A 57,671-nucleotide genomic window follows, 5' to 3' on the forward strand; every position below is an offset into this window, starting at 1 on the left:
CTGCTGAAGGAAGGGGAGCAAGGGCTTTATGTTCTCTATCCGTAAGAATTGTGACCAACAGAAGGGTGTGGAGTGGTGTGAATGCAGAAAAAGCCAGGCAAAGCCCGCAAATTCACAAGGGCCTTAACAGTCAAAGGCGGATACGTTTGACAGGCTGGTTCTTCGTCCTTGTGCCGGTCGTCATGATTGGTATTTTTTATTTCTATCCGATGGTTCAAGCGTTAATCCTATCCTTCAAATCGGGCAGGGGCAGCAATCTTCAGTTTGTCGGACTAGACAACTATATTCGCCTGTTCAGCGATACCACCTTCCTTACGGCCGTCAAGAACACGTTTATTTACTTACTCATTCAGGTTCCGGTCATGCTGGTGCTGGCACTCTTTATCGCTGTGCTGCTCAATGACGATCGATTGAAGTTCAAAGGTTTTTTCAGAACGGCTATTTTCCTGCCGACGGTAACGTCGCTTGTAGCGTACTCCGTCGTTTTTAAGTACATGTTCGGAGCTGACGGCATCGTCAATAAATTTCTGGTGAATCTTCATCTCATCCGGGAACCGATTCAATGGATTACCGACCCGTTCTGGGCCAAAGTCACGATTATCATCGCAATCACCTGGCGTTTTACAGGCTATAATATGATTTTCTATTTATCGTCACTGCAAAATATCGATAAATCCGTATATGAAGCTGCACGCATCGATGGTGCGAATGCCTTCACGCAATTTTTCAAAATTACGATTCCGCTCTTGAAACCAATCATCTTGTTTACGACGATCACATCGACCATTGGAACGCTCCAGTTGTTTGACGAGGTGGTTAACATCACCAAAGGCGGCCCCGGAAACGCAACCATGTCGATATCGCAATATATTTACAATCTTTCCTTTGAATACACGCCTGACTTTGGGTACGCAGCTACCGTTTCTTATTCGATCGTACTCATGGTGGTCATATTGACGATGATCCAGAACAAAGTTGGAGGTGACAAGAGATCATGAGAACGAAACGCGTGTTTACTTACCTGTTTTTAATTATCGCTGCCCTGATCTCCATCTTTCCGTTTATCTGGATGGTTGTCAGTGCCACCAATCCGTCCGTGGACGTAACGAAAGGAACGCTGCTGCCGGGTTCACACCTGGTCAAGAATATCAACAATCTGTTCAGCTCCGTGGACATGTGGCAAGCTCTGTGGAATTCCGCAAAAATCTCGGTGGTGACTACCGTGCTTTCACTGCTGGTTGCATCAGCCGCTGGTTACGGATTTGAGATGTACCGCAGCCGCGGCAAAGATATCGTATTTAATATCCTCCTGGCCTCGATGATGATTCCGTTCGCGGCGATCATGGTGCCTTTATTTCAGATGTTTGCCAAGGTATCGGGGGTGGTACCCTTTCTAGGGATTGATACGGCGGGAGCTGTCATCCTGCCGACATTCACGACGGCCTTCCTTATCTTCTTCTTCCGCCAAAGCACAAAAATGTTTCCGAAGGACATGATGGAAGCCGGTCGCATCGACGGACTGTCGGAGTTGGGCCTATTCTTCCGCATCTATATGCCGACGATGAAATCGACCTATGCCGCCGCCGCGATTATTACGTTCCTGAACAGCTGGAACAACTATTTGTGGCCGTTGATCGTGCTGCAATCGCCGGAGAATATGACCGTGCCCCTGCTGATATCGAATCTGGGATCAGGCTATGCTCCCGACTACGGTTTGATCATGTCTGCGATTGTCATTACGACGCTGCCGACGGCACTGGTGTTCTTCATGATGCAGAAGCAATTTGTTGCCGGAATGACAGGTTCAGTGAAATAAAGTAAATGGAGGGAAACAGATGAAGCAGCAGGTTGAACGGGGAGTCGCGCCAAGCCTTGCATGGTTGTCCGACCCCGGCATATTCGCGGTAGGCAGGATGCCTGCGCACTCCGATCACCGATACTACGCAACGATACGGGAAGCCGAATGGCTTGGAGAGATGCCTTGGCGCCGGAGTCTGAATGGAAGCTGGAAGTTTAGTTATGCGCATAACGCCAAGGAACGCCAAGCGGATTTTTATAAAATGGACGTTTCCTGCAGAGGATGGGATGATATTGAGGTTCCCGGACATATCCAGCTTCAGGGTTACGGGCAGCCGCAATACGTGAACACGATGTACCCATGGGACGGTGTGGAGTTTCTTAGGCCCCCGATGATCTCAGAGGACCACAATCCGGTGGGCAGTTACGTGAAGTTTTTCAACGTTCCTGCCGGCTGGCAGCAGCGTCCGCTGTATATCTCTTTTCAGGGAGTTGAATCGGCTTTCTATGTATGGCTGAACGGGGAGTTTGTCGGTTACAGCGAAGACAGCTTTACGCCGAGCGAATTCGACCTCACGCCGTACTTGGCGGAAGGCGAGAATAAGCTGGCTGTCGAGGTCTATCAACGCAGCACCGGAAGCTGGCTGGAGGATCAGGACTTTTGGCGCTTTTCCGGAATTTTTCGCGACGTGTATCTGTACACGGTACCTGACGTTCATGTTCAGGATCTGCATGTTCAAACCGATTTGGATGAAACGTATGAACTTGGAACGCTGAAGGTTGCGATGCAGCTCAAGGGCAGGCCTGCTTCGAAAATAGGCCTTGAGCTTAAGGATGCAGCAGGAAATCCAGTGGTCCGGGGGGAGACCGGAGCTTCCGGGGGAACGGCGTCGATTGCGTTAGCTGCGGGAAAGGTTAAGCGGTGGAGTGCAGAAGAACCTAATTTATATACACTGTACGTATCCGTCTATGACGCATCCGGAAACCTTGTGGAGGTCGTGCCGCAAAAGATAGGTTTTCGCAAATTCGAGATGATCGACAAGGTGATGCACTTAAACGGCAAGCGCATTATATTCAAAGGCGTCAACCGGCACGAATTTAATTCCCGCCGCGGACGCTGCATTACGAAAGAGGATATGCTGTGGGATATCAAGACATTGAAGCAGGCGAATATCAACGCCGTTCGGACGTCGCATTATCCGAATCAGACGCTGTGGTATGAGCTATGTGACGAGTACGGCGTGTACGTCATCGACGAGATGAATCTGGAGACGCATGGATCGTGGCAGAAAATGGGGGCCGTTGAGCCATCCTGGAACATACCGGGCAGCAGGCCGGAATGGCAGGATATCGTTCTGGACCGTGCGATTTCCATGATCGAGAGGGACAAGAACCACCCATCGATATTGATCTGGTCTTGCGGCAACGAGTCTTATGCGGGTGAAGTCATTCGGAACGTTGCGAATGTTTTCCGGGAGAAGGATCCTACCCGGCTCGTGCATTACGAAGGAGTGTTCCATAACCGGGAATATGAGGATGCGAGCGATATGGAGAGCCGCATGTATGCAAAACCGGCGGATATTGAACAGTATCTGCAAAACGAACCTTCCAAGCCCTATATCAGCTGCGAGTATATGCATGCCATGGGCAATTCCGTCGGCGGATTGCATAAATACACGGAGCTGGAACGGAAGTATCCGATGTATCAAGGCGGCTTCATCTGGGATTTCATGGATCAGGTTATCGTGAAACATGATCGTTACGGCAAGCCTTTTATGGCCTATGGAGGGGATTTTGACGATCGCTCAACCGATTACAACTTCTCCGGCAACGGCATCGTATATGCAAATCGGACATGGTCCCCCAAAATGCAGGAAGTGAAATTCCTGTATCAGAACATCAAGCTGACACCGGATCGTTATGGCGTCACGATCCGAAACGAGAACTTGTTCGTGGGTTTGGATGCTTATCATGTTACATACTCTCTGTATCATGAAGGCAGGGAAATCTATAGCGGAGCTGTATGCACCCAGGTTGGTCCCGGCGAAGAGAGATACGTAAAGCTGGAACTGCCTGAGGCCGGGTATCCAGCCGGTGAGTATGCGCTGGACGTTTCACTCGTGACCAAGAAGGCTTCGTTATGGGCGGAAGCCGGGTATGAAATTGCTTTTGGACAGTTAGTTTTCCAAGTGGAGGACACGTTGGCTGTTGATGATACTGACAATGCGTCAGCGTCGGAGGCAGAACGCCTGCAATCAGGTTCAGAGGTTTCGCATGATAAGCCAGCGAATGATTTCCGTGTAGTCGAAGGGGACGTAAATATCGGCGTTCACGGACGCGATTTCTCAGTTTTGTTCTCGAAGCAGGCAGGGACCCTCATATCCGTCAAGTATGCGGGACGGGAGATGATCTCTTCGCCGCCGGCGCCGCTCTTCTGGAGAGCGATGACGGATAACGATAAAGGAGCCGGGCTGCCGTTCGACTCCGCGCTTTGGTATGCAGCAAGCCTGACTCGAAGAACGGAAAGCTGCGAGCTAATGGAGTACTCAGACCGCGCAACCGTGACCTACGTGTATAAACTTAGCGTATCCGAAGGAATACGGGTGCGTGTATCCTACACGGTGTTTACCGATGGCAGCATTCATGTAAAGTCGGGGTATCAAGGAGAGCCGGGGCTGCCGAAGCTGCCGATCTTTGCTCTTACCTTCAAAGTGCCGGCGGACTACGACAACCTGGATTGGTATGCAAACGGGCCGGAAGAGAACTATATCGATCGTGCGTTCGGAGCTAGATTGTGTCGCTTCCGAAGTCGTGCAGCGGATCATGTTTCAGCCTATTTGGTACCGCAGGAATCGGGCAATCGTACAGGCGTGCGGGAGGTATCCATAACGAGCGATCAAGGTCATGGCCTTACGATAAAAGCCTCGGCGGCAGCACCGGTTGAAGCGAATATATCGCCTTATACCGCATTCGAGCTGGAGAATGCCACGCATCATTATGAGCTGCCGAATGTTCACCATACCGTTGTTACCATTGCCGGACGGCAAATGGGGGTTGGGGGTGACGACAGCTGGGGGGCTCCGGTTCATGACGAGTATCAACTCGATCCTTCGACGGACATGTCTTTTGAATTTACGATATGCAACAGCCTATTCATGAAATAGTAGAATGCCAAACAACGCTCGGCTCACCAATATGGTTGGGCCGAGCGTTGTTTCATGCCTTCGTTGTAAGCATGATCAGCACAACTGTATTATGAATCCGCCATATGCCGCGTCCCGCATCATCGAATTTGATACCGAAACCAACTGTTAAAACCATGTGATGTATGTTATATTTTGGATAATTTCGGTTAACGTTCGATGAAGAAGGACTTTACGCTGCATATTAAGCAGGACGAGAACGGGAAGTACAAATTCTTTGACATGTCATTTAAGAAGCAGATTTATGTCCCTGATATGTAAAAATGGAGGTATCCGAAATGGATTTGAACAATGACCCTAAAGAAATGGCTTCTGCTGCTGAAGAAAATCAGCAAAACGAAAAAGAACGACGCCCGATGTCGACCAGCAGCGGGCTCCTGGAATCGGCGATCGACAAGTTTGCCAGAGAAGGCGGCTTTGACAATCTGCCGTTCAAGGGAAAGCCGATTAAGATCGAGGACGGCGATGTGCTAACCAGTATCATGAAGAACGCGAATTACCAGCCGGCATGGGTGGAGCTGAGAAAAGAAATCGCCGCCGACATCAAGCGTCTTTTGGACCTTCAGGAGCCGAATGCGATTCCCGAATCCGAGGTGGAGACCATCAACCAGAAAATTATGAAGTATAACCGAATGGTCCCGAATCCGCAGCTGCAAAAAGGCCTCCTGTCCGGAAACAACTTGCACGCAGCCTACGATAAATGGGAGTAAAGAATATCTTACAAGTGCTCCCCGTTACCGTTCAGGGGAACAAGCGAAAGAGACTCTGAAGCTATTCGCTTTAGGGTCTCTTTCGAATAGGGTCCGCTCGGGCCAAGGTCGAGCCAACAGGGGAAGCGGGTGCCAGCACTTACTTCCTGCCGCTGCGCCAAGCATCCAGCTGCTTCTGCACCTCTCGTATCACGTCATCCATGCCTGCTTGCTTCAGTTCCTCGTTAAATTTGGGGAGGATCGCATCGACATCCACGGAGCCCGTCATGAGGCTTGGATAATATTTCTGCCAGACCATCTCGATGTTATCGGTTTGAGCGGTCAGCGCGGATAGATCCGGCGTGAATCCAAGTACGGTGGAATTGACGACTCCGGCGTTGTATTGACGGAATTGCTCCCATTTGTCGAGGGGGTCCGGGTTATCGCCGCCCATGGTTTTCAGGATAAACCAATTTCCCTGAGTGTACTGCACGCCTGAATAGCTGCTTGCGGGCGCATCGGGGATCGGTTCGCCATGGCTGTCTTTGTCGGTTATCAACACGACCTGCCCCTGTTCGTCCAATGTGTAGTGAATGCCTTCGATCCCATAATTGAATAAATTCCGTACTTCGGGGTCCGTATTGAGCAAATTCAGAAACTTAATGCATTCGACGGGGTGCTTGGTATTGGCATTAACGGTCATGATGCCTCCCCGGACGGATTCCGTAGTAACGGTGCTGGGGGTTACGGGATTCGCTACAATCTTATAACCGCGATCCTTGCTCCAAGTCGTCTCCGAGAGCGGCCCCCCGCCGGAGGACTTCCAGAACACCTTGGCGCCTCGTTTGAGCCCTCCCGGCTCGCGCAGCGCCGCGTCCTTATTGATGAAGCCTTGTTTATAATAATGCCGCAGCGTATCGAGAACCTGCCGGGCTTCCTTGGTTTCGAAGATATTCACCACCGGTGCGTCCGGGTCCAGCGATTTGATCATCAAGGGCACTTTATGGTTCATGATGTATTCGTATCCGTAGAGAGCGAAGAAATTATGGGAATCCCGATCCAACTCCATCGGGATGTAATCCGGCTCTTTCTGCTGAATCATCCGGAGGAGAGGCTCAAGCGATTCCAGCGTATTGTACTTGGTGATGTCGATATGGTGTTTGTCCACGATCGAGGCGGGGTACATCCACTGATCGCGTACGGCTAACTCCTTATTGGTAGGGACGCCGTAAATGCTGCCGTCGTTCATGCGGACCCCTTGCCAAAAGGTGGGATCGATGGCCTCGTACATATCTTTGCCCAGGCCGGCCAGGTGGTCATCAAGCCTCAGCCAGGCTCCGCGCATCGCGGTGGTTGCATAGTCGGGCGCAAAAGCAATGTCGAACGGGCTTCCGGCGGATATCAGCGTGTTCAGCCGATCTTCATACTCCTGCCAGCTTACCTTGATATAGGTGATCGTCACGCCGATCTTGCGAGCCATGATTTCATTGATTTTATCATTGACGAGGCGAAGATCCTTGTCGGGCTCACCGATCGTATAATAGATCAGGTTGACCGTGTCGCCGACATGCGGTTCGTCGTCATAACCAGGCTGTCCGAAGCAGCCGGTTGTATAGAATGTGAACAGCAGCAGGCTGATCATCTTTAAAGACCGTAAACGTCTAGCGTATTTAACCATCGATGTCCTCCTTTCCGCCACGTATGTTACCCTTTTCCCCGCAGTTCAGAAGGAGATTTTCCGAAAAAGCTGTGAAAGTGCGTATAAAAATAATTGAGGTTGTTGTATCCCACGGAAAACGCGATATAGGAAATTTTCTCATCCGTCGATTGAATTCTCTCCTGTGCCAGAAGCATGCGGTAAGCCATCAGGTATTCGGAAAACTTCATAGCGGTTTCTTTGAGAAACAATTGTCCAAGGTAGGTGCTGTTCATCTGGAAACGCTCCGCCACGGATTTCAAGGTGATGTTTTGAGCATACTCCGTCCTGATCATCAGCAGAATCCGGTTCACCAGCTTGGATAAGGTGTCATAGCTAACGCCAAGCACCGGATCCTGGTTCAAGCTTTCGCCGTTTCGGTCACCTATCGAACCGCCCAGATCCTCGACGATGATCTTCTCGATCACTTGCTGCAGCTTGGTACGTTCGACCGGCTTGAGCAGATAGTCTTTGACGCCGCACCGAATGGCTTCCTGGGCATACTTGAATTCGCTGTAGCCGCTCATGATGATGTATTTCGTAGGGATTTTAAATTCGTTGAGTCTCTGGATCGCTTCATATCCAAGCTCCTTGCCGATGCAGACATCGAAAATGGCGACGTCCGGCAGCAGGTCCACCACCTTGGACATCGCTTCCCCCGTGGATTCACAGGTTTCGATTCGTCCAAATCCGTATTGCTTCCAATCCAGGATTCGCTTCATTCCCTCCAAAATCTGAGGTTCGTCATCCACAATCATCAGTTTGTACATGTTCAATCACCTCTTTTGAAATCCGTACGGAAATCTTGACTCCAGCTTCCTCATTATTCTCAATCTCGATCGAAAGGCCGTTTCCATAGAAGAAATGGAGGCGCGTATATACGTTGCGCAGTCCGATACTATGGGAAGAAGTTTCATCATGGTTGGACAGCGTGCTGCGCACGATATCCAAACGCTCCGGCGGAATCCCGCTTCCGTTGTCCACGAATTCCAGCACATAACCATCATCCGCTTCAAAGCCGTTGACGACGTACAGGTTAAACTCATGATTCGCGTTAAAGCCATGAATGAAAAAATTTTCAGCCAGGGGCTGCATCCAGAATTTCACGGTAGGGATCGAGTGCAGCGCCGGCTCGACATTAATTTGATAATAAAAACGTTCGGGATACTTGAACTCCATAATCTCCAAGTACTTCTGCAGCAATTCCAGCTCGCTAGCAATCGAGATGATATTTTCCTTTTTGACGATTTCACGATAGAGCGTGCCTAACGTAGCAATGGCGTCGGCGGTGTCTCGGTCCTGATTCACTAGGGCCGTGGAGCGGATAACCTCCAGCGTATTGTATAAAAAATGAGGGTTGATTTGGTGTTGAAGCGCTTTCATTTCGGTTTCCTGCTGCTTGATCTTGAGCAGATACTCATTGCGGATGTGCTTGTCCAGCTGTTGAATCATATCGTCCAATTCCCGGGCGATCATGCCATATTCGTTGCGACGGTACCGGGCGGGGCGGTTCGGCGTAAAATTGGCCATTTTCACCCGTCCGATCGATTGAATGATGCGGCGGAGGAAGAGGGCATCGTCCCGCATATTGTATGCGATGAGAAGAAGCACGCTGACCATGGCCGTCAATACGATCAGAAAGATGGCGACCAGCATCCCGGCATGCTGACGAATCAGCATGGATAAATCAATGATGCTAATAAATTTGAAATTAAACTTGGTGGACGGAAAGGAAACGAACAAGATATGCTTCCATACACCCCTTGATATAAAACCATGGCTGCGGCCGTCTGCCTCGGCCAGTCGGGACATCTCCTCCAAGTCCTGGTCCTGCCCGTTGCCGATGAGGTAGGTTTCGCCGGTAGCACTGACCGCGGCGGCATTGCCAAACCGGAAATTGCGAATGGATTTAAAGATTTGATCGCTGCTGACCAAAAAGCGCATTTCCCCGAACTCCTGAGCGCCCGGCGTCGGATTCGACAGTTTCTTGCGATAGATGAAGCCCTTCATGATCGTATCGCGGAACGCCTCGTCCGTATTCGGCAGCCCGAAGGTAAAGCTTGTTATCCCGTGCTCATTAAACCGTACGACATTGCCGTAATGGCCGGTATGCAGGCTAATCTGCGTGATTTCGCCCTGCGCCCAGCTGTACAGATAGGTCTTCACATCCTCGGGAAACGAAACCAGCGGCTGGGAGAAATGGCTGTTCTGCAGCCTGCTGGTTAAATAGCCTTCCGCGCTGCTGCTTAGAAAGCTGCGAGCATCGTCCATCAGTCCGGGATTGGAGTAGATGCGCTGCATGTAAGCCTCGATTCGGTCAGCATCATATTGCAGCTCATTCTCCACGCGCGCAAAGGCATTAGCCGCCTCGATGCGGGCATTGCCCACCCATTGATTCAGCAGCATGGCACTGGTCAGCGTACCAAGCGTCAGACCGATGACCACGACGAAGATGACATAGGCAATAAACTTGTGGCGGTAGATTTTGATTTGTAAAAATGAGCCCATACGACACCTCAATTGCAGCAGGTCGCTTTAAATATGCGCAGCTTAATCTCAATGTAACACGATTCACGCCAAGCTTCATAGATAGGATGGAAAAAGCATCCCTTAAAAGTGTCCTAATAAGGGATGCGCAGGAATTTACTTGAAGTAATTATTGATCTGCTCCTGGGCGGCTTGCATGATCGTGTCCATGCCGGCCGACTTTAATTCAGCGGTGACCTTCGGTATCACTTTCTCCGGATCGGATGCTCCTGTAATGATTTCATATTTGTATTTATCCCACACGGCCTGGCAGTTCGCCACTTCGGTCTGAAGCTCGGTGATGTCCAGCGCAAAGCCGAGGACGGTGGAGGAGGTCGCTGCATCGTTCAGCTTTTTAACCTGCTCCCATTGATCTTCAGGAGCGCCTTTTGTAACCGCCAGATTAAAGAACGTGCCTTGCGTGTAAGCCGCGAGCGGCCAAGTATCGGATGTACGCTCAATCACTTTTTCGCCATCGACGTTGTTGTAATCCACGCCCAACTCGCCGAATGCGAGCATATTGCGAAGTTTAGGATCCGTATTCACCAACTCGAGGTATTTCAAGGCCTCCTTCTTATACTTGGAATTTGCCGAAATCGCGTTCAGCGAGCCTTGAATCGTACTGGTGGTATAGATCGGCCCGTAATGCTGAACCATATCGTACTTCTCGATGGCGTCATTGATCTGCCAGCTGATCTCGGCTCCCGGGAATGCTTGGGCCGCAAAGAACGGTCTGCCTTTATCGTTCTCCGTCTTCGTCGGCGCATCCGGGTTGATGATGCCATCCTGGTACCATTGATGCAGCAGCTTCAGATTAGCCATAATATCAGGCTGCTCCAGGACGGAGACAACCGTGCGCGATGCGTCGTCCGCTTTGACGCCGATCGGAGGGAAGCCAAGAGTTAAATCGTCATAGTCGTTAAAGAAACCGTTCAAGCCTTCGCCTTGCGTCATTGGCAGCGGATAGAAGCTTTTGCCTTCGCCGGCCTTCATGTCATGAAGCGGCTTATCCAGGTCCTGCAGTGTTTTGATATTGTTGATGTCGATATTGTACTTTTGCACGTACTTATCATCGAATACCCAGTACTGCGTCAGCGCGGAGTCCTTGTAAGTCGGTACGGAATAATATTTGCCGCCGATCTTTGTGCCTTCCCATACCTTCTCGGGAATCAATTTATACAAGTCCGGCGTTTCGCTCTGAACCAGATCCGTAATATCGGCAAACGCGCCCATAGCCACTTGTTTGCTGTATTTGCCGCTGTTCGTGAACATGATGTCGAATGGCTCGCCGGTATTCACGATGGTATTCATTTTGGTGTCCCATTCGCCCCAGCTGGCTACCTTGATGTCGACCTTCACACCAATCTTCTCGGCCGTGTAGGCATTCATGGCATCCACCGCTTTGCTGAAATTGTTAGGCACTTGGCCGCCGATGGTCCACCAGGTCAACGTCGGTACATCCTTGCTTGCCGTTTCGGTGTCATTGGATGTGTCCGGCGTCGCTTGGGATCCGTCTGTCGCAGGTGCGGGCTTCGAGCCGCCACAGGCTGCCAAAGCCGTCAACATAAGCGTCAGCACGCACAGCGTAGAGATGAACTTTAATGCTCTTTTCATTTCATTTCCCCCTTTTTGAAGTTGAATTACCTGAGTGTGTATAGCGGATATTTATCATAAACCAAGCTTGTCTTGGTTTATTTCGTCATTAGCCCTTCACGGCGCCGACCGTCAATCCGGAAATGAAATACTTCTGGAAGAAAGGGTAGGCGAATGCTACAGGCAGCACGATGAGAATGGCGACCGCCATGCGGGCGGATTCCTTCGGCATCGTTGCGACGAGCATGGCATAACTTACGCCCATACTCGCTGCATTCTTCGCGAGTGCGTCCACATTGCTCATTAGGCTGTTGAGCAGCGCTTGCAGGGAATACAGGTTCTGGTTGTCGATATACAGCATCGATTGGAACCAGTCGTTCCAGTAAGCAAAGCAGAGAAACAGTCCGATGGTGGCGATGACCGGCAGCGAGATCGGCATGATGATGGAGAAGAAGATTCGCAGCTGGCTCGCGCCGTCGATTTCGGCTGATTCGATCAGCCCGTCGGGAATCGTGCTTTTGAAAAAGGTTTTGCATATGATGACGTTGAACGATGAAACGGCGAGCGGGAGAATCAGCGCCCAGATGCTATCTTTCAGTCCCAGCAAATTCGTGTTGATGAAGTAGCTGGATACCAAGCCGCCGTTGAATACCATCGGAATGAATACCACCCAGGTCAGAAATCCCCTCAGCTTATAGTTGGGGCGAGAGAGAACGTAACCCATGGAGGCGGTCAGCAGCACCCCGAGCACGGTACCGACCACGGTAACGAGGGCGGATACACCGAGGGCCCGCAGAATCATCGTTCCCTGTTTGATGATGTAGACGTAAGCCTCGGCCGACATGGCGACCGGCAGCAGATGATATCCGGTCTCACGGATGGACTCCTCGCTGGAGAAGGAGATGGACAGGACAACGATTACAGGTATGACGCAGAGCAGCGCCAACAGAATGAAGATCAGGTTGAACAAAAGGTTGACGGCTTTGTTTGTACGGTTAAACTTCTCAAGGCCTGTCTGATAAGTAGATTTCGATGTCATCTTCTTGCCTCCTTACATCATCGCGCTATCGGGATCGATTCGGCGTACGATCCAGTTAGCGGCCAGAATCGTAGCGCATCCCAGAACAGACTGTACGAATGCGGCTGCGGATGCCATGCCAACGGTAGCCGTTTTCAGTTGTTTATACACCATGACATCGATCGTGGTCGCCACATTAAACAGCGAATTGGAGTCTCGCGTGACCTGATAGAACAAACCGAAATCGGTGTAAAAGATGCGCCCTACCGCCAGTATGAACATCATAACGATCACCAGCTTGAGCATGGGCAGCGTAATGAATCTTGTCTGCTGCCAAATGGACGCGCCATCGATGACGGCTGCTTCATAATAGGTGCTGTCAATGCTCGTGATGGTCGCCAGATAGATGACCATGCCATAGCCCAGGCCCTTCCAGACATTCAAGAGAATCAGAAAAAACGGCCAATACTTCGGCTCCATATACCAGTTAATGGGATCGCTGCCCATCGAGACGAGCATTTGATTGACGATCCCTTTATCAAAGCTCAGGAACGCCCAGCCTACGGCGGATACGACGACCCACGACAGGAAATAGGGGAGGAACATCATCGTCTGATAGACTTTGCTGGCTTTGCGGCTGTGGAGGAGGCCGATCATGATCGCGAACAGGACGGGCAGAATGATCCCCAGCACAATAAACACAATGTTGTATCCGATCGTGTTTCGAATAATGATCCAGGCGTCATTCGACTTGAATAGAAACTCGAAGTTTTTGAACCCGATCCAAGGGCTGTTGAACACATTGCTCAAGAATCCGCCGCTAATCTTGAAATTTTTGAAGGCGATTATGATCCCGAACATCGGTAAGAAACTAAACAGGATGTACCAGATCGTGGTGGGCAGCGCCAAGAGGGTCAATTCCGTATCCTGCTTGTGCCAACGCATTCGTAAGCGCTTTCGTTTTTTGGGTTCGGCTTGAGAGCTCATGTCTGTCACTCCTTACGGTGTAATCTCGCTTGTCGTGCACTTGTTGATTTCATTGTATAAGAGGAGGAAACGCGGCTTCCAGATAACAAACTTGATACTATAGTCAACAAACGTTAGGTTCGAAAGACTTGTTAGGACGGACATTTACAGAACATGGTTTTTTATTATAATATTTCAAGGCCGTTCTCCAAGAGATCTTTCAATGTTTTCAAGCAAAACCGGGGGTATAATATATTTGAAATCTCACAGAATGACGGAGGAAGCTTTACCTTAACAACCGGAATTATGATGGATGATCCCATTCCTCAGGGCGCATCGGCAGCCATGGCAAACGGCGGTGTGAAGGCATTCGTTAAATCCGCAGCTATTGAAATGCCGAGGGGAATTCGCATAAACAGCGTAAGCCCTAATGTTTTAGTGGAGTCCTTAGATAAATATGGCGATTTTTTCCCGGGCTTTGAAGCCGTGCCGGCCGCACGTGTAGCGCTTGCATATAAATAGAGTGTGGAAGGGGCTCAAACCGGGCAAAACTATGAAGTTTATTAATGAAAAAAGTGCACAAAACTAGAAAAAGAATCCGGGCTTAATCCGGATTCTTTTTTCTTTCGTTCATCTGCAGTTATCAAACAAAGGGAAAACTAGAGCGTTATATGTAAATATAATCACTTCTATAGGAAAATAATATAACGTGATTTTTATTGACACAATTAAGAAAACTAAACTAACATTAGGATTATTTTCATCAAGAGGGAGGCAGCTATGAGTTTTAAAGAACAGTACGAAGAAATTGCTGGTGTAGGACAGACCATATTCGATAACCCTGAGCTTGGCTACAAGGAATTTAAAACCAATCAAACGGTGGCGGATTTTCTGAAAAAGGTTAATCCGGATATCGAGCTGCAATCATTCAGCACAACCGGCCTTCGGACAACGCTTGGCGGCGGCAAGCCGCTTAACATCGCTTTTATTGCGGAGCTTGATGCGGTATATGCTCCAACCCATTGGCGATCGGACGAGGCAACGGGTGCGGCACACAATTGCGGTCATTATACGCAGGTGGCGATTGCGCTGGCTTTATACCAACATTATTTCGAGTCCAAGGCGTACGACGCTTTGGATTATAGTCTGACGTTTATTTTCATTCCGGCAGAGGAGTATTTGGATCTCGCTTACAGGGACGAGCTGCTCGGAAGCGGGAAGATCTCCTATTACGGAGGAAAACCCGAAGCGATGAAACTCGGCGTGTTCGACGATATCGACATCGGGCTGTGCGTGCACGCCATGGGAGGAGAGTTTGCCGAGCGCACGATCGAAATCAACTGCGACCTGGCCGGATTCTTATATAAGCATTACACGTTTACCGGAAAAGCAACCCACGCCGGTTTCGATCCCTTCTCCGCCAAAAATGCCTACAGCATGTCGACCCTGTTCAATGTGGCGTTAGGCCTCAGCAGGCAGCAAATGAAGGACAGCGAGAAGGTCCGCATGAACCCGATCGTCCTGGAGTCCGACATGTCGACAAACGTCATTCCCAATCGGATTACGGTTGGCAGCGATCTGCGCACCCAGTCGGTGGACTACATGAAGGAAGCGGCCTCCAAGATGGACGATGCGGCCAGGGGCAGCGCGCTGGCCCTTCAAGGCGAGGTCGAGATTAAGACGCAGATGGGATATTTGCCGTTCGTTCAGGACCGGTATTTGTCCGAGTTCGTGCTGGAGGCGTTCCAGGATAACGAGGAAATCGCGCGTATTTGGAACAACAACGCCATCAGCGCTGCAGGAGACATTGGGGATTTAGCCTTCATGATGCCCTGCATTCAAATCGGCTACAGCGGCTTTACGGGAACGATCCACGGCGACGATTTCAAGGATATCGATCCGGAATTTATTTATGAAGTGTTCCCGAGATTTATAACGCAGGTGCTGGAGCGCATGAGCGGACGCATCGACCGTTCGAAGCTGTACCGCCGCACATTCGCCGAATACGAGCAGCTCCTTGCTTCGATCGTTGGCTCCCATTAAGAAACAGAAAAACAGAAAAGAGGACATCATGGCATGAAGTTAAAACTACAGTATCTCTATTTGCTTGCATTCGTGCTCATTGTTATAGCGGTTGCCGAATTTATCGGCATTCAGTCCATCCAGGTCGGCTCCGTGAAAATAAGCCTGCTTCCACTCGTATTCGCCATTTTGATCACGATGGTGCTCGGCTTGTCGATATTCCGGAAAGGCTTGATGAAGAAAATTTACAGCAAGGAAAACGTCGGTTTCTCCAGCAAGTACCTGATCTTTATTATGCTGCCGCTCATGGCGAGATACGGCGCCGACGTTGCTCCTAGATTAGAAGAAATCTTAAAAGTAGGCTGGGTATTCATCATTCAGGAAATCGGCAACCTGGGGACGATTCTGCTCGGACTTCCCATCGCCATCCTGCTCGGCCTGAGAAGGGAAGCCATCGGCGCTACGCTTGGACTTGGAAGGGAAGGGGAACTTGCTTACATCTCCGAGAAGTATACGCTCGACTCCGACGAAGGCCGCGGGGTACTGTCCCTCTATATTATCGGTACCCTATTCGGCACGCTGTTCTTCAGCATTCTGGCGCCGGTGATGGTTGCCGCCGGCTTCTCGATCGAAGCGCTGGCGATGTCCTCCGGGGTCGGTTCCGCCAGCATGATGACAGGCTCTTCTTCGGCGTTAATTGCGCATTCTCCTGAGATGACGGAGACCATTAACGGATACGCTGCTGCAAGCCAGCTGCTTACCAGCTTCCTCGGAACGTATACGATGGTATTTCTCGCAGTGCCGCTGCAGCGGTTTATGTACAAATTAATGGTCAGAGGTGAAAAGAAATGAGCACAGGTTTGAATAAATACGCAAAATACGCCCTCGTCCTGCTGCTTAGCGTCGGTCTTATTTTATTTACGGAGCAAATGAAATTCATCAAAAACGGAGAGGGCCATATTACGATGGGGACGATTGCCGGCTTATCCGTGCTTTGGCTTTTTTCCTTCATCGGCGTTCTGATCTCGACGCTCATGAAAAAGGTTCCGCTGAAATTCCTGCAGGAATTCCCGGTGCTCGGCTGGGTATCGATCGTTTCGCTGATCTGCTGCCTGATTTCGGATGTGTTTGTGGACGCCATTGCCAACGTCAACTTTTTGTCCATCACCACTCCGATTTTGGCGTTCGCCGGCATTTCCGTAGCCGACAGGCTGGTTGATCTTCGCAAAACCTCCTGGCGCGTCGCGATCGTTGCGGTGTTCGTGTTCACGGGCACGTACGTGGGAAGCGCGCTGTTGTCAGAGCTCGGCCTCTATTTGTCCGGTAAGTAAAATATGGAACAAAGCCAAGAAGCTAAAAAAGATGACCTCCGAAAAGCGGAGGTCATCTTTTTCTCGTTCAACAGCGAAACGGATAGCTTTCGCCTCGTTTGGTAAATGGCTCATTTGTCTGCCGCAGCCCCGTTCTCGTTGACTTTCCTCAAGAATCCGTCACCAGCACTCGCAAGGAGGTGCGGTCAAGGGCTCGCGAAGCCAACCAGCAGCCGCTGACGGCAATGGCAAGAGCGATTAGCGTCAGGCCAATCGCCAGCGGCCACTCCATGACCAGCGGCAGCTTGACGATGCCGTAGGCAGACAGCAAGCCGCGTAGCACGGCTGGCAGCGCGTAGATTCCGCATACTATGCCAACCAGCGTACCGAGGGCAGCGAGTCCGGCAATGCCGCTTGTCAACGCGCGGCGGATGTCGGATGCCGTCAGGCCGAGCGAAGCGTAAATGCCGTAGGTTTTCGTTTCCTTGCGAATATGCAGGCGGCAAGTACTATAGACGATCAGGCAAGTGACGGCGAGGAACAGAAGGGCCAGCATGCTCATCGGAATGAGCAGCACGGCAGCGGCCTCCTTGAATACGGAATCCAGCAGCACTTCCTGCTTGAGGGCCTGGATCACCGGACTATAGCGTTGATTCAGCTGTCGCACGAACTCATCGCTATCCGCTTGGTTCCGAAGTTGAACAAACCCGGCGTCCGGATTGATCTCCCCGACAAGGTCCGATGTGATCCGAGCGATATTCGACATGTTGGAAATGGACTGAAACGTGCCGGTGATCAGCAGCTGATGCGGTTTGCCTTCGATGTAGATCGTGACGGCATCGCCAATATCTTTATTCAATTTGCGGGCAATGTTGACTCCGATCGTAATTTCGTTAGGCAGCACGGGGTTCCGGCCTGACAGCGAGGCCAATCCCATCTCGTCCATGCTGCCTTCCACCACGGTCAGCGGGAGGCTGAACGTCGGCTGAGTGCCATCTGCTTGCGCAACAACTCCAATAGCCGAGCCGGACCAGTTCAGGCTGAGGACCCGGGGATCCTTCTCGATATAAGATTGCATTTCTGTACGATCCATTCCGTCAGCGTTGATCACCATGATGGCGATATCCGCATCGTCGTAGCCCCACTGGGCGGAGGTTTCGCTGATGCGATAGACGCTCGTTACCAGCAGGGTGCCAAAGACGAGCACCGCCGCGGTTATGCTCATCAACAGAAAGATCAGCGCCGCCCCTTTTTTGTTGCCGGTCACATGCTTCCATCCGATGACGGCGGGTACGGACCATCGGTCCAGCAGCCTTGTGCCGGTTCCATGTCGATGGGCATGGGTATGCGAAGACTCCGACATGCCATAGCGGATTGCCTGAATCGGCTCGATATGGCGCGTTTTGGCTGCATAGAGGATAACGCACAAGAGGATGATGATCAGCATGCCGATGCCGGTCCAGATTGCGACCCCCAGCGCCTGCACGGACACTGGCGCCGCCTCGGATTTGAGGAAGGATAAGGAATTCTGAATAATGATATCCGACAGCAGACGACTGCCGATCAGGGCAGGGATCAAGGCGATTACCGTCATCAAGCCGTACTGCAGCATATAGGTGACGATGATGCGTTCGGAGGTCATGCCGATGGATTTGAGAATGCCGATTGTGCGGTAATTGGACAGGATCGTGTCCGTGATCGTAAAGCCGATCGTAAGCAAGGCGACAGCAATCATGACCAGTCCGAGGAAACTCATGACGAAGCCGATCACTTTGTTCATGATAAAGTAAAAGGCGGACAGCTCGGCAAACGAAACGCGTTCTTCCAAAAACGGCGATCCGAGCGCTTGCTCAAAGCGCTGCCAGTAGTCCCCGCTTTGTTCGGGATGCGCATAGCGAAGCGACACCAGGTACTGCTCCGGCGTGGACAAGCCGCCCATGGTCGAAAGGTAGTCCGCTTCGTTCATCCAGATGCGGGCAGTGGTGGTGAAGGGGCCGCCATGTGACAGGTCAATAACGATAGCGCCGATCGTGAATTGTACCGGGGCAGCCCCGGCCGTGAACACCAGTTCATCGCCGATTTCCATGCCGTATTTGTAGGCGAGCGAGGTGGGCACCCAGACGGTTCCGGCTTCCGGAACGGTCAGTTGAGACGGTCCGGCGCCGGGGAGCGGATGATTGACCCCATGCGGCATCGGAGGTGTATCGATCATATACAGATACAGATTGGGCAGTTCTTCCCCGTTATAAACCAAGCCGGTCCAAGGCTTGTAAGGAATAAGGCTGGAGGCGGTCACGCCCTCCTGGGTTGACCACCAATCGGCAACCATGCGTTCATCATGCAGCCCGCGGGTCATATTTATGATTTCATGGGCACCTTGAGCAGCCGTATGGCGCTCTTCGAATACATTTTCCGTATTCATCAAGACCGTGAAAGCGGTGCTGACTAATAGAGCAGATAGCGCAATGAGCAATGCGATCAGCGCGTTTTGCAATTTTCGTTTGCGAATGTTCCCCCAGCATAGCGTCAAAATGGCACGCATCTCGGACTACCTCCTCCCGGTGACATAAGCAAAGATCATTGCTTCCCGCTCGGAGGCTAACTCCGGGGCGTAGGGTCCCATATCCAGCGTGCCGCCGATCTTGCCATCGCGAATGTAGATCAGGCGATTGCCGCGGCAGGCCGCCTTCATATCGTGGGTGACCATGACAATCGATTGGCCTTCCGCATTCATCCGGCTCAGGATATCGAGCACCGTAACCCCTTGTTCGTAATTGAGGCTGCCGGTGGGTTCATCGGCAAAAATCATATCCGGATGGTTGATGAGCGCCCTGGCGATGGCGGCCCGCTGCTGCTGGCCTCCGGACACCTGGGAAGGCAGCCGGGAGCCTTGTTTTTCGAGATGCAGGCTTGTCATCAGGTCATTGGCCCTTTGTTTTACGGCTTCTTTGTCCCGATTGGCGATATAACCAGGAAGAGCGACGTTATCGAACAGCGTCAAATCCGGCACGAGGTTGCTGTTTTGATAGATAAAACCGATCTGATCTGCTCGAAAACGCGCAAGCTCCTTAGCCGAAAATTGATCGAGGCGCTGTCCCTGAAGGTAGACTTCACCGGCCGTCACGGCGTCGAGTCCGCTAAGCAAGTAAAGCAAGGTCGACTTTCCGGACCCGGAATCTCCCATGATCACAGTAAAGTCGCCGGTATATATCGACAGATCGACATTGCGCACGGCATGGTACTGCTCTTTGCCGGTGGTATAGGTTTTGCATAAATTGGAAGCTTGCAGCATGATGGTTTTGTTTGTAGGCATGACAGGGTCTCCTCTCTTCTCATGCTTCCAAATTATAGAGGACGATTCTTGCGCATTCCTTATCAAATTATGAATAAAGTATGACAGGGGTCAGCTTAGCGGCAGAGTCAAGCAGAAGGTCGTTCCCTGCTGCTGCTTGCTGTGAAACGTGATCGTGCCGCCATGCGCTTCCATAATATATTTGCAAATCGACAAACCAAGTCCAACCCCGTGCCGCTCGGCCAGTTTCTTGCGGTCCGGGACACTGCCTTGGTAATACCGTTCAAAAATAAACGGCATGTCCTGCGGGGAAATACCGCTGCCCGTATCGGAAATTATGATCCGCAAACTGGATGATTCGGCGAACTCCTCAACGGCGAGCGTAATCGTATCCCCGGGCTTGGTATGCTTCAGGGCATTCGTGACGAGATTGGCGATGACCTGCTCGAAACGCACAGCATCGATGATAACAAGCACGTTCGGAATGGAAGAAGGCTCCACGCAGCGCACCCCCATCGTACGTATGTAGTGCGCCATGGTTCGCAACACAGGTTCAATCGTCGAAGAACTGTACTGCTCCAGCGGCCGCACCGCAATTTGGTCCAGATCGCGCAGCGCGTGCAGCAGCAAATCGTCTACAAGCACAGCCATCTTGCTTGTATTGGCATGCACCACCTCCAAGTAAGCCATCACACTCGGCAGATCGGGGCAGATGCCTTCACGAATCGCATCGATGTAGGCTTTGATGGTCGCCAGCGGGGTTTTTAAATCATGGGACAGATTGGAAATGAGTTCCTTGTGCGACTGGCTGTGCGAGGTTTGCTGCATATGTAAATTGCGAATTTCTTCACGCATGAGATCAAATACGGCATAGAGTTCGCCGACCTCGTTATTGCTTGTCCATTCGGCGCGCTGCTCGTAATCGCCCTTCAGGATGGCTTCCGCATAGGGCTTGAGCCCGGCAACAGGCTCAACCAGATCCCGCTGCACCCGGCGTCCGGTGGCGAAGAGTACATAAAGCAGCGTCAAAAGTGCCAAGGAAAGCAAGGTCCATGGCACAACGAGTAGCAAGCCGGAAGAAGGGATGGCCGCGGTCGCTGCAGATGCAGGGACGGAAAACTGCGCATAGCCTGCGAAGGCGTTGGTTCCGGCACCCAGCAGCGGAAATGCCAGGTGGTAATCGGGCGGGTCGCCGTCGGACATACGCAGCGTATAGTCCAGTTCAAAGCGCGGATGAATACGGCGTACCGATGAATCATCGCTGTCATATATCATCGTTCCGTCAGGAAGCACGACCTTAAGGCCGATCCGTGTTTCTTGACTCCAGCCGTTTAATTTCTCTCGAATCGGGGCATCGGAAAGGAGCAATTCGGCAAACTCGTTCTCCAAGTCATGGACGATCGTATTGGTCAGCAAGCGAATGTGGTTGACGATGGAGGACGAAGCAGGCTGCTTCGAGGGCCAAGCGAGCCAAACGACGGACAGCAAAAGTACAAAAAGAGACAGGCATGCTACCCAGAGTCTTCTTGCATACCATGGTTTCCAGTGCATAAAAGTCTACTCCGTTTCATCGGGGTCGAATTTATAACCTACACCCCAAACCGTCGTGATATAGGCGGATTTGATTCCGCTGCGTTCCAGCTTCTCGCGGAGCCGCCGAATGTAAACCGTGATCGTATTATCCTCGACATAAGCGGAGTACCCCCACACCTGATCCAGCAGCTGTGTTTTGGTAAACACTTGGTTCGGGTTGGATGCGAGAAAATAGAGCAGGTCGAATTCCTTCGCGGATAATGCAATTTCCCGTTGTCCGGTCATGACCTGGCGGGCGCCTTTATCAATCGATAACGTGCCGAATCGCAATAGCTGTTGTGTTGTTGCCTGGAGTTTCGGGTCGGCCATTCTGCGCAAATGCGCCTGAACCCGGGCGACCAGCTCACTGAGCGAGAAGGGCTTGGTCATATAATCATCGGCGCCGAAACCCAAGGCAAGCACTTTGTCCGTGTCGCTGCTGCGAGCGCTTAAAATAAGTATGGGCGCAGAAGTCAATGTACGAAGCTCGCGGCATACTTCAATTCCGTCAGCGTCAGGCAGCGTCAAATCAAGAATGATAAAATCCGGCTGCCGGTTACGGACTCCCTGCAATCCGTCCCTCGCATTCTCCGTGATGAACGTGCTGAATCCCTGGACACACAAATAATCGTTCACAATGCGCGAGATATCCCGCTCATCTTCAATAATCAGTACCGTTTTAGGAGATTGCATGAAAAAGTCGCCCCTGTTCCGTATGCTTTAAATCGTGAATCCATTATAGCACGGGTCGGATTTAAGCATAGGGAAGATAAGGAATATCCCCCTGGATAACCCTGTCGCTATTTTTAAGTTAGCTGAATGCATGCCTACATGTATCTGGAACAAGGAAACCCCCGGTCTGGAATAAGACCGGGGGTTGAGCGGTTGGATGCTTTGATGATCGACAGCATCCTGCCTATGATAGGCATGGATTTCAGTGAGAGTATTACTTCACGTTATCCTTAAGCGTGGAAACCCAAACCTCAACGCCGTCTGAATGACGAGTGGACTGGTGAGAAACCGTTGCTTCCTGAACATCGCCGAAGCCCCAATGGGTTTCTGCTACATCAGGGAAGAGCGGCTCCAATCCCGTCAAAGGTCCACGGTATAACGCTTTGTTGATCAACGTGACGGCTTCAACACGCGTTATGCGGTTGTTAGGCCGGAACGTGTTTCCAGGATAACCGGATAGCAAATTGTTGCGATATAATGCCTCAATGGATTCGGCAGCCCAGCTTCCTTCGATGTCCGTAAAATGGATATTCACGGAAGCCGATGTGTCCAGATCCAGGAAACGGGCCAGCACCGCAGCCAGTTCTCCGCGAGTGACTGGTGCATCCGGACGGAACGTATGGTCTGCGTAACCGTTGAAGTATCCTTGGGATACCGCGATTCGAATGTAATCGGTCGCCCAATGTCCTTTTCGAATATCGTTAAAGCTCGAGTTCGCGTGACCTGTGGTTTTCTCCGACAGACGAGCAACGATTGCAGCGAGCTCGGCCCGGGTCAAGGTATTGGACGGTTGGAATTTACCGTTAGGGAACCCGAGAATATAACGCTGATGCTGGAGATCGCCGAACCGGTCAGAGAATACTTGAACATGGACGCTATTGGATTTTTTGCTGCTACCTGCCGTAAGCTGTCCGATGATTTCATATTGAATCTCTTTGGCTGCAATCTGTCCCCACTTGATGTCCAGTTTGAAGCTGCCGGTGCTTCCGGCAGGGAGATGAGCCACATTCCAGGTTACGGTTCTGCCATCAACCTTTCCGCCGTGAGCATTCACGACTTCGGCGCCTTCAGGAAGGGTGACTTGAACCGATGCATCACGTAATGCCGCGTTGGTACGGTTAGCGTAATCGACGGTAATGGTCGACTGCGTGCCTTCTTGGACTTGCTTCTTGTCCGTGGACAGGTTCAATGTCACATCGCCCTGCTGACTTGAAGGTGGCGTTGATGGAGAAGAACCTGATCCAGATGAATCCCCGCCATTACTTGAGGACGGCACTGGCTGCATAGCAAAGTCAAATGCGATAATGCTCTGTCCCACATGGATGATCCCGTCTTGGATATAACTGTCGGAACCGTTAACGGCTGGAGCATTCGGTTTGGAAACCCGAGTGTCATAAGTGTAATAGCCGCTTCGTTTCGCGACGATGTAATAATCGCCTTCCGGATATACCATCCATGCATATTCGCCAGCCGCGTCGGAAATCTGCGGATTGGCATTTTGGTTAGGCGCAAACCCAGCCAGTGCAGGCAAGGATACGAGTGTGTTCGGCACCCGTCCTTTCTGACGGTTCAGCGCAGTGTCAGCCCAATACAATTGAACGTCCGCGCCGCTAATCACTTTTCCTGTCGATGCATCCGTGATGATGCCGTATGGATCTATCAGGGAGTATACGATCGCGGTCTGTCCGTCTTGGGTCATATCCACGTCCAAGATGGAAGCAGGACCTGCCAATACCGTTCCATCCGCCAGTTCAAGCTGGTAGGATATTTGGTATTTCCCCGGCGGGACTTGATCCAGCGAGAACGTTCCGTCATTGGCTACGTTGAGCGGCTGCTTAAAGCTGCTGCCGTTCAAGCCTTGAAGCAGTGCAACGGCTTTTCCGCTGCCGAGGATATCCCCGATGGTGTCAGGGTTGGATGCTCCGCTGGCGGAAGCAACAAATAATTGACCTCTCAGCAGGTTCGAAGGTTTGATCGTTTGGCCAGGTTGTACAGTGCCGATTGTAACCTCTTTGGTTTGCGTCAACGTGACATCACGCCCTCCGATTTGAACCGGAGTTTCGATATTCAGCTCGTAGGTATAGTTGCCGCGCGGAACCGGAATCTGGTATGAGCCGTCCTCGCCGGTCGTTACCTCAGCCGAAAAATCAGGGATTCCGTCGTTGTTGAAATCGGATTCCACGGTAATTTTTGCGCCTGCTACCGGTTTGCCGGTAATTTGATCCACAACGATGCCGTCAATGGCGGCAGGGAAGTAATGTACGCCCTTGCTTGCTTGAACGGTTGTGCCTGTGCCAGGATCCTGTATCTCTGCCACAACGATGTCGTATAACGGCGTCGTGTCCGTTAATACCGCAGGTTCGTATGTCCATACGGCAATCCCTTCTTCATTGGTGGTCACCGTCTTGGTTTTACCGGAATCATATGTGATGACCACGGGCACACCAGGAATCGGGTTGCCCTTGGAATCAGTTGCCTTAGCGGTAACCGTGACCGGAGACTTCCCGTCAGCCAATACGCCTTCAGGGGTCACCGTTACATCCAGGTTGTAAGATAATGCCTGATCATGAACATGGACGGTTTGCGTGACGGATTTTCCGTCATGCGTAGCCGTGATGATGGCCGTGCCTGGTGCTACGGCGGTAACGACGCCATTGGCATCGACCGTGGCCACATTATCATCGGAAGATGTATATGTGGCTTTGCCTGTTACATCCTGGATGCTTTCATCCAAGGAAACAGCCGTTACCTTAGGCGTGTGCTGATCACCGGTCTGCAGCGTGACGCTTGCCGGATCGATCAACAGATCGCGCAGGCCGGATGCCGGCGTGGTTACTTCCACGGGCGGCGAAGCAGGGGATTCAATGCCGTTGCTGACGGCTTTGACGACATAGCTTTGCTTCGTTTCCGGCTTCAGGCCGGACAACACATAGCTAGTGCCTGTCACTCCGTCGGCGATCAGCTGTCCGTTGGCATCATAGATATTGTACGTTTGAGCGCCAGGGACGGCGTTCCACAATAACTCGGCCCCAGTTGCATGCACGTGTTCGGCCCTTAATGCTGGAGCATCAATGCTTACTTTAATGACGGACTGCACGGTTTTGCCGTTATATACAGCATCAATTACGGTGGAGCCCGCTCCGACCGCCGTTAAGAGACCGTTCTCGTCAATGATGGCTACCTTAGGGTCATTAACCGTAATGATGGTCCCCGGATCCAGGGTAACATCATGCTTCGTTCCGTCGGAATATACCGAAGAAACCACAGTTTGATGCGTCGTACCCGCCCTTAAATCGTAAACGTCCTTGTCCAGCGTAAGCCCCAAATCCACGGGGAGTTGTACGGAATTGGACGGGATCGATTCGGTTATCCCTTCGTCAGTAACGATGACGGCCGTCACCGTAAATTGACCGGGCTGATCCGGTGTGACACCGCTGACGAGGTAGTTCGGCGTCGTAATGTTCGAGTCGAGGAGAACACCGTCTTTATACAGATTGTAGTAGGTCGCGCCCGTCACCGTATTCCATGTCAGCGTGTTGGCTTGATCCGGGGTAGTTCCCCGATTGAGGGAAGGGGCGTCCGGAATCTGTACGGTAGCGTAGGCTCCCCCGACCGTGACCACTGTGACCGTTCCCGATGGTGTATCGGTACCGAAGTCTAAAATCGTTGTTGCCTGCCCTTGATGGTTGGCCGTATGATCGGCAACAACGGGAGCCCCTTTTTCCGAAGAGAAAGTTAACGGTGCCCCCTCTACAGGGTCGCCGTTGTAATCGAGCGCTGTTCCCACCAATTGATACTGGCCAGGTTGACCCGTAGGAATGGCTTGGAGCTTAACTTGAGTTGGCGCTTGTTTGTAGGCATAGTCTGGATTTGCCGTATCGATCGGCTCGAATTCGTTCGTGAAATACCATCCGAGAATATCATGGGTTTCCATCGAGCCGCCGGTGGCGGAGGTGAATCCCGCATAAACGCCGGGATATCCATCAAAGATTTCGTCCAGGTCGATGTTGCCTGTTTCCAGAACGGGAGTTGTCGGACGTGCAGCATCCTTGCTCAGGTAAACCTTAACAACCTTGGTCTGTCCATCGTAGTCGATCCAGGAGTATAGATCTTCTCCCCCAGACAGCGTAATGCCATTGAGGTTCGTTGTATACCAATCGGGATTGGTATTGTTCACACTACCGTTTTTTGCAAGTCCGATGTAGTTAGCGGATGGATCGTTAACCGGACTCGGGTTCTGGTATGTATCATACTTCACCGCAAAGCTGGGTTTGATCCCGCCGTAACCAATCCCCACACCGACTTCCCCCGCACTGTTGGATTGGGCCTGAATGGTAAAGGTGATGCCGTCGGCAGGAGAGTTGGTACGATTGTCTCCGTTCAAGCGGAATTTGAAAAAAGTGCTGAAGGAATAATTGTTGCCCGCGGCGATCAGCTTTTTGTTGAAAGCCGTACCGAACTGGTTTCCTTGTGCCTCGGTCAGACGCAGGATATCGCGTCCTTTACTGTCTTGCATCACTTTGGCTTGGCCGTTCAGCGAGAATAAATCGACTTGCTTGGAATTGCTGAAATTATCAAGTTTATAGGTGACCCATTTGTCCTCGGGTGCCGCCGCCGCAGAGGCTGGTGCCGTCAAAGGCTGAAACGTGGCAACGAGCATACAGATCACCATAAACAAGGATCCGAATTTTCCGGATTTTTTCATGAAAATGATCATCCTCCTTCTTTTTGATTTGTGTGTCGACATGTACTTGCATCTCAAGCGAACCTGCCCCAAGGCGGCCTTCTTGACATGGAAGAACATATTTTGACAAGCGGATATCAGAATAACAAAGCATGCTCTACAAATTCTCTACAATAGCTACACAGGTTCTCTACAAATGCTCCACTCTAAAAAGATGCGGGCGTGCGCCTCGTTCGTAATATCCTTCAACCAGAATCTTATTGCTTTAATTGATACAGCAGCTGGCGAGAGATCGCAGGAGAAGCTCAGGATTTGCCCCATGCAGCCAGCTATCAGCCAAATAAATGTTCATTGACAGCATGAATCAACATTGTGTACACTTTTTTTATTCCGACTGTTCAGTATAAATAAAATCAAGATGTCAGGTGAGAAATGATGCCCAAATTGGGAATGGAACAAAAGCGCAGGGCAGACGTCATTAACGCCACGTTAACCTGCATCAGCTTGCATGGAATCGAAGGGATGACGCTGGATAAGGTTGCCGAGTATGCGAACTGCTCCAAGGGAGTGGTCACTTATTATTTCAAGAATAAGGATTTTTTGACGACCGAAGCCTTCAAGTCGTTCCTGGCCTACTATGGGCTAAAGATCGAATCAGGCATTGAGCCTGCCATGTCAGCCGAGGAAATGATGGAGGTTGTCCTGCAGCATATGCTCCCTCCGTACAGCGAGGACACGGATCAGAAGCTGAATGTTTCGCAGCTAGACGGAGTCGATAAGATGTTTATCCCCTATGAGGATCAAGGCAAGCTCTTTGTGCAGTTTTTTTCAAAAGCCATGCTGGACCGTCATTTGCAGGAAGTTGCATCCAAGAGTTACGAGCGCGATCTCCAAGGCATCGCCAAGATTATGGAATACGGTAACCGGACGGGGCAGATGTCGGTTGAAGATTCCCATAGTGCGGCATATGGCTTGATGGCGATGGTGATTGGCCTGAGCTTCTTTAGAGTAGCGAAGGTTCCGCCCGACAAGGACGAGGATAACCGGTACATATGTGAGGATTATGTAAGAAGACTTATCAATAGAGGAGGAGTTTGATGAATATCACGAAGGTTGAAACCGATGGAGGAACGATTGCTGTCGTAAGCGGCAGCGAGGTATTGATTAAGGATGTCCAGTCGGCCCTGGATCTCATGGCCACCGTGCAATATGAAACGGACAGCCGCCGCATTGTGATGGATCAATCGTTGATAAGCGAGTCTTTCTTCGATTTGAAGACGCGGCTTGCAGGCGACATTCTTCAGAAGTTTATCAATTATCAGGTGAAAATTGCGATCATTGGAGACTTTTCGGTTTATCCAAGCCAAAGCCTTCAAGATTTTATTTACGAATGCAATAAGGGCCATGATTTCTTTTTCTTGCCCAGTGAACAAGAGGGGATCGAACGTTTAAGCCAATGGAGCAACTAAGTAGCGAATACGGGAGGAAGATCGTTGCCGGTATCTGGGCTTGATCCAAAAGAGGTTTCGATGGTGAACATTCCAGCAGGCGCAGTTCAATTAAGGGACGACCGTATAAAGTCCTCGTGGACGGTGGAAGTGCCTGCATTTCAGCTTGCATCGGTCCCTGTAACGAAGGCGTTGTATTTCTCAATCATGCCAAAGACATCCGGATGCGATGATTTGATGGAGTCCCCGGTCGTGAATATATCATGGCATGAAGCGATTCTCTTTTGTAATATGTTATCTCGGCGCGAAGGCCTGAACGAATGTTATTCGTTAACGGATGACGGTGAATCCGTCGTTTGTCACAAGGAGGCGGACGGCTACCGCCTTCCGACGGAAGCGGAATGGCAATACGCGTGCAAAGCCGGGAGTCTTGGCTACCGTTACGGAGAGCTTGACGACATCGCTTGGCATGGAGGGAACTCCGGAGGCGTCCTGCATGAGGTGGGCAAAAAGCGGCCGAATGCGTGGGGGCTTTACGATATGCTCGGAAACGTATGGGAGTGGTGCTGGGATCTTTACGATCCGAATGTATACGGCTCCTACAGAGTATTCCGCGGAGGGAGCTGGGCCGAAGAAGCCAGAGGCTGCGGAGCGACATGCCGCCGCCGCAGCCACCCGACGTTTCGGATTGAGGATCTCGGGTTTCGTTTGGCGAGATCGATATCAAGAAAAAGATAAGGCTGATCCGTTAGGGTCAGCTTTTTTGATTGTGCAGCACCTCCCGAATTTCCATCAAACCCATCGAAAATACCACGGCTGTTTCCAAGATGGCTATAGAAACTTAGATGCCCCCATTCATATTTCCCTAATTTTCCAATGTTACATAATCTGACGCGACTGGACCTCGTAAAATTGCGTATAGACAAGGCTGGAAGACATCAGTAAGATAGGGTTTAACTTTTTGCGGGAGGTGTAGGGAGTTCAAGGAGTCAAGGGTTGAATTGCCGTAGTGTTGATCAAAAACCAGGAATTTCAAGGGATAAGGGGGATTCGAAGATGGTGAATGGACCAACATTCAACAATCCGATCGTAGAGCAGGCAGCCGATCCTTGGGTATGGAGGCATACGGACGGCTATTATTACTTTATGTCGACGAAACGCGATCATCTGGAGCTGACGCGATCCGCAACCTTAACGGGCCTTGCGGAAGGACGGAAGAAAACGATCTGGGCTCCGGAACCCGGGGGAAGGTACAGCCATAACCTATGGGCACCGGAAATTCATCGTTTGGACAACAAATGGTACATCTATTTCACGGCGAATGACGGAGGAGGGGATGAGTCCCGCCAAATATGCGTGCTGGAGAACGCCGAGGCTGATCCGATGGAAGGACAATGGGTATGGAAAGGCGCGCTGCCGACTCCGGTCCCCGGCTTGGACGGCACGGTTATGACCCTAGGCAACCAGCTATATTTCCTGTATGCCGGATATGGCCATTTCCCGGATTACGGGTCCGCGATCTACATCATGCGCATGTCGAACCCTTGGACATTGACGGGGGACCATGTATTGCTTACGGCTCCGACCCTGTCTTGGGAAAAACAAGGCGGAATGGCGATTAACGAGGGACCCGTCATTCTCCGCCGGAACGGTCGCATCTTTATGGTGTACTCGGCCAGCACCACCTGGTCGGAGGATTATTCGCTGGGCATGCTCACGATGGAAGAAAACGGGGATCCGATGAATCCGAAATCCTGGACCAAATCGATGCAGCCCGTATTTTGCAAAAGCGTGGAAAACGGAGTGTACGCTACCGGTCACAATAGCTTCACGCAATCGCCGGATGGCAAGGAGGATTGGATCGTTTACCATGCGCTGCCCGCGCCTGGCGTCGAGACGGCCTTGCGGTCGACCCGCATCCAGAAATTCGGCTGGAAGCCGGATGGAACTCCGGATTTCGGCGTACCGGCTGCCGAGTCGGATGCCTTGGCCAAACCGTCCGGAGAATAATATATGCGGATTGTAAGCGAATAACCATAGGAATTGATCTATATAAACCCCCATTTATTACAATATATCTGTAATAAATGGGGGTTTGTTACGAAAAGATGCACATGTATGACGAGAGCCGCAAAAATATATAAAAAAAAAACGAAATTTCATGAAAACTCCTTAATTCAAAAGGGATTTTTTTTATCTCATTATTCTCGTTATTCTCATTATCAAAGTGTATTTTTGGATCACATACAAATTTAGTTACGAAAATTATGTATGAAAGCGTTGACAATATAGCGGTGTATGCTTATACTTCGGTTAAAGATACAGAATAATTGTATTAAATGGATGTGCAACAGCTGCCAGTCTCATCAATTTCACATGTGAAAGGGGATCCATATCCAATGGCCATGATGAAGAGGATTGTGTCAGGGCGGAGGTGCTTAGACCGCGAATGACCCTTGTCATGCATCAGCCTGAAAAGACATGAAGCATTGAACCATGAAGCGAAGCAGATGAAGCAGAAACGGGATTTTGCCAATTCGAAGCGACGAAGGTTTTCAAAGACACGAAGATGCATGACACAAGGAGACACTAGCTTCGAAGGATTAAAAAAGACAGATTAAAGCTTAAAACCGGACGCCCCCTGGATAACGACGGCATATGGATCCTCTATGGCGCAGCGGCGGGGTGCTCGCAATTATTCATATCATGGGAGGTTAAGCATGAACGGAACGATGAAGCGTTTTTTCACTTTGTTATTCATATCCATCCTGATTATATCGACGGTAACCGCTTGCAGCGGCAAGGCAAACGACAAGCCTGACAACACCGTAACCCAAGAGGAAGAAGTAGAGAAGAATGAGGTGACGTTCGAGGATATCAGCGGCGATATACGCGGAAATAAAGCACCGACGCAGGAGCAAATCGATGAGGTCAACGGCACGCTGAACGATACATACCTCGGAGATGTATTTGACGAAGTTATTCCAAGCGATTATTCCGCATATCCGGTTAAGGGCGATGTGGTGCTGGATGTTTGGATGCCTGCCAACTCCAACATCCCGGATATGAATAATCACTTGGTTCAGAAGCAGGTGGAGAAGCTCACCGGCATCAAGGTGAACTTCATTACGCCGCCGGTCGGACAGGAAGCCGATGCCTTTACCTTGATGATCTCCTCCGGCGAGCTGCCGGACATCATTATTGACCCGGGCCGTTATCCGGGAGGCTTCGAAGCAGGGGTCAACGATGGCGCTTACCTTGATCTCACCGACCTGATGGAAAAGCACGCTCCGAATTATACGGCATGGCGCAACTCGGACGAAACGAGAAGAAAAACGACCGTGACCGACGACGGCAGGCTGCTGGGCTTCTACGGCATCGCGCCGTATTCCGAATGGACCTGGTTCGGGATGCTGATCAAGCAGGAGGCGCTGGACAAGACCGGACTTCCAGTCCCGAACACGATAGACGAATGGTATGAGTTCCTGCAAAAAAGCAAGGAAGTCGGATATAAGGCGCCGCTGAATTACGGCTCGACGTACGGCCAAATTTTTACCGGCATTATTAATGGCGCATACGGCGTCTGGGATTGGACCTTCATGGACGAGAACGGCAAGGCTGCTTGGGGGCCGGCACAGCCGAAAGCCAAGGAATATCTCGCAACGATGCAGAAGTGGAACAAGGAAGGCCTGCTGAATCGGGACTGGGCTACCGCCGATTTCAATCAACGGATGGCCAGCGCGATTTCCGACGATACGGCCGTGATGATGGATTCCCCGGATACGATGTGGAGCTACTGGAAAGTGCAAAACGACATTGATTTCGTGGGGGCACTGAATCCTGTTCTGAATGAAGGGGACAAATCCGCGACCACCTACAAAAACTTCAAAAGAACCGGAACCAGTGCAGCCATCACGACCCAGAGCAAAAATGTCGAAGCCGCTATGGCATGGCTGGATTTCAACTATTCCAAGAAAGGCTGGGAGCTGATCAACTTCGGGGAGTACGGCACCGTGCACTTGGTGGATGAGCAAGGAATGCCTTATTATCCGGAAAATAGTTATATGTACAATGATCCGGACGGTCAGCCGGTAGACGTCACGCTTTGGAAATACCGCTGGCATAGTTGGCCGAATATCCGCGACGAGCACAATGCCAACCCGTTGATCACGGCGAAAGGCAGCTATTCCGGAGATATTCGTCAGGACTGGACGGAGAACATGGACACTAGCATGGCGATGCCGCCGATCACGTTTACGAAAGAAGAAGCCTCGCGCGAAGCCGAGCTTGGGAACCAGCTGTCCACGCTGCGCGGAGAATATTTCGCGAAGATCATCATGGGCGAATTGCCGGTCGATGCTTACGATAAATTTTTGAAGGAAGCGCAAAGCATGGGGCTGGACGAATTCTTGAGTCTCCATCAGGCAGCCTTGGATCGGTATAACCAACGATAGTTTTCATAATAAGAACAGGTGGTTGATTCATGGAGATTTTACGGAAAAACAGGGGAATAGACCATGTCCGGACACCCTCGGAGCCCAAGAATACCAAGCGCTTGATTCAAAAGGACCTGAAAAAGAACTGGTTCGTTTATCTGATGGCCCTTCCCGTCGTGGCGTGGTTCTTGATCTTCTGCTACGGGCCGATGTGGGGCGTCATGATCGCATTCAAGGATTTCAAGCCTTTGCTGGGCTTCGCGGACAGCGATTGGGTGGGCTTTAAGCATTTCATCGATTTTTTCTCAGGACCCTATTTTTGGAGAGTCGTCAAGAATACGCTCCTGCTGAATGTATGGGGAATCGTCTTCGGATTTACGGCACCAATCATCCTGGCCTTGCTGCTGAATGAAGTCCGTTCTTCCAAGTTCAAGCGGACCGTGCAAACCATCACGTACATGCCGCATTTTATTTCACTGGTGGTCGTGTGCGGGATCATTCACATCTTTACGTCCAATGAGGGAGTTGTTACGCAGCTGCTTTCCTTCATAACGGGAAAAGACTATTCGTCCCTTCTCGGATACTCCAATTTGTTCCGGCCGATTTATACCTTTTCCGGAATCTGGCAGAGCATCGGCTGGGACAGCATCATTTACCTGGCTGCGATGAGCTCCATCGATCCTTCGTTATATGAAGCAGCCGATATCGACGGGGTCGGCAGGGTGAAAAAAATGTGGTACATTACACTGCCTCAGATCAGCCCGGTCATCATCATTCTGTTTATCTTTGCGATCGGCGGATTGATGGCTTCCGGCTACGAGAAAATTATCCTGCTCTACAATCCTTTGATCTACGATACGGCGGATGTCATCGCTTCCTATGTTTACCGAAGGGGCTTGAGGGAAGCGAGCCTGAGTTATTCCACTGCCGTCGGCTTAGTAAGCTCCATCGTCAATTTCGGGCTGTTATGGATGACGAATACCATCGTGAAGCGCAGATCTGAATCCAGCTTATGGTAAGAGAGAGGGAAGGTTATGGAGGAAATCAAGCAACTCAAGGTGAAACGAAGCAGGAAGCATAAAAGCATCGGGGACCGCGTATTCGACTTTACGAACTATACGCTGTTAACCGCTTTAACGTTGGTGTGCTTTTATCCCATATTGCATATCTTGTTCGCTTCCGTCAGCGATCCCGGCGCTTTGGTGGCTCATCGAGGGGTATTGTTCAAACCGCTGGGATTCACGCTCGACGGTTACAAGCTGGTGTTTAAGGACAACAGCCTGCTCAGGGGATACCTGAATACGATCATTTACGTTGGACTGGGCACCTTGGTCAATATGGTCATGACGATATTGGGCGCTTACGTGCTGTCCAGGCGGGACTTGTATTTCAAGAATTACATCATGGTCATGATTACGATCACGATGTTCTTTGGCGGAGGGCTGATTCCCTGGTTCCTGTTAATGAAGGACATCGGCTTGTACAACAATTTGTGGGCCATGATTCTGCCGACCGCTTTAAGCACATGGAACATCATCATTCTAAGGACCGGATTCCAATCGATTCCGAGAGAGCTGGAAGAAGCGGCACTAATCGACGGCGCAAGCCAGGCCAACATCCTGATCACGGTGATCCTGCCGCTGTCGAAGGCGACGCTGGCCGTAATCTTCCTGTACTATTTGGTCGGCAATTGGAACTCCTGGTTTAACGCGATGGTCCTGCTGAAGGATAGGGAATTGTTCCCGTTACAGCTGTTAATGAAGGAAATCCTGGTCGCCAACGATTCAACGGCCACCACGATCGGCAGCGCGGGCGGTGTCGTCATTAACAGCGCCCAGAGCTCGACCGCGTTCCGGGAGCTGGTTAAATACTGCGCGATCGTGGTTTCGACGGTGCCTATATTGTTGGTGTATCCGTTCCTGCAAAAGTATTTCGTGAAAGGCGTTTATGTCGGTTCGATCAAAGGCTAGGCGTTCAAACAAGCAGATAGAGAGACTGAATCATTAGGAGTGAGCAGCATCTTGACGACAGAAGTTAGCAAGGCACAAACGATTCGCAGCGAATATCCGAGGCCCCAGTTTCAGCGCAAAGAGTGGTTAACCCTCAATGGTGAATGGGATTTCAGTTTTGACGATGAAGCCATCGGCGAGGATGCAGGGTGGCATCAGGCGGAAGCGCAGGCTTCCTTTACGAGGAAGATCAATGTCCCCTTTACGTTCCAAAGCAAGCTGAGCGGCATCGACGATCCTTCCTTTCATGATGTCGTGTGGTACCGCAGAACGTTCGAAATTCCGCAGGACTGGAACGGAAAACGGATCGTGCTTCATTTCGGCGCCGTGGATTATTTGGCCAAAGTGTGGGTAAACGGGCACTTGGTAGCCATGCATGAAGGCGGGCATACCCCATTCCAGGTCGACATTACGGCTTCGCTCGTGAAAGGAAGCAACACGCTCGTGCTGCGGGCGGAAGATTTCAGCCGCGACGTCACCCTGCCGCGAGGCAAACAATACTGGCTTGAGCATTCGGCAAGCATCTTCTACACCCGTACGACCGGCATCTGGCAAAGCGTGTGGTTGGAGCCGGTATCCCCGGTACACTTGGGCAAAACGATGATGACGCCCGATATCGACCGCAACGAAATTCGCATCCGGACCTTCCTTGAAGGCTACAAGGCGATGGAGGACGAGGACCTCAAGCTGCAGATCACCGTATCCTATCAGGGCGAGTGTGTTGCCGAAGATCAATATGCCATTCGAAGCGCAGAGCAGCTGCGGACCATTGGCCTGAACGATTTTACGGAACATGGCCTGGGACGCCTGTGGAGTCCGGAGCATCCGAACTTGTATGCCATCGAATTCCGCCTTGTTCAGGATGGAGACGTCGTTGATCAAGTATCCAGCTATTTCGGGATGCGGAAGGTATCGATCGAGAACGGCAAACTGTGCCTGAATAATCGCCCGTATTTCCAGCGGCTGGTGCTGGATCAGGGTTATTTTCCCGAGGGAATCCTCACGGCGCCGTCGGATGAGGCCTTGAAGCGCGACGTGGAGCTGGCAAAGGAAATGGGGTTCAACGGCGTGAGAAAGCACCAGAAAACGGAGGACCCCAGGTTCCTGTACTGGTGCGACAAGCTCGGCCTGCTGCTATGGAGCGAGGCGGCCAACGCGTACGAATATTCCGAGTCGTATGTTCGCCGTTTCACGGCGGAATGGCAGGAGATCATCGAGCGGGATTATAACCATCCCTGCATCATAACCTGGGTCCCGCTCAATGAAAGCTGGGGTGTTCCCAATGTGCAGATGGATAAGCGCCAGCAGCAGCATGGGCTCGCCATGTACCATCTAACGAAGTCGTTAGACGATAGCAGACCGGTTGTATATAACGACGGATGGGAGCATATGACCACGGACTTGGTCACCATTCACGATTATGAGAGCCGCCAGGAAGTGCTGGAAGAACGGTATGCAACAGCCGCGTCCGCGGTGGAAGCCATGCCGGCGAACCGGAGAATATTCGTCGGCGGCGCATCCTATGACGGCCAGCCCATTCTCGTATCGGAGTTTGGCGGCATTGCCTTCAAGAAGAGCGAATGGGAGGGCTGGGGGTATTCCGGAGCCGAGAACGAGGAGGATTATCTGATCCGGCTCAAAGCCGTGGTGGATCCGATGTTCTCTTCCCCGGTGATCCAAGGATACTGCTACACGCAGCTGACGGACGTCGAGCAGGAAATCAACGGCCTGCTTACGTATGACCGTAAGCCGAAGGCGCCGCTCGAAACCATTCGCAAAATCATGACGGGACAATAGGAGGCACATGAAATGGGCGGGACGAATGCCTATGAAGGCGTATACCATAATGAGAAAGCCGTGTTTCTGCGGGCAGGAGCTTATGAAGCGGTCATGCTCCCGGATATCGGCGGTAATTTGATAGCGTTTCGGGACATCGAAAAGGGCTACCGGTTTCTGCATGAGCCGACGCCGGAGGAAATGCCGGCATTCAAAGCAAGGCCGATGATTCACGGCATACCGGTATTGTTTCCCCCGAACCGGTATCAAGATGGCCGGTTCCGGTGGAACGGCCAAGTCCATCAGCTCCCGGTCAATGAAGAGGCGACGGGGCATCATCTGCATGGATTCCTGTACAATATTCCATGGGTGGTGGACGAATACGGGCATACCGGACAGGAAGCTTATGTGACTGTATCTGTCCGCGTGGATGAACAGCATCCGGTATTCGGGCACTTTCCGTTCCGGTTCCACATTCAGCTTCGTTACGGTTTGAGCGATAAGGGGTTGTCCCAACGGGTAACGATCACCAACGCAGGCCAAGAAGCGATGCCGTGTTTGCTGGCGTTTCATACGTCCGTTAACGCGCCATTTGCCGAGGGGGGCGACGCCAGGGATTACCGCTTAAAGCTGACCGTCGGGAAGCGATGGGAGCTGGATGGGCGAATGCTGCCCACCGGCTCCCATCAGGAACTGTCCGCGAATGAACGGGCCATGCAAGGCGCCGGCGTTTATCCGTTCTTCGAAAGCATGGATAATCACTATACCGCCGAGCCCCAGAACGGAAGGAACCGGATGGAGCTTACCGATGAGGCCGGGAAGGTCACTCTGGTTTATGACGTGGGCACTTCCTACAAGCAATGGATGATCTGGAACAACCAAGCGACCGAGGGATTCTTTTGCCCTGAGCCGCAGATCAACCTGGTCAATGCCCCCAATATGGATATGCCTGCCGAAGAAATCGGCTGCTTCAGTCTCGGGCCGGACGAAATCTGGGAAGAGACCAGTCGGCTGTACGTAAAGAAAAGCCGGGGCTAAAGCCCAATTAACCATAATAAAAAGGAGTTCGACATGACTCAATTAACACTACCGCGTCCCGAATACCCACGCCCGCAATGGGTAAGGCCGCAATGGATCAATTTGAACGGTTCATGGCAATTCGAAATCGACCATGGCCGGAGCGGTAAGGAACGCGGGCTCCATGAACCGGTACATGAGCTGACCGGAACGATCACCGTTCCATTTTGTCCCGAAAGCAAGCTGTCCGGCGTTGAGTATAAGGATTTCATGGCAGCGGTCTGGTATAAGCGGGAGTTCGAGGTGCCCAAGGATTGGAACGGCAGAATTCTGCTTCACTTCGGGGCGGTGGATTATGAAACCGAAGTTTGGGTAAACGGAGTATCCGTAGGAACGCATCGCGGGGGATATACGCCTTTCGGTTTTGATATCACATCGCATGTGAATCCGGGCGGGAATATCGTTACCGTCTGCGCGGAAGACGATGTCCGTTCCGGACGCCAGCCGCGCGGGAAGCAAAGCGGACGCTTCCATTCGCATGGCTGCGATTACACCCGTACGACGGGGATTTGGCAAACGGTATGGCTGGAGCAAGTGCCGCAGGCTTATATGTCCGACATGAAGCTGGTGGGTGACCCGGATAATGGGTGTGCCCACCTCGAGATTAAAATCGACGGGAACGCAGCAGGCCATAAACTGACCGCATCCGCCCTATATGAGGGGAATGCGGTAGGGAATGCAAGTGCTGTCGTATCCGGGCCGTCCGTCAAACTCACCATTCCGCTGTCGGAGGTCCATTTGTGGGAAACGGGTCAGGCCAGGCTGTACGATCTGGAATTATCACTGCAAGGAGATGGCCAGGCGAGCGATACGGTCCAATCATATTTCGGCCTCCGAACCATCATGCTGGACGGCATGGCTTTCCGCCTCAACGGAAAATCCGTATTTCAGCGCCTTGTGCTGGACCAAGGCTTCTATCCGGATGGAGTCTATACGGCTCCAAGCGATGAGGATCTCCGCAAAGACATCGAAATTTCGATGGGACTGGGCTTTAACGGCGCCAGGCTTCACGAGAAGATATTTGAACCGCGCTTTCTGTATTGGGCGGACCGGTTAGGGTATCTGGTATGGGGGGAGCATGCGAATTGGGGGCTGGACATTACCACGGCCGAGGGATTGTCCCATTTCCTGCCGGAATGGCTCGAAGGCATGGAACGCGATTTCAATCATCCGGCCCTCATCGGCTGGTGCCCGTTCAACGAGACGTGGGACCGGGACGGAACCAAGCAAAATAACGATGTGCTGCGCATTGTATACGAGGTCACGAAGAAAATGGACCCGACGCGCCCCGTGATTGATACGAGCGGCAACTTCCACGTGGTGACCGATATATTCGATATCCACGATTATGACCAAAATCCGGAGACGTTCAAACAGCGATATGAGCCGATGAAGAACGGTGGAGAGGTATACAACAGCTTCCCGAATCGGCAGCAGTATGGCGGTCAGCCTTATTTTATCAGCGAATACGGCGGCATTTGGTGGAATCCGGATCAGAAGGACGAGAAGTCTTGGGGTTACGGCGACAGGCCGACATCCGAAGAAGCGTTTCTGGAGCGTTATGCGGGTTTAACGAACGTGCTGCTGGACCATCCCATGATGTTCGGGTTCTGTTATACCCAATTGTACGACGTGGAGCAGGAAGTGAACGGATTGTACACCTATGATAGACGATCGAAATTCGATCCTGAAGTGATCCGCCGCATTAACGCCCGCAAAGCCGCGATAGAGGATTAAGCACCCGTTATGACCGGTATCTTGAAGTAGGCTTGTACCATGTTTGGTGTATGATTGCACATTATCCGAAAGGAACGTGACGAAAGGATGAAGGTGAATTACCGGAATAAATTATTGCTCACGATATGCGCATTTCTTATTCTTCCGATGGGTCAGGCGACGCATGCGGCCACGCTTCAGAACAACTTCTACAACGTGGTCATGCAGGATGGAGCGGATCCTTGGGTGTATAAACACACAGACGGCTTTTACTACTTCACGAAAACGACCGGCGGCAACGTGACGATATGGAAGTCGGCCCAGCTTACCACGGTGGATGCGGCTCCGACGAGGGTCGTGGAAACGGGCTGCTGCGGGATCTGGGCTCCCGAATTGCATTACATCAATGGCGCCTGGTATATCTACTATGCCAAGGATGACGGGGATAACGTCAACCACCGCATGTATGTCATGGAGAACACGTCGGCGGACCCGACGCAAGGAACCTGGCAGTACAAAGGCCAGATAACGGACCCGACAAACAAATGGGCGATTGACGGCACGGTGCTGCAGGTTAACGGTCAGCTGTATTTTATCTGGTCCGGCTGGGAAGGGGACACCAATGTGCGGCAGAATCTGTACATCGCCCATATGAGCAACCCTTGGACGATTGATTCAAGCCGCGTCGAAATTGCGAGGCCTACGCACAGCTGGGAAACGAATCATTCCCCGCATGTAAACGAAGGACCCCAGGTGATTGTACGCGGCGGCGTCATCAGCTTGGTGTACTCGGCAAGCGGAAGCTGGACCAATGATTATTGCCTCGGCCTGATCACGGCAAGCACAACCAGCGATTTGCTGGATCCGGCTTCATGGACCAAACGCAGCCAGCCGATATTCAAGTCCGGCAACGGGCTGTACGGCCCGGGCCACCATTCGTTTACCAAGTCACCCGACGGTACGGAGGACTGGATGCTATACCATGTCGCCAAATATAACAACGCGGGATGGAACCGTGAGGTCCGAGCGCAGAAATTCACATGGCACGCCGACCATACGCCGAACCTCGGCGTGCCGGCGAATCCGAATGCTCCGATAGCGCTGCCTTCCGGCGAAGCGGCGCACACCCGTTACGAAGGTGAGGAGGGAACGTTCGGCGGCGTCGCCTATGCATCCCAAAGCCCTAACGGCTCGGGAGGCATGAAAGCGGGGCATATCGATACGCCGGAGAGCTACGTGGAATTCTCGGTGCATGCCCCGTCCGCAGGCGACTACATTTTGCTGGCCCGCACAGCAAACGGAACGGCCGGAGGGAATTGGTCCCATCTTATGCTCAGCGTGAATGCCGGAACGGCCGACAAATTCCATATTACGAATAAAGGCTGGGAAAACTGGGGCTTGTCCACGGCGCGGGTCCAGTTAAAGGCCGGCGCCAACACGATACGTTTTTCAAAAGGCGAAGGATACGGAGAAATCGACTTCTTCGACATCAAGCCGGCGAATTAGGACCAGCGGATGGCTTAGTCAACCGAAAAATGAAGTGCTGCAAGCTCGATCATGGATGGCTTCCGGTTCTCCCGGAAGCCATTTCTGGCTAAGAAGGGACTGGTTTTCTTCGCCGCATCCAGGCTTATAAACTATGGCAAAATGCAGGGGAATTGCGGATGTAAGCCCTTGCAAGCATGATTGTTTTTCATTTCATTAAGAGATAAGATGAAAGGTAATGAATATGTTTAAAGGAGAGCGGATTTGTGCTGGAACTTGGTTTTAACGACCCGGAAAGACTGGTCACGGTAGCTCATGCCTTGTCAACGCGTTCTCGGGTGGATATCCTGAGGCTCTTGAATTCCAAGAACCTGAACATCATCGAAATCGCCGAGAAACTCAAACTTCCCGTTTCGACGGTGGCAAGCAACATCAAAGTGCTGGAAGCGGCCGAGTTAATCAATACGGAATTGCTTCCGGCTTCGCGCGGGGCCATGAAGGTGTGCAGCCGGAATTATGATGATATCCATATTGCGTTGAATTTGAAGAATTCGGTTCCTAAGGGAGTCACGCATGTCTATGAAGTCGATATGCCCATCGGCCATTACAGCGATTGCGAAGTGGCGCCTACCTGCGGAATGGCGAATGCGGACGGGTACATTATCAAGGAAGACGAGCCGGCGAGCTTTTACCATCCCAAGCACGTGAATGCCCAGATCATCTGGCTTCGCAAGGGATACCTGGAATACTTGATGCCGATGGATATTCCGGCCGGAGCACGAATCGAATCGCTGGAACTGTCCATGGAGATGTGCTCCGAGGCTCCCAATTATGATCATAACTGGCCTTCGAATATTTCGGTGTGGGTCAATGGCGTGGAGATCGGCATGTGGACAAGCCCCGGCGATTTCGGGGATCGCCGCGGCAAGCTGAACCCGAACTGGTGGTACGATTGGGCAACGCAATACGGGTTTCTGAAAATATGGCGCGTGGATAATGAGAAAACGACGCTGGATATGGAGAAGATATCGAGCGTTACTTTGGATCAGCTGAACATCGCTGCAAGCCCCAAACTGCGGCTGCGCATCGGCATCAAGCCCGATGCCGTGAATCAGGGAGGGCTGAATCTGTTCGGCCGCCAGTTTGGCGATCACGAACAGAATATCATCATGCAGGTGAAATATACGATGGATCAGGATGAGGAAGAGCTTTGATTAATGGCCGCAGGGTCAGTTGTCACCGAGCAATTCATAAATGGCAGTGCAGAGTTTTTTTCTGCACTGTCATTTTTTTATTTGCTCCTCGAATAATGTTCATTTCACACCCGCTCGCCATTCATTCTCTGACATGTTTAGCTGCTATAACAGGAAACTGTTCCAACATTTTCGGATTGAAGCAACCGATTATGGAGTTGTGACCGAGCAATCCGGGCTCCATGGTCAGGCATGCTCCTGCTTAAAATTTGAGACAAAAATGAAACATCGCCAATTTTTTAATATATTACACTAGTTATTGGATCAAAGCTCCTCAGCATCTGCAAGTGAAAAGCCTGTTGAATCATACTGAGATGGAAAATGGCTGACAGTGTCTCGTAAACACACCCGAACATACATGTCCTTCTGAATTTTTTACTATAGGGTGGAGTTCATGAAACACGTAATTAGTCCCGTTCGTCTCCGGGGAGGAAAGAACAAGATGAACAACAATCGACAACGGAAGCATAGCTTTTTGGTTTTCGTATTGACGGCAGTACTGATTTGGTTCGGTATGCCGCCTGTTAATGAAGTATCGGCAGAAGGTCCCGTAGGTCCGGTATCTTTAACCGAAGGTTATGGAAATGTGACTCTGCCTTCTAATGAAGGAGAAGTCGTGAAGGAGGAAGAGGACGGATCTGACGAATCTCTCTCAGCCGGAAAGGAAGAGGAGGTGTCTGCGCCGGATGATGGCGCCAAGCAAACAAAGGCAGACGATATCCGGGCGTTCGGCATATTTGCAGGCGGAGACGGCTCACTGGAGTCTCCCTACTTAATCGAGACAGCAGAGCAGCTGGACGCTGTCCGGAATAACCTTGAGGCCCATTACCTTTTGACTCATGATATTGATCTGTCAGGCTTTGCTTTGGTAGGTGGCTGGGAACCGATCGGGATTGATTCGGCCAGATTCAGTGGGACATTCGACGGGCAGGGGCATCGCATTACCGGATTGGGAATAGGTGCTCATTATTGGAGCCCCTTGGGTTTGTTTGGTTTTGTCGGTGACAGCGGAATTATTGAAAATGTCATTCTTGAAGACGTGAGGGTAGGCGTAGGAAGTTATTATCACGGAAGTTCAGGCGGGGCTGCTGGCATTAGCTACGGCACGATCCGAGAAGTGTATGTGACGGGAGCTGTAGAAGGATCCCATTATTCCGGCGGTTTGGCAGGAATGAACTACGGTCTGATTGACGGCTCCTCTTTTTCAGGGACGGTAGCAGGCTTAGTCGGCGTCGGTGGTCTGACAGGAGAAAATGACGGTGAAATGAGCAGATCCTATGCTTCGGCGCAAGTCTCTGGAGATGATAACGTTGGAAGCCTTGCAGGACGCAACGACGGCCGGATTCATTCATCATATGCCACGGGAACCGTGAATGGACGACAGTTCTCCGGCGGTTTGGTTGGCGTTAATTTGGATAGCGGCATGATTAGCGGCACTTACTTTTCCGGAACCATATCAGGAGCAGGCTACGGTATCGGGGGGCTGGTTGGGATCAACCATGGCTCGGTGGATTCATCCTATTGGAATACGAGTTCATATAATTCGGCCCTTCCTGATAACGGGATCGGAACGCCGGTGCCTGGGGACGAAATGAAGCAGTACGAGATATATGATCATTGGGATTTTGAGGATACTTGGTACCTCTATAACGGGCAGACGCTGCCGTTTCTTCAATGGGAGGATCCGTTTGAAAGAACAGTTGTCACGATGGATTCCCAAGCTTTGGATGTTGGGGACAGTACTCAAATGGTAGTGACCGCTAATCATCAAAAACAGTCGTCGTTTATTGCAACGAACAACGCTGATTATGCTGTCAGTGAGGGGGAATCTATTGTTGATGTTGATCAAGAGGGTCAGGTTACAGCGAAAGCTCCAGGGAAAGCGGTGATTAGCGTCTCGTTGCACGGCGAAACCACCCCGATTGAAGTAACTGTTCATCCGTATACTATCACAGGCGTCATGGAGCCCGATGCGTTAACTGTCGCTAACGGAACGCCCGTCGATGAAATAGGCCTGCCGGATACGGTCCAAGTGACGTTGAGCCCGGGTCAATTGAGGAAATCCGCTGAGGTGGAATGGAGCTCGGCGGATGAGAATCATCCTTATCAGGCTGCAATCCCAGGCATCTATGTCTTCACGGGCAGTTTGGTGAATTTAACGGAAGATATGGCCAATCCGGATGGTATGAAGACAACGATCCATATAACGGTGGGGCAAAGCTTTATCGTCAAGGTGAACGATATTCCAGCTATCCGGGTAAGCCACGGTACCCAAAAATCCTCCATTACTCTTCCTGAGCAGGTAGAGGTTAGATTAAGTCATGGTGGTACTGCCAAGGCAAATGTGATTTGGGACCATGAAGAACCGGCATATAATGGACTGCAAGCAGGTGACTACACTTTCAAGGGCTCCTTGGAGTTGCCGGAGGACGTTATCAACCCGGACCAATTACATGCAGTTGTTCATGTCACCGTTCTTGAAAAAAGCGGGGATGGAGGTTCAAGTAGAAGTAACGGCTCCGGGGTGAGCGGCGGGACAGATGAACTGCCGGACAACACATGCGTAAACGGAACGGAAGGAAAAACGATTCCATTTCCTAATGGTAGGATCATTATACCGAAGAGTGCTTGGAACGCGGGGTTTTGTCTCAACTTTAAGGTTATCCAGGACACTAGCGGGTTACCGTTATCTGAAACCGATCGGTTTGTTGGCCAAGTGATCGAAATTACGAAGAATTGGACTGGAGCTTTTCACAAAGAGGTCACCCTCAACCTGCAATTTGGAACCGATGCCATCAACCATGAAGAGGATGCCGTGAGTCTTTATTGGCTGGACGAAAAAACGAGCGAATGGATCGAACTAAAGAACATCAAAGTGGATTGGGACCAGAGGACCGTGACCGGGTCAATCGATCATTTGGCCAAATTTGCGGTGATCGCTACAACGGTTAAAAAAGAAGTCGATGTCAACCCTGAGAGAGATTTCACCGATCTTGATGGCCATTGGGCTAAGGACATGATTAACCAGGTGGCTCGAATCGGCGTAATTAGTGGTTATTTGGACGGCTCCTTTAAACCTGAACGTCCCATTAGCAGAGCGGAATTTGTATCCCTGCTCGTTCGTTCCCTCAACATGGAGGAGAGAAGCGGACATGTTTTCCCCGATTCTGATGGCCATTGGGCACAAGATATGATTGCGACAGCCCAAGCCTACGGGATCATCGAGGGATATACGGCAACGTACTTCGGAGTGAATGATCCGATTACACGTGAGCAGATGGCCGTGATGGTCATGCGATGGGCGGGATTATCCGCAGCGGAAGGAGCGCCGGCATTTATGGATCAGGATAGCGTTTCCTCATGGGCCCGTGAAGCGACGGCGGCAATGTCGGAGCAGGGAGTCATGACAGGCTATCCAGATGGCAGTTTTCTTCCTAAGAAAAAAGTAACCCGTGCTGAGGCCGTTGTCCTTCTCCTCCGAGCTATGGAATTGAAAAGGCCCGTACGAGACGGCCGTGTCATAAACTCGGGCGAGTTGGATGAACAGACGGCCGCTGCAAGCAAAGGACATTGAGAGCATACAGAATTTATTAATACCCGGATCGCGCGAAGAGCGTTGAACCGGGTATTTTTATTGTCCGCGATTCAAACCAATCATCTAACTAAGCCCGCCGGTCGTGAATCGGGTTTGAAGAAATCCATACACTCCGCCAAAGTTTGTTGCAGACAGCCTATTTTTCTCCCGGTTTACATTCCGTTTAAGTAGGGGTGTTACGATCCAAACATCATCTGTTAAGCGAATAGGAGGAGTCATAATGGAGCATGCAAACAGAAGGAACATGGAGTACAGCCCTGGCGACTTGGCTGTCGAGGCTTACGGGCTGGTCAAAACGTTCGGCGATAACCGCGCCGTGGACGGCGTGGATTTGAACGTGCGCGCCGGTACGATTTATGGCGTGCTGGGACCGAACGGCGCAGGCAAGACGACGACCATCCGAATGCTGGCCACCTTGCTAAAGCCGGATGCGGGTTCGGCCCGAATCTTCGGGCACGATGTGCTGACGGAATCGCAGATTGTCCGTCAGTTGATCGGGGTCACCGGCCAATACGCTTCGGTGGATGAATCGCTCAGCGCTACGGAGAATCTGATCATTTTCTCCCGCTTGTTGGGGCTGGGACGCACGGAGGCACGGCGAAAGGCGGGTGAGCTGCTTGAGGAATTCGGGTTGTCGGAAGCCGCCAAACGGCCGCTCAAACATTTCTCCGGCGGCATGCGGAGAAGATTGGATCTGGCGGCAAGCCTCATTGCCCAGCCGCCGCTCATCTTCCTGGATGAACCGACGACGGGGCTGGATCCAAGGACGCGTTCCCAGATGTGGGATACGATCCGCCGATTGGTGAAGACCGGCTCAACGGTGCTGTTGACCACGCAGTATCTGGAAGAGGCGGATCAACTGGCAGACCGGATTGCCGTTATTGATTACGGACGGGTCGTGGCCGAGGGGACGGCGGATGAGCTGAAGATGTCGGTAGGGACTTCCTCGCTGCACTTGACCGTCCAGGATGCAGTGGATATGGGCCGCGCCCGCCACACCGTGGAACAGGTGTTAGGCGTTCATGCCAACATATCGCCGGAAGCCGGAAAGATAACGGCGCCGATGGCTAATGCGGGTCTTGTTACAGACCTGTTGATCGAGCTGCGCACGGCAGGCATCGGCTTGTCCGAGATGAGCGTGCAGAAGCCGACGCTGGATGAGGTGTTCCTGACGATCACCGGCCACGGCGTGAAGGAAGACGATGTCCCATCGTCCAATGAATCCAACGATAGAGAGGTGACAAGAGTATGAGCAGCACGATCATGAAATCAGGGACGGAACGCCGGCTTAAGAACCGCACGAGTTTCGGTCAGACGGTACGAAACTCGTTGACGATGGCCTACCGGGGTTTGCTGAAGCTCCGGCGCACGCCCGAGCAGTTGTTTGACGTTACGTTCCAGCCCATTATTTTCACGCTGATGTTCACCTATATTTTTGGCGGCGCCATCTCCGGCGACGTGGCCAGTTATTTGCCTGTCATCATTCCCGGCATCCTCGTTCAAACCGTGATTACGACCTCCGTCGTCACTGGCGTGCAGCTGCGCGAGGATATGGATAAAGGCGTATTCGACCGATTCAAGTCGCTGCCGATTGCGCGCATTGCTCCGCTTGCAGGCGCCCTGCTGGCAGATACCGTTCGCTATACCATTGCGACGGTGCTTACCTTTTCGATGGGATACGTCATGGGTTACCGCCCGGGCGGAGGCTTGGGTTACGTTGCTCTTGCCGCGCTGATCGTCATTGTATGCTCATGGGCCATCAGCTGGATATTCGCGTTCTTCGGCGTGATTGCAAGATCCGCCTCCGGCGTGCAGGGGATATCGATGATCGTGCTGTTTCCGCTCACGTTTCTCTCCAACGCATTCGTGCCGGTGGATACGATGCCGGGCTGGCTGCAGTGGTTCGTGAACATCAACCCGATATCGCATCTGGTGACGGCTGTCCGGGATTTGACGAACTCCGGAACCGTAGGCTGGGATCTGACGATATCCTTGGTCGGGGCCGCGGTCATCGTGGCGATCTTTGCTCCGATCACGGTACGTGCATACATGCGCCGCACCTGATATTCTGGGGACACCTCCGGCGGTATTCGCCCATGCTGCCGGGGGAAGCAGGACGTCCGTTCAAAACGGAGTTGACATCGATTTATTAATTCACTATACTGTCTGTAATCTTATAAGCGACATACGTTGAAAGAGCCCAGTAGCAGCTTGGTCCCTGTTCTAGAAAGCCGGGGGGCGATGGAACCCGGTACATACCAACGCAGCGAATTACACTCTGGAGTATCTCGGGTAATGCCGAGCGGAAACGGCGAACGATACCTCGTCTAATGAGCGGCATGAATGGCGCGCGGCAAGCGTTGCAGACCATTCGTGCAATCTGGGTGGTAACACGGTTATGAATCGTCCCTATGTCTGTAACAGACAAGGGGCGATTTTTTGTTTTTTCAACAGATGGGCGTTACGTTATAAGGAAAAATTATGTATTGAAGGAGTGTTAATGCTGTGAATATTATCGACGAACTGGAATGGCGCGATGCGATCAACCAACAGACGGATGCCGAAGGCCTCCGGGAGCTTACGAATGAAAAGTCGATTTCGCTGTACTGCGGCGTGGATCCTACGGGCGACAGCATGCATATCGGTCACTTGATTCCCTTCATCATGCTCAAACGCTTCCAGCTTGCCGGCCATCGTCCGGTCATTCTGATCGGGGGCGCGACCGGCACCATCGGGGATCCGAGCGGACGCCAAACCGAACGCTCCCTGCAGACGCTGGAGCAGGTTCAAGCTAACGTGGACGCGCTGACCGGACAAATGAAAAAGCTCTTCGTGACGGAGGGCGACAATCAAATCCGCATGGTCAACAACTACGACTGGACGCATAAGATCAACATTATCGAATTCCTGCGCGATTACGGGAAGAACTTCAGCATCAACTCGATGCTGGCGAAGGACGTGGTTGCGAGCCGGCTTGACAGCGGAATTTCGTTTACGGAATTCTCCTACCAAATCCTGCAGTCGGTCGATTACCTGCATCTGTACCAGCATGAGGACGTGCAGCTGCAAATCGGCGGATCGGACCAATGGGGCAACATTACAAGCGGCCTGGATTTGATCCGGAAGAAGGAAGGACCCGAAGCCAAAGCCTTCGGCCTGACCATACCGCTCATGCTGAAGGCCGACGGCACGAAGTTCGGCAAAACGGCTGGCGGCTCGATCTGGCTTGACCCGAACAAAACGACGCCGTTCGAGTTCTACCAGTTCTGGGCGAACACCGACGACCGAGACGTCGTCAAATACTTGAAATACTTCACCTTCCTGACCAAGGAGCAAATTGACGAGCTGGCCGAAAAGGTGCAGAGCGAGCCGCATAAACGCGAAGCGCAAAAAACGCTGGCCGAGGAAATGACGAGATTCGTGCACGGCGAGGAGATGCTGGAGCAGGCCAAGCGCATCACGGCGGCTCTGTTCAGCGGCGATATTAAATCGCTCACGGCCGATGAGATCGAGCAGGGCTTCAAGGAGATGCCAACATTCGAAGCAACGCCGGAAACGAAGAATATCGTGGACTGGCTCGTGGATCTGGGCATCGAGCCTTCCAAGCGGCAAGCGCGCGAGGATATCACCAAAGGCGCGATCTCGATGAACGGCGAGCGCGTCAGCGATTTGGGCCACGAGGTGACAGCCGACCAGGCGATTGGCGGCCGGTTTATCATTATTCGCAAGGGCAAGAAAAACTACAGTTTGGTGAAAATGTCCTAGAAGGGTAACCATCAGGGAAAAGGGTAGCCCCGGACGAAAACACCCGCAAAAGCCGCTAAACACTTTTCATGTGCTTAGCGGCTTTCGTATGATCAGGTTAGCCAGAAATCGAGTAGACAGTTGGATTTGTCCGCTGACCTTGGTGGCGGAAAGGGCGGGATTCGAACCCACGCACGCCTTGCGACCCCTCTTCTTGGTTGGCCTTTAAAAAAACATTTCCTATATGGGGTCTGTCTTCGAGAGGGTACGTCGATTGTCGTTTTTCTTTTATTTGAAAGTTTCTCTCTTTTAATAGGATAATATCTGTAGCGTTAAAGGAGGTAGATGATATCATGAACATTCAACTGCAGACCGAGCTGTGCGATCGGTTTGGCATCCGCTATCCGCTTATACTGGCTGGAATGGCCGGGGGGCCTACAACCGTTGAGTTGGTCGCCGCCGTATCCAACGCAGGCGGGCTCGGTACGCTGGGTGCGGCTTACATGGAGCCGGCCGCCATTCGCCGTAGCATCCAGGAAATCCGTAAGCGGACGGATCAACCTTTTGCCGTCAACCTTTTTGCGTCCCGGGCCTCGGATCGCCAGGAGCGAATCGAAGATGTTCAACAGGAGTTAAACCGGATGCGCGGCGACCTTGGCATTCCTCATGCGGGGTCGGATCACGTAACAACGCCCGATTGGTTTGAGCAGCAATTCGCGGTTCTGCTCGAAGAGAAGGTGCCCGTTATCAGCACGGCATTCGGTATTCCGGATGAGCCCCTCATGCGGCAAGCGAAAGAAGCTAAGCTGCTTGTGGTTGCGATGGCAACCACGGTGCACGAAGCTATCCTGGCCGAGCAAGCAGGCTGTGACGCCGTCGTTGCCCAAGGCAGCGAAGCGGGTGGACATCGAGGCACGTTTGATATTTCGGAGCACCCGATGGGGGCCCAAATCGGAACGTTTGCTTTGGTGCCGCAGATCGTGGACCGGGTCAAGATTCCCGTCATTGCCGCCGGGGGCGTCATGGATGGACGCGGACTTGTGGCCTCGCTTGTTCTTGGCGCCCAAGCCGTTCAGATGGGGACGCGGTTTCTGACGGCGGCCGAATCGGGTGCGCATGAGGTTTACCAGCAAGCGCTGCTTCGCAGCACGGAAGAGAGCACGGTCATTACCAAAGCGTTCTCGGGGCGGCCGGCGAGAGGCATCCGCAATGCCTTCATTAAGCAATGGGATGCAAGCGGCGTAGAGCCGCTGCCGTTTCCTACGCAGAATACGGTGACCCGCGACATACGAAATGCCGCCAGTCGCCAAAGCAATCCGGAATATATGTCCTTATGGGCAGGGCAAGGCACAAGAGGGCTCACTTCGGGGCAACCGGCAGCAGATATCGTAGCCGAGACGATCCAAGAAGCGCTGTTGATATGTCCCAATCGCAACTCCGACGATGAGAGCTGAGAGAGGTTATGCGTCTAAACTTAAGAAATTCATCATGCAGCAGGCCGCCTATGGAAGAACCTTTGGGTGGCCTGCCTTTTGTCAGAAACCGTAAGTATCTCCGCCAAACTTGAGGATAGCTTGATCTTCAAATAAAACCTTCTCACTAATTTCGACACTTCGACCGTTCAGTCGGAATCGCTGCATTACGTTGTTCTCTCTTAACACCTATCACCTCGCCTTTGAATCGGACTCCTGTTAAAGCGCTCTAATTATAAAATCTTACATCGTATGCCTTACCTTCCCAATCATGCTTTCCGGTTCGACTGCAGCGGGCGGATGTAGCGCATTAGAGGGAAAATCCTGAGTCCGTCGAACACTTAAACCATAGTAAACAATAAGTTGAAAACTGCTGCAATGACGGCATAACGGGGGTTATGATGTCCACGACGATTTTATCCACGAAATTATATATTCCTTCTCCACGCTCCCAGGCTGTCCCTCGTCCCAGGTTGATCGAACGTTTGAACGAGGGGCTGCGTCTGCACCGGAAGCTGACCACGATTTCCGCTTCTGCCGGGAGCGGTAAAACCACGCTGCTCAGCCAATGGATCGGGGGCTGTCCGCAGCCCGTTGCCTGGCTGTCCTTGGAAAAGGAGGACCGTGAGCCATCCAGATTTTTCGCTTACCTCTTGGCTGCCCTGCAAACCATCGGGGTTGATATCGGAGAGAGGGTGGTGAGCACACTCCACGCCCCGTCACCGCATCCTCTGCCAATCGAAGCCATCGTTATGGCCATGCTGAATCAAATCACGGCCAAACCGGACCGTGTCATCCTTGTGCTTGATGATTACCACGTGCTTGATTCCAAACCGATAGACCGCGCTCTTGGCTTTCTCATTGAACACATGCCGCCGCAGATGCATGTGGTTATTGCCAGCCGCAAGGATCCCGATCTGGCCTTGGCCCGGCTCCGTGCAAGAAACCAGCTGACGGAAGTGCGGACACCGGATTTGCGGTTCACCTCCATTGAAACCTCCGAATTCATGCGGCATGTGATGGGGCTGGACCTGTCAGGGGAGGATGCAGCGCTTATTGCATCCCGTACGGAAGGCTGGATCGCCGGCCTGCAGTTAGCGGCGCTGTCCTTGCGGGGCCATCGAGACGCTGCGGGCTTTATTCGATCCTTCAGCGGCAGCCACCGCTACGTACTGGACTATTTGATTGAAGAAGTGCTGCAGCAACAGCCTGAGAGCGTGCAGGATTTTTTGCTGAACACTTCCATTCTCGACCGGCTCAGCGGTTCCTTGTGCGAATACGTTTTGCAGAGGGAAGACGGTGATTCCCCGATGGCCGCCGTTTCCGGACAAGAAACCCTGGAGTACCTGGAGCGTGCCAATCTGTTCATCTTTCAGCTAGATAACGAGAGGCGCTGGTACCGGTATCATCACTTGTTCTCGGATGCATTGCGGCAACGCCTATCCCGAAAAGGCAAGGATGCCGAAGACGGGAAGAGGATCGTGGCGGAACTGCATCGGCGTGCCAGCGACTGGCATGATCGTCATGATTTTTGGCTGGAGGCTTTCCAGCATGCGGCTGCTGCCCAGGACGTGGATCGCGCCGCGCGTCTGATTGAAGGGGAGGGGATGCCACTGGTCTTCCGTGGAGCGATCCACCCCGTGCTCGATTGGCTGGATTCCCTGCCGAAGGCAGAATTGGACGCAAGGCCGGCGCTTTGTGTCATGCATGCCTCTGCTCTCCTGATGGTCGGCCAAATGAACGGCGTCGAACGCAAACTTCAAGCTGCCGAGGTTCATTTGCCAGCCGAGGATGACGGCAATATGCGTGATCTCATAGGACATATTGCCTCCATTCGTGCGACGCTTGCTGTCAGCAAGCATCAGCCGGAAGTCATTATGACGGAATCGCGACGGGCCTTGGAATATTTAAGTCCGCATAATCTGCCTGTCCGCACGGCCACGTTGTGGACGCTGGGATACGCTTACCAGCTCCAGGGCGATCGTGCCGCGGCAGGGCAGGCTTATCATGAGGCCGTTGCTATCAGTCAGAAGATCGGACATTTCATAATCGCCATGATGGCAACGCTCGGACTCGGACTTCTTCAGGAAGCGGATAATCAATTATATGCAGCAGCCGTGACCTATCGACGCGTTCTGGAGTTGGCGGGTGACCCTCCGCCGCCGGCTGCATGCGAAGCGCATTTGGGCCTGGCCCGAATCTGCCGTGAGTGGAATGACCTCGATGCCGCTGAACGGCATGGGCTGAAGGCCCTTCAATTAGCCGCGCAGTTTGAACAAACCGACAGAGCCGTGGCATGCGAGGTGTTTCTCGCGAGGCTGAAGTTATTGCGTGGAGAAGTGAGCGAAGCAGCCGCCATGTTAGCTAAGGCAGATCGCCTCGCGCGTCAGCAGCAGTTCATGAGTCAGCTGCCCTTCATTGCCGAAGCGCAGGTGCTTGTCCTGCTTCAACAAGGGAATTTCAGTGAAGCCTCCCAGCTGGCACAGGAGCATGGGCTCCGTCTCAGTCAGGCCAGTGTTTTGTTGGCTAAAGGGCATGCGGGGGCCGCCCTGACGATCATCGAACCCTTGCGGGCGCAGATGGAAGCTAAGGAATGGGCCGACGAGCAGCTCAAGGTCATGGTCGTGCTGGCCCTGGCTCTGCATGCCCAGGGCGATAAGCTGCAAGCCGCCCGGATCGCCGAAAATGCTGTGGCGATGGCCGAGCCCGGCGGTTTTATTCGGTTATTCATCGATGAAGGGCTGCCGATGCAGGAGCTGCTTAGGGCAGTATCTGCCAGCCAACCGATACGAGAGGCAACCGGGACTCAACCGATGCATGATTATTTGGAGAAGCTGCTGCACGCTTTTGAGATGGAAGGACTGGAAAGCACGGGCAAGTCCTCTCCAAGCCAGCTTCAGCTTGCGGAGTCTCTGATCGAGCCGCTGAGTCGGCGGGAAATGGAGGTGCTGCGTCTCATCGCCCAAGGACTATCCAATCGTCAGATCAGCGAAAAACTTTTTGTTGCGCTTAGTACCGTCAAAGGGCATAACCGGATCATATTCGATAAACTCCAGGTTACCCGTCGTACCGAAGCTGTTGCGCGTGCGCGCGAGTTAGGCTTGCTGTAGGTGACAGCCGGTTTGACTACCGTGTTTTTATTCGAAAACCATACTAAAGTATCTATATCCCGGTGCGTTGCGGCAGATATACTGATTGCAAAAGCAGTTTTGGAGGAAACCCATGAAAGCAATGGTATGCACCGCTTACGGATCACCGGAGGTGTTACAGCTCCAAGAGGTAGCGAAGCCTATTCCTAAGGATCACGAAGTTCGGATCAAAATTTATGCCACTACCGTCAATTCGGGGGATTGCCGCGTACGGGGATTTCGCAGTCCTCTATTGTATAAAATCCCCATGCGATTGGTGCTCGGTCTGAGGAAGCCAAGACAACCGATACTCGGGGTGGAGCTGGCGGGGGAAGTGGAAGCGATAGGCCGGGATGTTACACGGTTCAAGATCGGCGATCAGGTTCTGGCATTCAGGGGAATGCAATTTGGCACGTACGCGCAGTACATCTGCATGCACGAAGACGGGATGATCGTAATGAAGCCGGAGCACGTGACTTATGACGATGCCGCCGCGCTCTTTTTCGGAGGGACGACGGCCCTGCATTTTTTTAGAAAAGCGAACATCCGGCAGGGGCACAAGGTTCTGATCTATGGTGCATCCGGCGCGGTGGGGAATTTAGCCGTACAGCTTGCCAAACATGCGGGAACCGTGGTTACCGGCGTTTGCAGCACCGTGAATGTAGAGCTGGTGAAGTCGCTCGGAGCCGATCAAGTCGTGGATTATACCCAAGAGGATATTTCGAAAAGCGGGGAGCGCTACGACATCATTCTGGACGCGGTCGGCAAACTGCCGAAATCCCGTTGCAAGCATTTGCTTGCCGCGGGCGGGAGTTATGTAACGGTAGAAGGGCAGGGGGTAGCCAAGGTGCTGATGGAGGATTTGAGACGGCTTACGGATCTGCTTGGGGAAGGGAAGATCAAACCGGTCATCGATAGAAGGTATGCATTGGAGCAAATTGCCGACGCACACCGATACGCGGATACAGGGCGTAAAAGGGGCAGCGTTGTCATCACGGTGGGGCATGATCATTGAGGAAAGAAAAGTTGTCATTCACGATGCGCATGAGTATGATAGCAGATGAATGAGGAACAGTTGTCATTCCCAGTGCAAGGGCATGGCAGCTGATGAAGCAGGGCATCATCTTTCCGTTACATCTAGTCGACAGCCATCCAAGCATGCCACTGACCACGTACCGTGCGCGTGGGAGTCGTGTGCACGATGTACAAAATCAGGCCGATCCTGCAGCGGATCGGCTTTTCTCATTGGGATTGGGGGCGCTGGACAACGTTAGAGTGCAGCAGGAAGAATAACTCCAAACCTTCTAAGGAAGTGAGATATAATAGAACAAACGACAAACGAAGGAATTCCAAGGGAAGGACGGCTGCACACGATGTCCAAGGCGGATAATATGCTGGCAATTCTTTGGCTGCTGAAATCGCGCAAAAGAATTTCGGCAAAACAGCTATCGGAGGAACTGGGCGTTCACATCCGAACGATTTACCGGAATATCGATGCCCTATGCATTTCGGGAGTGCCTATCATTTCGGAGATGGGACGCGACGGAGGGTACTCCATTCCGGATCATATCAAGCTGGAGCCCCTGTTTTTTGATGCCGATGAGCAAAAGGCGCTTTTTCATGCAGCCGCATTCGCACGGGAAGCGGGGTATCCATCCGAAGAGCCGCTGAATCGGGCCATATCCAAAATCAAACGATATACGAATCCGGAGCAGTTGAAGCGTTTGGAGCAACAGGAGAACAGTATCGAGGCCATCCATCCGCCTGCAGCCTCCGGGCTTACCTCCATGCTGCATGAGATCGAAGCCGGGATCGACCGGCAAACCAGTCTCGAGATAGATTACACGACAGGCTATGATGGCGTTAAGCAGACACGGACTTTAGATCCTTATGGGCTCGTTCACTGGAAGAGCAAATGGTATGCAGTTGGCTATTGCCATCTGCGCAGTGAAATTCGCTGCTTCCGTGTCGACCGCATGGGCCAGATCCGGCCTACCGACGTCGTGTTTGACCGCCCGGCGACATTTTCCCCGCGTGAATTTTTATTGGACAGCCTGTTGACGGAGCAAGGCTCCGAATCCAATCCCCATTTGGTTTCCGTGCATATCCAAGGCATCTCCCAAGCTTTGGACGATTTATGCGGGCATTGGCTGCTCGGCCACGCGCTCGTCGAACGTACGGCGGAGGAGGCGGTGTTTAGACTGGATGAGTCTACGTTGTATACGCAAGTTGCCTACTATCTTCTATCCTTCGGCGGTAAAATTCGCATCGTTGGGCCCGAGGAGCTGAAATCAGGTTTGGCCGATATTGCCGAGTCGTTATTCAAATATTATCAAAGTTGATGATAAACACTGACCTTCGTTGTCAGTGTTTGTGTTATATAATGAACTCCATCAGATCGTATCAGGAGGAGAGCGCGATGGTTGGCTCCATTTTTAAACAAGAAGTGATAAAGGCAACGGAACGTTCGTGGGAGGCATGGGTCGTAGCTCTAGGGCAGGAAGTGGAGCCGCTCTGGTCCCATGAGCAGATTAGAAACCATATTGTCGAGCAGCATCAGGTATCTGGGGAGTGGGGCGAATGGATCGCCACGATGTACGAACAGCTGATGGGCCGGGTGCCTGTCGGCGTTACCAAAGATGCCGGGGTTCAGATCGGGGTCAGGAAAACGATGGCCGTGACGAAGGAGAGCTTGTGGGATTTCCTCACGTCTCCAGAGGGACTATCATTATGGATTGGAGCTGTTCCTTCTCTGGAACTGCGGGTCGGGCAGGAGTATGAGTCGAAGGAAGGCGTGTCCGGCAAAATTACGGTGGTCGTCCCTTACCATAAGCTGCGCCTGACCTGGAAGCGTAAGGAGTGGGGCAACCCGTCCCGGCTGCAAATTTATGTGCTGTCCACGAAAACGGGAAACACGACCATCGCGATCCATCAGGAGATGCTGGATGACGTTTATATGCGTGAGGTCATGAGGCGTTTTTGGGACGAGACGCTGACTGCGATCCAGCATCAGGTGGAGGCGCGGACTGTAGTAAGGTTTGAGGACTGAGGTTCTGCTATTTTTGTAGATACGGTCTTGCGTTGGTGACTGTTGCAATTTGATGAGGACTGAGGTTCCGCTATTTGGTCTTAGATGGCGAGTTTTGGGTTAGATGAGGACACCAGATCCGCTATTACTTAGAAAATGGCTGATAATCGTGGTGTTTAGAGCAAATAGCGGATCCTGTGTCCGGAAGTTCGGAAAAAGTAGCTGTTTTTTTCTAAATAACGGATCTGGTGTCCACTTAGTGTAACTAATATTCGTCTCTAAGGTATCTGCAAGAACTACAAGAACTACAAGAATTGCAGAAACTACATGAACTGATGAACTGTTGTACGCCCCCATCATTACTACCATTTACAAGCAGAGTTTGTAGATACGGGCTCGTGTTT

At 52.0% G+C, this 57,671-nt stretch carries 39 protein-coding genes and 1 pseudogene; 29 read left to right on the top strand and 11 right to left on the bottom strand.

Going from position 1 to position 57,671, the window contains the following annotated elements:
* The first annotated feature begins 182 nt into the window (after positions 1-182).
* From BMX45_RS08350 to BMX45_RS08365, 4 genes are all read left to right on the top strand, one after another.
* Positions 183-998: a carbohydrate ABC transporter permease gene (locus BMX45_RS08350; protein ID WP_254778016.1), complete on the top strand. Its 816-nt coding sequence runs from the start codon at positions 183-185 to the stop codon at positions 996-998.
* Complete coding sequence (locus tag BMX45_RS08355; protein ID WP_009593191.1) at positions 995-1,816, top strand: carbohydrate ABC transporter permease; 822 nt, start codon at positions 995-997, stop codon at positions 1,814-1,816. Before BMX45_RS08350 ends, BMX45_RS08355 begins: the two co-directional genes overlap by 4 nt.
* A gap of 19 nt (positions 1,817-1,835) precedes the next feature.
* On the top strand, positions 1,836-4,961 hold the full coding sequence (locus BMX45_RS08360) for a beta-galactosidase, LacZ type (RefSeq protein WP_090909264.1): 3,126 nt from the start codon (positions 1,836-1,838) through the stop codon (positions 4,959-4,961).
* A 317-nt stretch (positions 4,962-5,278) separates the two neighbouring features.
* Complete coding sequence (locus BMX45_RS08365; RefSeq protein ID WP_090909265.1) at positions 5,279-5,710, top strand: DnaJ family domain-containing protein; 432 nt, start codon at positions 5,279-5,281, stop codon at positions 5,708-5,710.
* A gap of 139 nt (positions 5,711-5,849) precedes the next feature.
* Here the strand turns inward: BMX45_RS08365 and BMX45_RS08370 are convergent, their stop codons facing one another.
* The 6 genes from BMX45_RS08370 to BMX45_RS08395 all read right to left on the bottom strand — a co-directional run bounded on the left by BMX45_RS08370 (position 5,850) and on the right by BMX45_RS08395 (position 13,509).
* Positions 5,850-7,367 carry an ABC transporter substrate-binding protein gene (locus BMX45_RS08370; RefSeq protein ID WP_090909266.1) on the bottom strand — a complete coding sequence of 506 codons (1,518 nt, stop codon included), beginning with the start codon at positions 7,365-7,367 and terminating at the stop codon, positions 5,850-5,852.
* Between the two features lie 26 nt (positions 7,368-7,393).
* The gene (locus tag BMX45_RS08375) at positions 7,394-8,155 is read right to left on the bottom strand and encodes a response regulator transcription factor (protein ID WP_090909267.1); all 762 of its coding nucleotides are present in this window, start codon (positions 8,153-8,155) and stop codon (positions 7,394-7,396) included.
* Entirely contained in the window at positions 8,130-9,893 is a 1,764-nt protein-coding gene (locus tag BMX45_RS08380) for a sensor histidine kinase (protein ID WP_090909268.1), read from the bottom strand. Before BMX45_RS08380 ends, BMX45_RS08375 begins: the two co-directional genes overlap by 26 nt.
* A 135-nt stretch (positions 9,894-10,028) precedes the next feature.
* The gene (locus BMX45_RS08385; protein ID WP_090909269.1) at positions 10,029-11,525 is read right to left on the bottom strand and encodes an ABC transporter substrate-binding protein; all 1,497 of its coding nucleotides are present in this window, start codon (positions 11,523-11,525) and stop codon (positions 10,029-10,031) included.
* 88 nt (positions 11,526-11,613) lie between these two features.
* A complete protein-coding gene (locus BMX45_RS08390) occupies positions 11,614-12,543 on the bottom strand; it encodes a carbohydrate ABC transporter permease (RefSeq protein ID WP_009593207.1) in 930 nt (309 codons plus the stop codon).
* A 12-nt stretch (positions 12,544-12,555) separates the two neighbouring features.
* The gene (locus BMX45_RS08395) at positions 12,556-13,509 is read right to left on the bottom strand and encodes an ABC transporter permease (RefSeq protein WP_090909270.1); all 954 of its coding nucleotides are present in this window, start codon (positions 13,507-13,509) and stop codon (positions 12,556-12,558) included.
* Positions 13,510-13,758: 249 nt separating this feature from the next.
* Here BMX45_RS08395 and BMX45_RS08400 point away from each other — a divergent pair.
* From BMX45_RS08400 to BMX45_RS08415, 4 genes and pseudogenes are all read left to right on the top strand, one after another.
* A pseudogene (locus BMX45_RS08400) lies at positions 13,759-14,010 on the top strand (short chain dehydrogenase); the annotation flags it as partial.
* Between the two features lie 258 nt (positions 14,011-14,268).
* Positions 14,269-15,531: a M20 family metallopeptidase gene (locus tag BMX45_RS08405; protein ID WP_090909271.1), complete on the top strand. Its 1,263-nt coding sequence runs from the start codon at positions 14,269-14,271 to the stop codon at positions 15,529-15,531.
* A 33-nt stretch (positions 15,532-15,564) separates the two neighbouring features.
* The gene (locus BMX45_RS08410; protein ID WP_015736873.1) at positions 15,565-16,362 is read left to right on the top strand and encodes a DUF3100 domain-containing protein; all 798 of its coding nucleotides are present in this window, start codon (positions 15,565-15,567) and stop codon (positions 16,360-16,362) included.
* A complete protein-coding gene (locus tag BMX45_RS08415) occupies positions 16,359-16,841 on the top strand; it encodes a hypothetical protein (protein WP_015736872.1) in 483 nt (160 codons plus the stop codon). The genes BMX45_RS08410 and BMX45_RS08415 overlap by 4 nt, the downstream gene beginning before the upstream one ends.
* Before the next feature lie 148 nt (positions 16,842-16,989).
* Here the strand turns inward: BMX45_RS08415 and BMX45_RS08420 are convergent, their stop codons facing one another.
* From BMX45_RS08420 to BMX45_RS08440, 5 genes are all read right to left on the bottom strand, one after another.
* Entirely contained in the window at positions 16,990-19,362 is a 2,373-nt protein-coding gene (locus BMX45_RS08420) for an ABC transporter permease (RefSeq protein WP_090909272.1), read from the bottom strand.
* Between the two features lie 6 nt (positions 19,363-19,368).
* The gene (locus tag BMX45_RS08425; protein ID WP_090909273.1) at positions 19,369-20,133 is read right to left on the bottom strand and encodes an ABC transporter ATP-binding protein; all 765 of its coding nucleotides are present in this window, start codon (positions 20,131-20,133) and stop codon (positions 19,369-19,371) included.
* Between the two features lie 90 nt (positions 20,134-20,223).
* On the bottom strand, positions 20,224-21,663 hold the full coding sequence (locus tag BMX45_RS08430; RefSeq protein WP_090909274.1) for a HAMP domain-containing sensor histidine kinase: 1,440 nt from the start codon (positions 21,661-21,663) through the stop codon (positions 20,224-20,226).
* A 6-nt stretch (positions 21,664-21,669) separates the two neighbouring features.
* Positions 21,670-22,377, bottom strand: a complete 708-nt coding sequence (locus tag BMX45_RS08435; protein WP_090909275.1) for a response regulator transcription factor — start codon at positions 22,375-22,377, stop codon at positions 21,670-21,672.
* 253 nt (positions 22,378-22,630) lie between these two features.
* Complete coding sequence (locus BMX45_RS08440) at positions 22,631-27,121, bottom strand: S-layer homology domain-containing protein (protein WP_090909276.1); 4,491 nt, start codon at positions 27,119-27,121, stop codon at positions 22,631-22,633.
* Positions 27,122-27,535: 414 nt separating this feature from the next.
* Here BMX45_RS08440 and BMX45_RS08445 point away from each other — a divergent pair, with 414 nt between their 5' ends.
* From BMX45_RS08445 to BMX45_RS08545, 21 genes are all read left to right on the top strand, one after another.
* On the top strand, positions 27,536-28,198 hold the full coding sequence (locus tag BMX45_RS08445; RefSeq protein ID WP_090909277.1) for a TetR/AcrR family transcriptional regulator: 663 nt from the start codon (positions 27,536-27,538) through the stop codon (positions 28,196-28,198).
* Positions 28,198-28,569 (top strand): DUF4180 domain-containing protein, encoded by a 372-nt coding sequence (locus BMX45_RS08450; protein WP_090909278.1) that lies wholly within the window; start codon positions 28,198-28,200, stop codon positions 28,567-28,569. The genes BMX45_RS08445 and BMX45_RS08450 overlap by 1 nt, the downstream gene beginning before the upstream one ends.
* A 60-nt stretch (positions 28,570-28,629) precedes the next feature.
* Entirely contained in the window at positions 28,630-29,286 is a 657-nt protein-coding gene (locus BMX45_RS08455; protein ID WP_175495076.1) for a formylglycine-generating enzyme family protein, read from the top strand.
* Between the two features lie 318 nt (positions 29,287-29,604).
* Entirely contained in the window at positions 29,605-30,558 is a 954-nt protein-coding gene (locus tag BMX45_RS08460) for a glycoside hydrolase family 43 protein (RefSeq protein WP_090909280.1), read from the top strand.
* 710 nt (positions 30,559-31,268) lie between these two features.
* Positions 31,269-33,002, top strand: a complete 1,734-nt coding sequence (locus BMX45_RS08465; protein ID WP_090909281.1) for an extracellular solute-binding protein — start codon at positions 31,269-31,271, stop codon at positions 33,000-33,002.
* Positions 33,003-33,031: 29 nt separating this feature from the next.
* Positions 33,032-34,003: an ABC transporter permease gene (locus BMX45_RS08470; protein ID WP_090909282.1), complete on the top strand. Its 972-nt coding sequence runs from the start codon at positions 33,032-33,034 to the stop codon at positions 34,001-34,003.
* Positions 34,004-34,018: 15 nt separating this feature from the next.
* Positions 34,019-34,954, top strand: coding sequence for a carbohydrate ABC transporter permease (locus BMX45_RS08475; protein WP_015736860.1), 936 nt, complete (start codon positions 34,019-34,021; stop codon positions 34,952-34,954).
* 51 nt (positions 34,955-35,005) lie between these two features.
* A complete protein-coding gene (locus BMX45_RS08480) occupies positions 35,006-36,790 on the top strand; it encodes a glycoside hydrolase family 2 protein (protein WP_090909283.1) in 1,785 nt (594 codons plus the stop codon).
* Between the two features lie 12 nt (positions 36,791-36,802).
* A complete protein-coding gene (locus BMX45_RS08485) occupies positions 36,803-37,807 on the top strand; it encodes an aldose 1-epimerase (protein WP_090909284.1) in 1,005 nt (334 codons plus the stop codon).
* A 33-nt stretch (positions 37,808-37,840) separates the two neighbouring features.
* On the top strand, positions 37,841-39,583 hold the full coding sequence (locus BMX45_RS08490) for a glycoside hydrolase family 2 protein (RefSeq protein ID WP_090909285.1): 1,743 nt from the start codon (positions 37,841-37,843) through the stop codon (positions 39,581-39,583).
* Between the two features lie 87 nt (positions 39,584-39,670).
* A complete protein-coding gene (locus BMX45_RS08495) occupies positions 39,671-41,068 on the top strand; it encodes a family 43 glycosylhydrolase (protein WP_090909286.1) in 1,398 nt (465 codons plus the stop codon).
* 245 nt (positions 41,069-41,313) lie between these two features.
* On the top strand, positions 41,314-42,261 hold the full coding sequence (locus BMX45_RS08500) for an ArsR/SmtB family transcription factor (RefSeq protein ID WP_090909287.1): 948 nt from the start codon (positions 41,314-41,316) through the stop codon (positions 42,259-42,261).
* 481 nt (positions 42,262-42,742) lie between these two features.
* Positions 42,743-45,874: an S-layer homology domain-containing protein gene (locus tag BMX45_RS08505; RefSeq protein ID WP_175495063.1), complete on the top strand. Its 3,132-nt coding sequence runs from the start codon at positions 42,743-42,745 to the stop codon at positions 45,872-45,874.
* A gap of 241 nt (positions 45,875-46,115) precedes the next feature.
* Positions 46,116-47,147, top strand: coding sequence for a tetracycline efflux ABC transporter Tet(58) subunit A (gene tetA(58) / locus BMX45_RS08510; RefSeq protein WP_090909289.1), 1,032 nt, complete (start codon positions 46,116-46,118; stop codon positions 47,145-47,147).
* A complete protein-coding gene (tetB(58), locus tag BMX45_RS08515) occupies positions 47,144-47,959 on the top strand; it encodes a tetracycline efflux ABC transporter Tet(58) subunit B (RefSeq protein WP_090909290.1) in 816 nt (271 codons plus the stop codon). Before tetA(58) ends, tetB(58) begins: the two co-directional genes overlap by 4 nt.
* A 441-nt stretch (positions 47,960-48,400) precedes the next feature.
* The gene (tyrS, locus tag BMX45_RS08520; protein ID WP_090909291.1) at positions 48,401-49,660 is read left to right on the top strand and encodes a tyrosine--tRNA ligase; all 1,260 of its coding nucleotides are present in this window, start codon (positions 48,401-48,403) and stop codon (positions 49,658-49,660) included.
* A gap of 332 nt (positions 49,661-49,992) precedes the next feature.
* Positions 49,993-51,093 carry an NAD(P)H-dependent flavin oxidoreductase gene (locus BMX45_RS08525; protein WP_090909292.1) on the top strand — a complete coding sequence of 367 codons (1,101 nt, stop codon included), beginning with the start codon at positions 49,993-49,995 and terminating at the stop codon, positions 51,091-51,093.
* 419 nt (positions 51,094-51,512) lie between these two features.
* The gene (locus BMX45_RS08530; RefSeq protein WP_090909293.1) at positions 51,513-54,221 is read left to right on the top strand and encodes a winged helix-turn-helix domain-containing protein; all 2,709 of its coding nucleotides are present in this window, start codon (positions 51,513-51,515) and stop codon (positions 54,219-54,221) included.
* A gap of 112 nt (positions 54,222-54,333) precedes the next feature.
* A complete protein-coding gene (locus tag BMX45_RS08535) occupies positions 54,334-55,254 on the top strand; it encodes an NAD(P)-dependent alcohol dehydrogenase (protein ID WP_090909294.1) in 921 nt (306 codons plus the stop codon).
* A gap of 358 nt (positions 55,255-55,612) precedes the next feature.
* Positions 55,613-56,581 (top strand): helix-turn-helix transcriptional regulator, encoded by a 969-nt coding sequence (locus BMX45_RS08540; protein ID WP_090909295.1) that lies wholly within the window; start codon positions 55,613-55,615, stop codon positions 56,579-56,581.
* Between the two features lie 77 nt (positions 56,582-56,658).
* Positions 56,659-57,288: an SRPBCC family protein gene (locus BMX45_RS08545; protein ID WP_090909296.1), complete on the top strand. Its 630-nt coding sequence runs from the start codon at positions 56,659-56,661 to the stop codon at positions 57,286-57,288.
* Positions 57,289-57,671 lie beyond the last annotated feature (383 nt).

This window comes from Paenibacillus sp. cl141a (genome assembly GCF_900109305.1).
Taxonomy (GTDB): Bacteria; Bacillota; Bacilli; order Paenibacillales; family Paenibacillaceae; genus Paenibacillus_AQ; species Paenibacillus_AQ lautus_A.

Excerpts from the sequence above, each read along its gene's own strand:
- BMX45_RS08460 (WP_090909280.1), top strand. The coding sequence starts at position 29,605 with ATGGTGAATGGACCAACATTCAACAATCCGATCGTAGAGCAGGCAGCC.
- BMX45_RS08370 (WP_090909266.1), bottom strand. The coding sequence starts at position 7,367 with ATGGTTAAATACGCTAGACGTTTACGGTCTTTAAAGATGATCAGCCTG.
- BMX45_RS08530 (WP_090909293.1), top strand. The coding sequence starts at position 51,513 with ATGTCCACGACGATTTTATCCACGAAATTATATATTCCTTCTCCACGC.
- BMX45_RS08545 (WP_090909296.1), top strand. The coding sequence starts at position 56,659 with ATGGTTGGCTCCATTTTTAAACAAGAAGTGATAAAGGCAACGGAACGT.
- BMX45_RS08430 (WP_090909274.1), bottom strand. The coding sequence starts at position 21,663 with ATGCACTGGAAACCATGGTATGCAAGAAGACTCTGGGTAGCATGCCTG.
- BMX45_RS08365 (WP_090909265.1), top strand. The coding sequence starts at position 5,279 with ATGGATTTGAACAATGACCCTAAAGAAATGGCTTCTGCTGCTGAAGAA.
- BMX45_RS08375 (WP_090909267.1), bottom strand. The coding sequence starts at position 8,155 with ATGTACAAACTGATGATTGTGGATGACGAACCTCAGATTTTGGAGGGA.
- BMX45_RS08525 (WP_090909292.1), top strand. The coding sequence starts at position 49,993 with ATGAACATTCAACTGCAGACCGAGCTGTGCGATCGGTTTGGCATCCGC.
- BMX45_RS08350 (WP_254778016.1), top strand. The coding sequence starts at position 183 with ATGATTGGTATTTTTTATTTCTATCCGATGGTTCAAGCGTTAATCCTA.
- BMX45_RS08470 (WP_090909282.1), top strand. The coding sequence starts at position 33,032 with ATGGAGATTTTACGGAAAAACAGGGGAATAGACCATGTCCGGACACCC.
- BMX45_RS08485 (WP_090909284.1), top strand. The coding sequence starts at position 36,803 with ATGGGCGGGACGAATGCCTATGAAGGCGTATACCATAATGAGAAAGCC.
- BMX45_RS08360 (WP_090909264.1), top strand. The coding sequence starts at position 1,836 with ATGAAGCAGCAGGTTGAACGGGGAGTCGCGCCAAGCCTTGCATGGTTG.
- BMX45_RS08405 (WP_090909271.1), top strand. The coding sequence starts at position 14,269 with ATGAGTTTTAAAGAACAGTACGAAGAAATTGCTGGTGTAGGACAGACC.
- BMX45_RS08425 (WP_090909273.1), bottom strand. The coding sequence starts at position 20,133 with ATGCCTACAAACAAAACCATCATGCTGCAAGCTTCCAATTTATGCAAA.
- BMX45_RS08465 (WP_090909281.1), top strand. The coding sequence starts at position 31,269 with ATGAACGGAACGATGAAGCGTTTTTTCACTTTGTTATTCATATCCATC.
- BMX45_RS08380 (WP_090909268.1), bottom strand. The coding sequence starts at position 9,893 with ATGGGCTCATTTTTACAAATCAAAATCTACCGCCACAAGTTTATTGCC.
- BMX45_RS08390 (WP_009593207.1), bottom strand. The coding sequence starts at position 12,543 with ATGACATCGAAATCTACTTATCAGACAGGCCTTGAGAAGTTTAACCGT.
- BMX45_RS08445 (WP_090909277.1), top strand. The coding sequence starts at position 27,536 with ATGCCCAAATTGGGAATGGAACAAAAGCGCAGGGCAGACGTCATTAAC.
- BMX45_RS08450 (WP_090909278.1), top strand. The coding sequence starts at position 28,198 with ATGAATATCACGAAGGTTGAAACCGATGGAGGAACGATTGCTGTCGTA.
- BMX45_RS08385 (WP_090909269.1), bottom strand. The coding sequence starts at position 11,525 with ATGAAAAGAGCATTAAAGTTCATCTCTACGCTGTGCGTGCTGACGCTT.
- BMX45_RS08395 (WP_090909270.1), bottom strand. The coding sequence starts at position 13,509 with ATGAGCTCTCAAGCCGAACCCAAAAAACGAAAGCGCTTACGAATGCGT.
- BMX45_RS08505 (WP_175495063.1), top strand. The coding sequence starts at position 42,743 with ATGAACAACAATCGACAACGGAAGCATAGCTTTTTGGTTTTCGTATTG.
- BMX45_RS08475 (WP_015736860.1), top strand. The coding sequence starts at position 34,019 with ATGGAGGAAATCAAGCAACTCAAGGTGAAACGAAGCAGGAAGCATAAA.
- BMX45_RS08495 (WP_090909286.1), top strand. The coding sequence starts at position 39,671 with ATGAAGGTGAATTACCGGAATAAATTATTGCTCACGATATGCGCATTT.
- BMX45_RS08540 (WP_090909295.1), top strand. The coding sequence starts at position 55,613 with ATGTCCAAGGCGGATAATATGCTGGCAATTCTTTGGCTGCTGAAATCG.
- BMX45_RS08410 (WP_015736873.1), top strand. The coding sequence starts at position 15,565 with ATGAAGTTAAAACTACAGTATCTCTATTTGCTTGCATTCGTGCTCATT.
- BMX45_RS08435 (WP_090909275.1), bottom strand. The coding sequence starts at position 22,377 with ATGCAATCTCCTAAAACGGTACTGATTATTGAAGATGAGCGGGATATC.
- BMX45_RS08455 (WP_175495076.1), top strand. The coding sequence starts at position 28,630 with ATGGTGAACATTCCAGCAGGCGCAGTTCAATTAAGGGACGACCGTATA.
- BMX45_RS08355 (WP_009593191.1), top strand. The coding sequence starts at position 995 with ATGAGAACGAAACGCGTGTTTACTTACCTGTTTTTAATTATCGCTGCC.
- BMX45_RS08415 (WP_015736872.1), top strand. The coding sequence starts at position 16,359 with ATGAGCACAGGTTTGAATAAATACGCAAAATACGCCCTCGTCCTGCTG.
- BMX45_RS08535 (WP_090909294.1), top strand. The coding sequence starts at position 54,334 with ATGAAAGCAATGGTATGCACCGCTTACGGATCACCGGAGGTGTTACAG.
- BMX45_RS08490 (WP_090909285.1), top strand. The coding sequence starts at position 37,841 with ATGACTCAATTAACACTACCGCGTCCCGAATACCCACGCCCGCAATGG.
- BMX45_RS08420 (WP_090909272.1), bottom strand. The coding sequence starts at position 19,362 with ATGCGTGCCATTTTGACGCTATGCTGGGGGAACATTCGCAAACGAAAA.
- BMX45_RS08440 (WP_090909276.1), bottom strand. The coding sequence starts at position 27,121 with ATGAAAAAATCCGGAAAATTCGGATCCTTGTTTATGGTGATCTGTATG.